We start from the raw sequence: 57,671 nt of genomic DNA, 5'->3' as shown, positions 1-57,671 counted from the left end.
CGACCGGGTGGCTGGCGATCTCTGCGGGCAGCGGCACTTCCTGCGGGCTGAGCTGCTGGTGAAGGATCTCCGCCGCCGAGGCGCCGCGGATGGCGGGCGCACCGGTGAGGCACTCGATGAACATCAGGCCCCACGCGTACAGGTCGGACTTCACGCCCGGCGGCTCGCCGCGCAGCTGCTCGGGCGCGCTGTAGGCCGGCGTGCCCAGGGCCTCGTCGGTCATCGTGAGCGTGGGGAACTCGTCGCCGCGGTTCGAGGGAATGACGGTGCCGATGCCGAAGTCCAGCACCTTCGCGTGCGGAACGGCGCCGGTGAACGTGACCATCACGTTGTCGGGCTTCAGGTCGCGGTGCACGATGCCCGCGCTGTGCGCGCAGTCGAGTGCGTCGAGCACCTCGGCCATCAGGTGGCCGGTCTCGGTGGCCGTGAGCGCGCCCTTGCGCCGGATCAGGCTGGTGAGCGTTTCTCCGGGCACGTACTCGAAGACGCCGTAGACGCAGGGCCCCTGCTCGCCCTTGTCGAGCAGCTGCACGATGTGCGGATGGTGCAGCGAGGCGCACAGCTTCGTCTCGCGATGGAAGCGCGCCACGCGCTGGCTGCCCACCTGCAGCTTCACGACCTTGATCGCGACCACGGTGCCCGTGCTTCGCTGCAATGCGCGATAGACGATGCCGTAGCCGCCGGCGCCCAGCTCCTCCAGCAACTCGTAACCCGGAATCTCCAGCGGCTCGGGCAAATTCGGCTGCGACGCCGCGTGCGTGGGATTGGTGACTGCGTCCTGCATTTCAGTCTCGTCGTGATGGAGCGTGGATGGTCCTCCGGGACTTGCCTCGGACTGCGTTCCGCCCTGCGACAGCACGCAATAGTGACACTAATTGTTACTTTAGCGGAGGCCGAGAGGTTTCAGGTAGGTAACCCCTTAAAAAAAGAAAACCCGCAACATGTGCGGGTCGTTAGAACTTTTCGGTGTATATGAAGCGCCCGGCGCAGCCCGGGCTCCTTCGCGAACACCGCGGAACCGGCTTTGCCGGGCCGCAGGTGTTGCCCCCGGTAGGGGGTTGGCGCAGCGGGCACGCAGTGTCCGCGCAGCCTGGGGGCGAGCTTTACTTCTTGTCGCCGCCGGGCACCTTGCCTTCCACGCCCTTGACGTAGAAGTTCACGCCCGACAGGAACTTGTCGTCGGCCACCGCGTCCTTGGCGACCACTTCCTTGCCGTCCTGGCCGAGGATCGGGCCCTTCCAGATCACGAAGCTGCCGTCCTTCAGGCCCTTCTTCACTTCCTCGACCTTGGCCTTGGTTTCGGCCGGCACGTCTTCGGCGATGGAGACGAGGTCGATCGCGCCTTCCTTCACGCCCCACCAGGCCTGGCCGGTGGTCCACTTGCCGTCCAGGGCTTCCTGGGTGGCCTTGATGTAGTACGGGGCCCAGTTGATGGTGGCCGAGGCCAGGTGGGCCTTGGGACCGTAGGCGGTCATGTCGGAGTCCCAGCCGAAGGCGCGCTTGCCCTTTTCCTGCGCGGTCTTGAGCACGGCCGGCGAGTCGGTGTTCTGGAACAGCACGTCGGCGCCGCCGTTGATGAGGGCGGTGGCGGCTTCGGTTTCCTTCGGCGGGCTGAACCACTCGTTCACCCACACGACCTTGGTCGTGATCTTCGGGTTCACCGACTGCGCGCCCAGCGTGAAGCTGTTGATGTTGCGCAGCACTTCGGGAATAGGCACCGAGCCGACCACGCCCAGCGTGTTGCTCTTGGTCATGGCGCCGGCGATCACGCCGGCCATGTACGCGCCTTCGTACGTGCGGCTGTCGTAGGTGCGCATGTTGTCGGAGGTCTTGTAGCCGGTGGCGTGCTCGAACTTCACGTCCTTGCTGTCGGCCGCGACCTTCAGCATGGGCTCCATGTAGCCGAAGGTGGTGCCGAAGATCAGCTTGTTGCCCTGGCCGACCATGTCGCGGAACACGCGCTCGGCGTCGGCGCCTTCCGGCACGCTCTCGACGAAGGTGGTCTTGATCTTGTCGCCGAATTCCTTCTCGAGCGCCTTGCGGGCGTTGTCGTGCGCGAAGGTCCAGCCGCCGTCGCCAACCGGTCCGACGTATGCGAATGCGATGTTCAGCGGCGCTGCCGGGGCCGGAGCCGCCGCGGCGGGTGCCGGGGCCGGCGCGGGTGCAGCCGCAGGAGCCGCCGCTTCTTCTTTCTTGCCGCAGCCGATCAGGGCCGCCGAAGCGACCGCCGTGAGGGCGGCCAGCTTGAGCAGGGAGCGCTTGTTCAGATCATTCATTGTCGGAAATCCTCAAAAGGACAGGTTGGCGGGAAAACGAAAAACGCGATTATGAGCCGGGGTAGAACGGTTTCCCGATGGAAGCCGGCATGTTGGCGCGGATGAAAGCCGGGTTGCGCGAGATCAGCGCCAGCACCACGATCGGCGCGATGTACTGCAGCATGCTGAGGAACTGCGCCGGCACGTCCACGCCGCTGCTTTGGAGGTGGAAGCCCAGCATCGACACACCGCCGAACAGGTAGGCGCCCAGCAGCACCCGCACCGGCCGCCAGGTGGCGAAGGTGGTGAGCGCGAGCGCGATCCAGCCTCGGCCGGCCACCATGCCCTCGACCCACAGCGGCGTGTACACGGTCGAGAGATACGCGCCCGCCAATCCGCACAGCGAGCCGCCCGCGATCACCGCCATGAAGCGGATGCGCCGCACCGGATAACCCAGAGCATGCGCCGACTCCGGCGACTCGCCCACCGAGCGCAGCACCAGGCCCGCGCGCGTGCGATAGAGGAACCAGATCAGCCCGAAGGTCAGCACCACCGCGAAATACACCATCGGGTGATGGCGGAACAGCGCCGGCCCGACCAGCGGGATGTCGCCCAGCACCGGAATGGCGTACGAGGCGCTTTCCGGCAGCTTGGCCTGCACGAAGCTGATGCCAGCGAAGGCCGAGAAGCCCACGCCGAACAGGCTCAGCGCGAGGCCGGTCGCGTACTGGTTGGTGTTGAGCCAGATCACAAGCACGCCGAAGAAGGCCGCGAGCAAGGCGCCCGCCGCCATGCCGGCCAGGAAGCCGAGCCAGGGGTTGTGCGTGGTGACGACCGTCGCGAAGCCCGCGATGGCGGCGCAGAGCATCATGCCCTCGGCGCCGAGGTTGACGATGCCGGCCTTCTCGTTGATGAGCAGGCCCAGTGCAGCGATGGCGAGCACGGTGCCAGCGCTCAGCGTGGAACCCAAGAGGAGTGCGTAGCTTTCCATGGTCAGTTGCTCCCTTCGGTGGCACGCGCGACGGGTGCGGTAATGGGCGTGCTCGCCTGCAGCGAGGCGGTGGTCATGGAGGAGGCCGCCTTCGCGGCCGCCTTGCGCCGGATGCGGTAGGCAATGAGCGTGTCGCAGGCCAGCAGCGTGAACAGCAACAGCCCCTGGAACACGCCGGTGAGCGACTTGGGCAGGCCCAGGCGCGACTGCGCCAGTTCGCCGCCGATGTAGAACATGCTCATCAGGATGGCCGAGAAGATCATGCCCACCGGATGCAGCCGCCCGACGAAGGCCACAATGATGGCCGCGAAGCCGTAGCCCGCCGGCACGTAGGGCGTGAGCTGGCCCAGCGGCCCGGCCACTTCGAGCGCGCCGGCAAGGCCGGCTGCGGCGCCCGAGGTCAGCAGCGCGACCCACACAGCGCGCCGCGCCGAGAAGCCCGCATAGCGCGAAGCCGCCGGCGCCAGCCCGCCGACCTGCTGCGCGAAGCCCGCGCGCGTGCGGAACAGGAACACCCACAGCGCCCCCGCCCCCACCAGAGCGATGACGAGGCCGATGGTCACGCGCGAGCCCTTGAACAGTCGCGGGATCTGTGTGACCGCCTCGAAGGTCTTGGTCTGCGGGAAGTTGTAGCCGTGCGGGTCCTTCCAGGGTCCGTAGACCATGTAGCCCAGCAGCAGCGTAGCCACGTAGACCAGCATCAGGCTCACCAGGATCTCGTTGGCGTTGCACCTGTCGCGCAGGAAGGCGACGATGCCCGCCCACACCATGCCGCCGACGATGCCCGCCAGCAGGATGGCCACGACGATCCACTGCCCCGTGTTCTTGTCGGCCAAAAGCGCCACGCCGCCCGCCGCGATCGCGCCGAACACGAACTGCCCCTCGGCGCCGATGTTCCACACGTTGGAGCGGAAGCACACCGCCAGCCCCAGCGCAATGATGAGCAGCGGCGTGGCCTTCACCATCAGTTCGCCGATGGCGTAGCCGCTCTTGATGGGCTCGTAGAAGAACACCAGCAGGCCCTTGACCGGGTCCTTGCCCAGCGCGGCGAAGAGCGCGACGCCGATGAGCACGGTGATCAGCAGCGCCAGGATCGGCGAGGCATAGCTCCAGAAGCGGGACAGCTCCGGACGCGGTTCAAGCTTGAGCATGGGCCGCCTCCGAGGTTTTATTGCCTTCGCCCTGCCACAGGCCACTCATCCACTCGCCGATCTGCTGCAGCGTGGCGGCCGCGCGGTCGATGGAAGGCGACAGCCGCCCCTTGGCGATCACATGCAGCCGGTCGCTGATATTGAACAGTTCGTCGAGCTCCTCGCTGATGACCAGCACGGCGCAGCCCGCGTCGCGCAGCGCGAGGATCTCGGCGTGGATCAGCGCGGCCGCGCCCACGTCCACCCCCCAGGTCGGCTGCGAGACGATGAAGAGCTTCGGGTTCGCGTCGATCTCGCGCCCGACGATGAATTTCTGCAGGTTGCCGCCCGAGAGCGAGCGCGCAGCCGCCTTCGGCCCGCCCGCCTTGACCTTGAAACGCTCGATGATGGCCTTGGCCTGGCGCTCCAGCGCGCCGGTGCTGATCCACCCGCCCCGGCCCACCGCCTCGCCGCGCGTGAGCAGCAGGTTGTGCGCGAGCCCCAGCGTGGGCACGGCGCCGCGGCCCAGCCGCTCCTCGGGCACGAAGTGCAGGCCCAGCGCGCGTCGCGCCCGGGGGCGCAGCCGCCCTGCCGGCTTGTCGAATACGCGCACCATCGGCGCCTCGGCGCGCACGTCCTCGCCCGAGAGCGCGTAGAGCAGCTCCTTCTGGCCGTTGCCCGAGACGCCCGCGATGCCGACGACCTCGCCCGCGCGCACCTCGAAGGAAATGCCGTCGAGATCGACGCCGAACTGGTCCTCGCGCGCCAGCGACAGCCCGTCGACGCGCAGCGCCACCGCGCCCGCGTGCACCGGCCGGTGCTGCAGCGGCGGCGGCTCGCTGCCGATCATCAGCCGCGACAGCGACTGCGTGCTCTCGTTCTGCGGATTGCACACCCCCGTCACCTTGCCGCCGCGCAGCACGGTGCAGGCGCTGCACAGCTCCTGGATCTCGTGCAGCTTGTGGCTGATGTAGAGGATGCTGCAACCCTCGGAAGACAGTTTCTTCAGCACCGTGAAGAGCTTGATCACCGCCTGCGGCGTCAGCACAGAGGTCGGCTCGTCGAGGATCAGCAGCCTGGGGTTGGTGAGCAGCGCGCGGATGATCTCCACCCGCTGCATCTCGCCCACCGACAGCGTGTGCACCGGGCGCGAGGGGTCGATGTCCAGGCCGTACTCGCCGGCCTTGGCGGTGATGCTGCGCGTGACCTCGGCCAGCTGCAGCGATTTGTCGAGCCCCAGCCAGACGTTCTCGGCCACGGTGAGCGTGTCGAACAGGCTGAAGTGCTGGAACACCATGCTGATGCCCAGCGCCCTCGCCTGCTGCGGGTTGCGCAGGCTGACGGCCTGGCCGTCGAACATCACCGTGCCCTCGTCGGGCTTCACCGAGCCGTAGATGATCTTCATCAGGGTCGACTTGCCGGCGCCGTTCTCGCCGAGCACGGCGTGGATTTCGCCGGGCGCGACGCTCAGGGAGATGTCGCTGTTGGCCACCACCGCGGGATACCGCTTGGTGATGTGAGCGAGCTGGAGTCTGGGGGTTGTCATGCCGGGTTTCGTGGATTTGTCTCGTTCAACAGCAACAAAGCGGGAACGGCCATGAGTCTAATGGCGTCCCCGCGACCATCGGCGCCCGACGGCGCTTCGCTCAGCTCACTGCTTCAGTGCCCGCCGATGTAGGCGAACTTGAAGAGGAACACGGCTGCGATGACCCAGACCATCGCATGCACTTCCCGTGCCCGCCCGGTGCACAGCTTCAGCACGGCGTAGGTGATGAAGCCGAAGGCCAGGCCGTTGGCGATCGAGTAGGTGAAGGGCATGGCCAGCGCGGTCACCGCCGCCGGGATGACCTCGGTGGTGTCCTCCCAGTCGAGTTCGACCAGGTCGCGCAGCATCAGGCAGCCCACGAAGAGCAGCGCCGGCGCGGTGGCGTAGGCCGGCACCGAGCCCGCCAGCGGCGAGATCATCAGGCAGGCCAGGAAGAGCAGCGCCACCACCACGGCGGTGAGGCCGGTGCGCCCGCCCGCCTGCACGCCGGCCGCGCTTTCCACGTAGGCCGTGGTGCTCGAGGTGCCGAGCAGCGAGCCCGCGAAGATCGCGCCGCTGTCGGCCAGCAGCGCCTTGTTCATGCGCTCCATCTTGCCCGGTACCAGCAGGCCTGCGCGCTTGGCCACGCCCATCAGCGTGCCGGTAGCGTCGAACATCTCGACCAGGAAGAACACCAGCACCACGTTCAGGATGCCGCCCTTGAGCGCGCCCAGGATGTCCAGCTGCATGAAGGTCGGCGCGATGGACGGCGGCGCGTCGAACACGCCGTGGAACTTGTTGCCGCCGAAGAAAAAGGACAGCACCGTCACCGTGATGATCCCGATCAGGATCGCGCCGCGCACCTTGAGCTTGTCCAGCGCCACGATGATGAGGAAGCCCAGCGTCGCCAGGATCACCGGCGCCGAGTGCAGGTCGCCCAGCGTGACGAAGGTGGCGGGCGATGCGGCGACCACGCCGGCGCTCTTCAGTGCGATGAGCGCCAGGAACATGCCGATGCCCACCGTGATCGCCGTTCGCAGCGACTGCGGTATGCCCTGTATGAAGAGCTCCCGCAGCCCGGTGACCGTGACGATCAGGAACAGGCAGCCCGAGATGAAGACCGCGCCCAGCGCCACCTGCCACGTGTAGCCCATGCCCAGCACCACCACGTAGGAGAAGTAGGCGTTCAGGCCCATGCCCGGCGCCATGGCGATCGGGTAGTTGGCGTACAGGCCCATGATGAGCGTGCCCAGCGCCGCGATCAGGCAGGTGGCCACGAAGACCGCGCCCTTGGGCATGCCCGCGTCGCCGAGGATCGACGGGTTCACGAAGATGATGTAGGCCATCGTCAGGAAGGTGGTCAGCCCCGCGATGACTTCGGTGCGCACCGTGGTGTTGTGCGCATCGAGCTTGAACAGGCGTTCAAGCAGACCCGAGCCGCTTGCGCTGCCCACAGCCGCGCGCGGGCGCGCGGACTCGACATGCCCCGGCGCGCGGGGCTCGGCGCCCTTGGGCGCCTGTTCAAACGTACTCATTTCGCTTGTCTCCAGCTGTTGTAGTGGCGGTTTCATCGTTGCCCCGCTCACGACGCCGGCGCGAACGGGGTTTTCTCAGGGGTCCGAGGTTTCAGGTGCGGCGGGCGGGCGCGCTGTCGTGGCGGGTGCGCCTGACGCGCCGGGTATGGCCGAAACCGGAGGCCGCAGCGACGCCGCCACCTCCTTGATGCATTCGCGCAGCCAGCGCGCCGAGCTCGACGAATGGGTGCGTTCGTGCCAGAGCTGGTAGTACATGAGACGCGGCAGCGCCACCGGGCAGTCGAGGATCTTCAGCGGCAGCCGCGCAGCGAAGCGCTCGCAGTACTGTCGGCCGGTGGTCAGCACCAGCAGGCTGGAGGCGACCATGTCCGGAATGAGCCCGAAGTGCGCGCAGCGCGCCGTGATGTTGCGCTGCCGGCCCAGCTCGTCGAGCATCTGGTCGATGATGCCGCGCCCGCCCGGGTGCATGGGCGTGGGCGCGATGTGCTCGGCCGCCAGCCAGGTCTCCAGGTCCCAGCCGCGGCGCACCGCCGGATGGTCCTTGTTGACCAGCGAGACCACGTCGTCCCCGAAGAGGCGAGCCATGTGCAGGTCTTCCGGCGGCTTGAGCCAGTTGCCGATCACCAGGTCGACCTGGCCGAGCGCCAGGTGCCCGTGGTAGTCCGAGTCGGGCGTGAGCGCGTGGATCTCGATCTGGCACAGCGGCGCGTCGCGCTTGACCTGCGCCACCAGCATGGGCAGGAACAGCGGGTCCATGTAGTCGCTGGCCGCGATGCGGAAGGTGGTGGCCGCCGACTGCGGATCGAAGCCGCGCGCATCCGAGAACAGCATCTCCGCCGCGCGCAGGATGCTGGCGGCCGGCTCGATCATGCGCAGCCCCGCGTCGGTCGGCACCATGCCCGAACCGGATCGCACCAGCAGCGGATCGCCCGAGAGCTCGCGCAGCCGCTTCAGCGCAGCCGACACCGCCGGCTGGTACATGCCCAGCCGAATGGCCGCCCGCGAGACGCTGCGGTCGGTCAGCACGGTGTGAAGCACCCGGATGAGGTGCAGATCGATCTTGTCGAAAAGAGCCTGGTCTCTCATGGCCGCGTGCCTGGTAGTGAGCAATGCGGATGGTTATACGCCGGAAGAAATCGGGCTGCCGAACGCAGAAGGCAGACAGAAGTTGCGTAGAAGTCGCGAAAGGGACCGAAGACATTTTTTCGGTTTTCCTTCTGCGACCTTCGCGAAACCTTCGCGTCCTCTGCGTTCGGCTGTCCGCTTTCACGGCAGCCATCACCCCTGCACGGCAGTGATCGCACGCAGGATCGACTCGCTCGTGGCCGGCGCCTTCAGCGGCGGATCGACCCTGTGGCCACCCGCGGCCGACACCGCGTCGCGGATCGCGAAGAACACCGAGAACGGCAGCAGCAGCGGCGGCTCGCCCACGGCCTTGCTGCGGTGGATCGAGTCCTCGAAGTTCTGGCCTTCGAACAGGCGCACGTTGAACACCGGCGGGCAGTCGTTGGCCGTGGGGATCTTGTAGGTGCTGGGCGCGTGCGTGGTGAGCTTGCCGCTCTGCGGATGCCACACCAGCTCCTCGGTGGTGAGCCAGCCCATGCCCTGGATGAACGCGCCCTCGACCTGGCCGATGTCCACCGCCGGGTTCAGCGACTTGCCCGCGTCGTGCAGGATGTCGGCGCGCAGCAGCTTCCACTCGCCGGTGAGCGTGTCCACGATCACCTCGCTCACCGCCGCGCCGTAGGCGTAGTAGTAGAACGGGCGGCCCTGCATCTTGTCCTTGTCCCAGCTCAGGCCGGGCGTGGCGTAGAAGCCGTCGGACCACAGCTGCCTGCGGTCGAGGTAGGCCTCGCCCACCACGGTGCTGAAGGCCAGCGAGCGGCCGTTGACCTCGACCGTGTCGTTGGCGAAGCGCACTTCGCTCGCCTTGCCGCCGTGGCGCTCGGCCGCGCATTCGGCCAGGCGCTCGCGGATCTGGCGCGCCGCGTCCTGCGCGGCCTTGCCGTTCAGGTCGGCGCCGGTCGATGCGGCCGTGGCCGAGGTGTTGGCCACCTTGGTCGTGTCGGTGGCCGTGACGCGCACGCGCTCGAAGCTCACGCCCAGCTCGTGCGCCACCACCTGGGCCACCTTGGTGTTCAGGCCCTGCCCCATCTCGGTGCCGCCATGGTTCACCAGGATCGAGCCGTCGGTGTACACGTGCACCAGCGCGCCGGCCTGGTTGAAGTGCTTCACGTTGAACGAGATGCCGAACTTCAGCGGCGCCAGCGCCAGCCCGCGCTTGAGCACCGGGCTCTTCGCGTTGAAGGCGGCGATGTCCTCGCGCCGCGCGCGGTAGTCGCTGCTGGCCTCCAGCTCGGCCACGAGTTCGTGGACGATGTTGTCGGTCACGGTCTGGCGGTACGGCGTGACGTTGTTTTCGGCCTTGCCGTAGAAGTTGATGCGCCGCACGTCGAGCGGATCGCGCTTCAGGTCGCGGGCCACCGAGTCCAGGATGTTCTCGATGGCGATCGCGCCCTGCGGGCCGCCGAAGCCGCGGAAGGCCGTGTTGCTCTGCGTGTTGGTCTTGCCCGAGAAGCCGTGCATGGCCACGTTGGGCAGCCAGTAGGCGTTGTCGAAGTGGCACAGCGCGCGGGTCATCACCGGGCCCGAGAGGTCGGCCGAGTGGCCGGCGCGCGAGACCATGGTGATCTCCGCGCCCAGGATGCGGCCCTCGCCGTCGTAGCCCACTTCGTACTCGTACCAGAAGCAGTGGCGGCGGCCCGTGACCATGAAGTCGTCGTCGCGGTCCAGCCGCAGCTTCACCGGGCGCTGCAGCTGGCGCGCCGCGATGGCGGCCACGCAGGCGAAGAGCGCCGACTGCGATTCCTTGCCGCCGAAGCCGCCGCCCATGCGTCGGCATTCGACGTGCACCTCGTTCGACTGCAGGTGCAGCGCATGCGCCACCAGGTGCTGCATCTCGCTCGGATGCTGCGTGGAGCAGTGGATGTGCAGCGCGCCGCCTTCCTTCGGAATGGCGTAGCTGATCTGGCCTTCCAGGTAGAACTGCTCCTGCCCGCCCACGTCGAAGGTGGCCTTGTGGCGGTGCGGCGCCGCGGCGATGGCAGCGCGCACGGCCGCCTCGTCGCCCTCGTTGGCGGCACCGCCGCTGCGCACGATGTGCATCGGCGGCACCACGTACTGGCCGCGCTCGTGCGCGGCCTGCGGCGTGAGCACCGGCGGCTGCGCCTCGATGGTCAGCGCGTCCTTGGCCTTCGCGGCGGCGCGGCGCGCGGCGTCGCGGGTCTCGGCGATCACCGCGAACACCGGCTGGCCGAGGTAGCGAATCTCCCCGCCGTCGCTCACCGGCAGCAGGATCGGGTCGTCATGGATGATCGAGCCGCAGTCGTTGGTGCCCGGAATGTCGTCGGCCGTGATGACCGCGACCACGCCCGGCATCGCGCGAATGGCGTCCAGCGAGATCGCCGTGACGCGCCCGTTGGCCGCCGGTGAAAGCCCCAGCGCGCAGTGCAGCGTGCCGGCGAGCTCGGGAATGTCGTCGATGTAGGTGGCCTCGCCGGCCACGTGCAGGTGGGCCGACTCGTGCGGGCGGCTGATGCCCACTCGCATGCCGCGCTCGTGCGCCAGCGCTTCTGCGCCCACGTCGATGCGCGCGGCGGTGTTGGCCAGGTAGTCGGCGAAGGCCTCGGCGGGCTGCAGCAGGCGGGCGTCGATGGGTTTGTTCATGTTCAGATTCCTTCCGCCGCCGCGTTGACGGCATGGGGCATCACGCTCCAGACGCTGGTTTCCTCGATCGGCAGCGCGTCCTCCGCCCGCGTTTCGAGCCAGAGGCGCTGGATGAGGTTCTGCGCCACCAGCAGCCGGTAGTCGGCCGATGCGCGCATGTCCGACAGCGGCTTGAAGTCCTGCGCCAGCGCGAGCCTGGCGGTGGCGACGCTGGCCTGCGTCCACGGCTTGCCGACCAATGCGGCCTCGGCGTTCGCCGCGCGCTTGACCACGGCGGCCATGCCGCCGAAGGCCAGGCGCACGGCCTTCACCGTGTCGCTGCCCGCCTCGAGCTCGATGGCGAAGCCCGCGCACAGCGCCGAGATGTCGCAGTCGAAGCGCTTGCTGATCTTGTAGGCGCGCACCTGGCGGCGCATCGCGGCGTGCGGAACGGCCAGGCCCTGGACGAACTCGCCCGGCTGGAGCTGGTTCTTCATGTAGTCCAGGTAGAACTCGGGCAGCGGCATGCGGCGCACCACATCGCCTCGGCGCAGTTCGATCTGCGCATCGAGCGACATCAGCACCGGCGGCGAATCGCCGATGGGCGAGCCGTTGGCCACGTTGCCGCCCATGGTGCCGGCATGCCGGATCGGGGGCGAGGCGAAGCGCAGCCACACCTCGGCCAGGCTGGGCACGCGCTCCACCAGCGCCGCGAAGGCGGACTCGAGCGAGGCGCCGGCGCCGATGTAGAGCTCACCGCCGTTGTCCGGGCGGTCCTCGATGGTCTTCAGCTCGGCCACGTCGCCCACGTAGATGATGTCGCCCAGGTCGCGGAACTGCTTGTTGACCCACAGGCCAACGTCGGTGGAGCCGGCCAGCAGCTGCGCGCGCGGCTTCTGCTCGCGCAGGGCGGCGAGCTGGGCCAGGGTCTTCGGGGCGTGGAAGTGGTCGATGCGCGCGCCCAGCGGGGCGGCGTAGTCGAAGCCCTCGTTCTTCAGCGCGGTGAGCGCGGCGATCACGGGTTGGGTGTCGAGGCGCACGGCGGGCAGGTCGAACATGCGCTGGCCTGCGTCGAGGATGGGGCGGTAGCCGGTGCAGCGGCACAGGTTGCCCGAGAGCTCGTCGGCCAGCTGCTGGCGCGTGGGCTGGGTGCCGCCGGCCTGGTGGTGCTCGTAGCTGGCCCACAGCGACATCACGAAGCCGGGCGTGCAGAAGCCGCACTGGGAGCCATGGCAATCGACCATCGCCTGCTGCACGGGGTGCAGCGTGTGCACCGGATGCTTACCGTTGCTGCCGCTCTGTGTCTTCGGCAGGCACTGCGCCTGCGCCTTGAGGTCTTCGACGGTGAACAGGGCCTTGCCGTGCAGCGTGGGCAGGAACTGGATGCAGGCATTGACGGTCTGCAGGCTCAGGCCGTCGACGGTGCCGGGAGCCTGAGGGTCGGCGGCCAGCTCGCCGATGACGACGGTGCAGGCGCCGCAGTCGCCTTCGTTGCAGCCTTCCTTGGTGCCGGTGCAGCGGGCGTCCTCGCGCAGCCAGTCGAGCACGGAACGGGTCGGGTGGACGCCGGTGACGTCGACGATCTTTCCGCGATGGAAGAAGCGGATCGGTTGAATCTTGCTGCTGCTGTCGGTGCTCATGCTTTTGGGGCTCGTGGGCGACCCGTCATGGGTCAGTCATGGACGTTAGCGGCTTGTCCGGCGTCTTGCATACGCAGGTGCCCATAACGCGTATGTGGGGGCCGGTATGCCACGTACGGGGAAACCCTTGCGTGGGGGTTGCAATTCCCGGGCCACCGGGGGATTTTCGGATGGCCCCGGGCGAGGTTCAGCGCTGCGCGATGGCCACCCAGGCAGTGGCCACCAGCGTCGAACCCGCCACCGCGAGGAGCCCGCCGACCAGCCACTTGAGCGTGCGCGGCTGCAGCCTGTTGGGCAGGCGGTGATGCAGCCGCGTCACGCCGTAGACCACCGGCATCGCGCAGCCGGCCAGCAGCGCCGAATGCCACGAGAAGTGCCCCGTGGGCACCACGATCACCAGCCGCACCAGCGAGTTGAAGGCGAACATCAGCAAGAGCGCGCGGCGCACCAGCTCGCGGTCCAGCGGCTGGCGGTACATGTGGAACACGATGGGCGGCCCCGAGCTGGAGAAGAGCCCGCCCAGCACGCCCGACAGCCCGCCGATGACGGCGAAGCTCGCGCGCCCCGACACCACCGGCAGCGGCTTCGCCTGCAGCACCAGCAATACCGCGCAGCCCAGGATCGACACGCCCAGCAGCCCGCGCAGCCAGTCGACCGCGCCACCGCTGAGCCAGGTCAGCAGCATCAGGCCGACGATCACGCCCACGGTGCTGCCGTTGAGCGCCGGCTTCATCAGCTGCCAGGGCACCACGCCGGGCCGGGCGCGGAAGTAGGTCCAGGCATTGATCAGGCTCAGCACGGTGGCTGCGTTGGCCGTGTCGCTCACGCTGGCGACGTGCAGCACCGACACCAGCCCGAGCAGGATCAGGCTGAACGCGAAGCCGGTGAGGTTCTGCGCGTAGGTGGCAAGGGCCACGCAGGCCATGAAGACCAGCACGGGGCCGGCCTGGGAAAGAATCGCTTGCACGGGCTGCTCGCTCAGAGTGCGGCGGCAGGCGCGGAACGGAAACGGGAGGCGTGGGGGAAGAAAGCGGGAGACGGAACGGACATTCGGAGGCAATCGGGGGGCAACTGAAGGCGCGGGCAGCAAGGAAGGGCGCCTGCCCAAGAATAACCGCGCCCCCGATCCGGGGCCCGCTCACGGTTTCTCGGAGAAGAGCTCCGTGATGACCTGCCTGAGCCAGCGGTTGCCCGGATCGGCCTCGAAGCGCTTGCTCCAGTGCAGCGACACGGTGAAGTCGCGCAGCGGAAACGGCGGCTCCACGATGGCGTAGCCGCCCTCCTGCGCGAAGCCGCGCGCGATGTTGCGCGGCATCACCACCGCGAGGTCGGTCGCGCGCACGATGGCCGGCAGCACCATGAAATGCTCCGTTGTCAGGCGCAGCCGGTCTTCCAGGTTCAGCAGCTGCAGGATGCGCAGCGTCTCGGCGTGCGTGCGCACCGCCACGTAGTCGAGCTCCTGCAGGGCCTCCAGCAGCACCTGCCCGCTGCGCCTGCGCTTCACGAAGGGATGGTCCTTGCGCAGCAGCACGATGTAGCGGTCCTTCAGCAGCTGGGCGCGCTGGGTGTCCTTCACGCCGGGCAGGAAGCCGAAGGCGAAGTCGACCTTGCCGCTGTCGAGGCCGGCCGCCACGTCGCCCGGCGCCAGCGGCATGGTCTCCAGCCGTACCCCCGGCGACAGCTCGCGCAGCCGCGCCATCAGCGCCGGCAGGAAGCGGCCCTCGCCGATGTCGCTCATGTGGATGCGGAAGGTCTTGCGCGACACCTGGGGCTCGAAGCGGTCGGGCTCGTGCAGCGCCTCTTCCAGCGTGCTCAGCGCCGCCTGCACCGCCACCGCGAGCCGGTCGGCGCGCGGCGTGGGGGCCACGCCGCCGGGGGCGCGGGTGAAGAGCGCGTCCGCCAGCAGCAGCCGAAGCCGCCCCAGCCCGTGGCTGGCCGCCGGCTGCGTGAGGCCCAGGGACTCGGCCGCGCGGCTCACGTTGCGTTCGCGGTAGACCGCGTCGAAGAGCCGCAGCAGGTTGAGATCGAGCGCTTCCATATGCATGCCATTCATATTACTTAGCTCGATCATTTTATTGAGCATGGCGGCGGCGCCACGCACACTGGCGGGCGCTGTCCGGATCGCCCCTCGAAAGGCGCCGGCCGGCGCCCCACGACAAGAAGGAGACGAGACATGGCCCCGATTCGTGCACTCCGCGCGTTCCGCGCGCATGCGGCGCTCGCCGCCCTGCTCTGCACCGCCGTCACCGCCGCCGCGCAACAGCCGCCGGCCGAAGAGCCTGGCTGGGCCAAGGGCCGGCCGAAGACCGAAGCGGCCACGCGCATGGCACCGGTGCCCTCCTTCCCCATTCCGACAGCGCCCGACCAGCTGCCCACGGCCAAGTTCAAGCTGCCGCCGGGCTTCAAGGTCGAGACCTGGGCCTCGGGCGTGCTCGACGCGCGCGAGCTGCGCCAGGGCGCCAAGGGCACGGTGTTCGTGAGCACGCTCTTCGTGGGCAACAAGGTCTACGCCATCGCCGAGAAGGGCGACCGCAAGCCGAAGACCATCATCGACAAGACCGAGTTCGCCACCGGCATCGAGTTCGACAAGGGCGCGCTCTACCTCGCCACGCACAAGCAGATCCTTCGCTACGACGGCATCGAGGACAAGCTCGACAGCCCCGGCGCGCCGGTGGTGCTCAACGACAAGCTGCCCGGCGGGCAGGACCACAGCTGGCGCTACCTGCGCATGCACGAAGGCAAGCTCTACTACGCCGTGGGCGCGCCATGCAACCTGTGCGAACCCGACGACGCGCATGCGCGCATCTTCCGCATGAACCCCGACGGCAGCGGCATCGAGACCGTGGCGCGCGGCGTGCGCAACACGGTGGGCTTCGACTTCGACCCCAAGACCGGCAACCTCTGGTTCACCGACAACGGCCGCGACTGGCTCAGCGAAGACCTGCCCAACGACGAGCTGAACGTGGTCACCAGGCCCGACCAGCACTTCGGCTACCCGTACTGCCACCAGGGCAACATCCTCGACTCGGAATTCGGCTGGGGCAAGAGCTGCAGCGACTACCAGAAGCCCGCCGCACTGCTCGGCCCGCACGCCGCCGCGCTGGGCCTGACCTTCTACAACGGGAAGATGTTCCCGGCCAGGTACCGCGGCGCCATGTTCATCGCGCGCCACGGCCCGTGGAACCGCACCGTCAAGTACGCCGACATCGCCGTCGCCTGGCCCGACGGCAAGGGCGGCGCGAAGGTGGAGCCCTTCATGACCGGCTTCGTCGAGAACAACAACTACCTCGGCCGCCCGGTCGACTTCCTGGTACTGAAGGACGGCTCCATGCTCGTGAGCGACGACCACGCCGGCGCCATCTACCGCATCAGCTACGGTGGCCGATGACACCTGCGAGCCTTCTCTTCCGATGCGCGGTGGCGGCAATGACCGTGGCAGCGGCGGCATCGCCGGCCGGTGCGCAAGGCACCAAGGGCAGCGTCTACGCCCAGCGCTACGCCGAGCTGTGCGCCTCGTGCCACGGTGCCAACGGCCGCAGCGACATGGCGGGCACGCCGGTGCTCGCCGGGCAGCATTCGTTCTACGCCATCACGCAGCTCTACCTGTTCCGCGAAGGACGGCGCGACAACCCCGCGATGAGCGCGGTGGCCAAGACCATGAAGGACGAGGACCTGCGCGGCTTCTCGGACTTCATCGCCACCCTGCCCGCCGTGCCCGCGCCGCCGCCGGCCACGCCGCCCGACGCGGCGCGCATGGCACGCGGCCAGGCACTGGCGCAGGAGAACCGCTGCCTGCTGTGCCATGGCGCCGACCTGGCCGGCGGGCAGCAGGTGCCGCGCATCGCGCAGCAGCACGAGGACTACCTGCAGCTGACCCTGCAGGGCTTCCGCACGGGCAAGCGCCCGGGCTACACGCAGGCCATGAGCGAGGCGGTGGGCCGCATGTCGCCTGAAGACCTGGACACCCTTGCCTACTACGTGGCGCGCTTCCCCGGCGCCGCCGCAAAGCCGACTTCTTCGCCCCCCAGATAGACGCCATCACCCGACGTGCGGCACCCGCAGGACGAGCGCGGTGCGGGCACGGCTCACCCCGAATCCCGAACAACCCCCTCAACATCGGAGCCGAATCTCTTGGAAGTTTCATTCAGCAAGGAAGTGGAAATGCTGCGCCTCGGCGCGGGCGACACCTTTCACGGCGAGGGCATCCTCGCGATCACCAAGGGCCTGCTGCAGTCGGGCGTGGCGTATGTGGGCGGCTACCAGGGCGCGCCGGTGTCGCACCTGCTCGACGTGATGGTCCAGGGCAAGGCCTACATGGACGAACTGGGCGTGCACGTCGAGGCCTGCTCCAACGAAGCCTCGGCCGCCGCCATGCTCGGCGCCTCCATCCACTACCCGCTGCGCGGCGCGGTGACGTGGAAGTCGATCGTCGGCACCAACGTGGCGGCGGATGCGCTGTCGAACCTGTCGTCGCCGGGCGTGACCGGCGGCGTGCTCATCGTGGTCGGCGAGGACTACGGCGAAGGCGCCAGCGTGATCCAGGAGCGCACGCATGCCTACGCGCTCAAGTCGAGCATGTGCCTGCTCGACCCGAGGCCCGATCTCGGCGTGATGGTGCGCATGGTCGAGGAAGGCTTCCGCCTCTCGGAAAGCTCGAACATGCCCTGCCTGATGGAGCTGCGCATCCGCACCTGCCACGTGCGCGGCAGCTTCGAGTGCAAGGACAACGTCGCGCCCACCGTCTCCACGCGCTCGCTGATGGAGGAGCCCGCCGGCTTCGACTACATGCGCCTCGCGCATCCGCCCGTCACCTTCAGGCACGAGAAGCTCAAGGGCGATGCGCGCATCCCGGCCGCGCGCAGCTACATCGCCGAGCACGGCCTCAACGAGCTGATGCCCGGGCGGCGCCATGCCGACCTCGGCATCGTGGTGCAGGGCGGGCTCTACAACGCGCTGATCCGCAGCCTGCAGCAGCAGGGCCTGGCCGACGCCTTCGGCGAGACGGACATCCCGATCCTGGTGCTCAACGTGACCTACCCGCTGGTGCCCGCGCAGGTCGCCGACTTCTGCGTGGGCAAACGCGCGGTGCTGGTGGTGGAAGAAGGCCAGCCCGAGTACATCGAGCAGGACATCGCCACGCTGCTGCGCCGGCGCGACATCCAGACGCCGCTGCACGGCAAGGACATGCTGCCCCCGGCGGGCGAGTACGGCGTGGAAGTGCTCTCGGCAGGCATCGTCGCGTTCGCCGCGAAGTACATCGAGCCGGACGAGGCCTCGCACTCGGCACAGGCATGGCTGGCAGGCAACCGCGAGCGCCGCGAGGCCGTGGCGCGAAGTCTGAGTTCTTCGCTGCCCAACCGGCCGCCGAGCTTCTGCGTCGGCTGCCCCGAGCGGCCGGTGTTCTCCGCGCTCAAGCTGGCGCAGCAGGAGACCGGGCCGGTGCACGTGGCCGCCGACATCGGCTGCCATGCCTTCGGCACCTTCGAGCCTTTCTCGATGGGCCATTCCATCCTCGGCTACGGCATGAGCCTCGCGAGCCGCGCGGGCGTGGCGCCGATGATGAACCGGCGCACCCTGTCGATCATGGGCGACGGCGGCTTCTGGCACAACGGCCTGCTCACCGGCGTGCAGAGCGCGCTCTTCAACGGCGACGATGCGGTGCTGCTGATCTTCAAGAACGGCTACACCTCGGCCACCGGCACGCAGGACATCATCTCCACGCCGGACGACGAGATCAAGGAACGCGCCGAGGACAAGCAGCAGAGCCTGGTCGACAAGAACCAGACCATCGAGGCCACGCTCAAGGGCCTGGGCGTGCAGTGGATGCGCACCGTGACCACCTATGACGTGGAGCGCATGCGCCGCACGCTCACCGAGGCGCTCACCAGCGACTTCGACGGCCTGAAGGTGGTGATCGCCGAGGGCGAATGCCAGCTGGAGCGGCAGCGCCGCATCAAGCCGTGGATCTCAAGCCTGCTGAAGAAGGGCGAGCGCGTGGTGCGCGTGAAGTACGGCGTGGACGAGGACGTGTGCAACGGCGACCACGCCTGCATCCGCCTGTCGGGCTGCCCCACGCTCACGCTGCGCGACAACCCCGACCCGCTGAAGGTGGACCCCGTGGCCACCGTCATCGACGGCTGCGTGGGCTGCGGCCTGTGCGGCGCGAACGCCCATGCGGCCACGCTGTGCCCGAGCTTCTACCGGGCCGAGGTGGTGCAGAACCCGAAGTGGCATGAGCGGCTTCTTCACGGCCTGCGCGGCGCCTTCGTTCGCGCACTGCAACCGGCATGAGGGGCGAGGAAACCATGGAACAGAACCGCCCCATCACATTGCTCGTCTGCGCCCTCGGCGGCGAAGGCGGCGGCGTGCTCACCGAATGGCTGGTCGACACCGCGCGCCATGCCGGCTACGCGGCGCAGAGCACGTCCATTCCTGGCGTGGCGCAGCGCACCGGCGCCACCACCTACTACATCGAAGTGTTCCCCGTGCCGCTCGCGCAGCTCAGCGGGCGCCGCCCGGTGTTCAGCCTGAGCCCCGTGCCGGGCGCGCTGGATGCCATCGTCTCCTCGGAGCTGCTGGAAACCGCGCGCCAGATCGGCAACGGCATGAGCGCGCCGCAGCGCACGCTGGTCATCAGTTCGTCGGCGCGCATCCTCACCACCGCCGAGCGCATGGTGCCCGGCGACGGCCGCGCCGACTCGCAGCGGCTGCTCGACGTGGTGAAGGCCTTCAGCCGCGAGCACCATGTGTTCGACATGAACGCCATCGCGCGCGACAGCGGCACGGTGGTCAGCGCGGTGATGCTCGGCGCCATCGCGGGCAGCGGGCTGTTTCCGTTCCCGCGCGAGGCCTACGAGCACGTCGTGCGCGGCGGCGACACCAGCGCGCCCGAGAAGCTCGGCAGGATGGCCGCCGCCAGCCTGCGCGGCTTCGCCTCGGCCTTCGACGCGGTGAACGCCCCGCGCGCGCAGGCCGCCTTCGTGAGCAGCGTGATGGCCGGCGACACCAACGACGCGCCGCCGCCGCCCGCGGCCCTGCCCTCCGACCTGGCACGGCGCTTTCCGCCGGCCGTGCACGACATGCTCGCGCTGGGCCATGCCCGCGTGCTCGATTACCAGGACGCCGCCTACGCATCGCTCTACGCCGAGCGGCTGGGCCGCCTGCTCGACGCCGAACGCGCCGCCGATCCGGCCGGCGCGCGGGGCTTCGCCATCACCCGCGAGGCCGCGCGCTGGCTCGCACTGTGGATGGCCTTCGACGACATCGTGCGGGTGGCCGCGCTCAAGGGCCGCGCCAGCCGCGCGCAGCGCGTGCGGCGCGAGGTCCGCGCCGGCGAGGAAGACATCGTGAAGGTCTACGACCACTTCAAGCCCGGCGCGGCCGAGTTCGCGGCGCTGCTGCCGCCCTCGCTCTCGCGCCGCGTCACGGCCTGGGACCGGGGCCGCCAGTCGCGCGGCCTCGCGCCCTGGGCGCTGCCGCTGAAGGTGGGCAGCCACTCGGTGCTGGGCATGGCCTCGCTGCGGCTGCTGGCCTCGCTGCGCTGGCTGCGCCGCCTGGGCAGCCGCTTCGCGCAGGAGCAGGCACTCATCGAACGCTGGCTCAAGGCCGTGGAAGCAGGCACGCGCGAGACCTGGGCGCTGGGCCACGAGCTGGCGCTGTGCGGACGGCTCATCAAGGGCTACGGCAGCACCAACGAGCGCGGCAAGCACAACCTGCTGCATGTGATCGACGAACTCGCCGGCCGCAACACCCTGCCCGCGCCGGCGCGAGCCACGGCCATCGCGGCGGCGCGCGAAGCGGCACTGGCCGACGAGGGCGGCAAGGCGCTCGACGCCACGCTGGCCGCGCACGGCGCCGCGCCGCGACCGGTGCAGGCGCAGCCGATCCGCTGGATGAAGCGCCCCCCGTCGGTCAAGGCCTGACCGGACGCAGCGAAATACAAGAAAAGGAGACAAGACCGATGACCCGCCCCGCCCTTCCCTGGCGACGATGCCTGCTGGCACTGGCCGCCGCTGCCATGCTCGCCCCGGCGCATGCCAACACAACATGGCCCGCCAAGCCGATCAAGGTGATCGTCAACTTTCCCGCAGGCGGCGCCGCAGACCAGATCGCGCGCGCCATCTCGCAGCCGCTGCAGGAGTCGCTGAAGCAGCCGGTGGTGATCGAGAACCGCGCCGGCGCCAACGGCAACCTCGGCGGAGAGACCGTCGCCCGCGCGCCAGCCGACGGCTACACGCTGCTGATGAGCTCTGGCGGCATGGTGTCGGTGAACCCGCACCTGTACTCGCGCATGAGCTTCGACCCCGCGAAGGACCTGGTGCCGGTGGCGGCCGCCGCGCGCGTGCTGGTGTTCCTGGTCACGCGGCCCTCGCTGCCGCCGGCGAACGTGAAGGAGTTCATCTCGTACGTGAAGGCCAACCCGGGCAAGCTGTCGTACGGCTCGCCGGGCAACGGCAGCTCGCCGCACCTCGCGGGCGAGATGTTCAAGACGCAGGCCAACCTGTTCGCGCTGCATGTGCCCTACCGCGGCGCCGCGCCCGCGCTGCAGGACCTGCTGGCCGGCCAGATCGACTACGCCTTCGACCCCGGCATCGCGCTCACGCAGGTGCGCGCGGGCAAGCTGCGGCTGCTGGCCGTGGGCAGCCCGAAGCGCTCGCCGCTCTTTCCCGACGTGCCCACGCTCGACGAGGCCGGCCTGCGCGGCTTCGACGCCGACACCGTGTTCGGCTTCTACGCTCCGGCCGGAACGCCGCCCGAAGTGGTGGCGCAGCTCAACGCGCAGATCAACCGCACGCTCGCGCTGCCGGCCGTGCAGGAGCGCATCGCGTCGATCGGCGGCGAGCCGCAGCCCGGCTCGCCGGCTGCGTTCCAGCAGCGCGCGGCGACGGACTTCCAGCGCTTCGGCGCGCTGATCCGCGAGCGCCGCATCGCGGCGGACTGAGCAAGGATGGCCCAACTGCTCAACGTGGAAGACTACCGGCGCCGCGCCCGAAGCGCGCTGCCGCGGCTGGTGTTCGACTACATCGACGGCGGCGCGGAAGACGAGCGCTGCATGCAGCGCAACCGCGACGCGCTCGAAGCGCTGCCGCTGATTCCCGAATGCCTGCGCGACACCAGCAAGGTGGACATCGGCATCGAACTCTTCGGCCGCCGCTGGCGCGCGCCCTTCGGCATCGCGCCCATCGGGCTGGCCGGCCTCGTTCGGCCGCGTGCCGATGCCCTGCTGGCTGCTGCCGCGCAGGCTGCCGGCGTGCCCTTCATTCTTTCCACCGCCTCGAACACGCGCATCGAGGATGTGCGCAACGCCGCTCCCGATGCTGCGCTGTGGATGCAGCTCTACGTGATGGGCGAGCGCTCCATCGCCGAGCGCATCGTGCGCCGCGCGCGCAACGCAGGTTTCGAGGCACTGGTGCTCACGGTGGACGTGCCGGTCAGCGGCCTGCGCGAGCGCGACCTGCGCCACGGCTTCCGTGTGCCCATGCGGCTCACGCCCGGCACGGTGCTCGACATGGCGCGGCATCCCGCGTGGCTGCTGCGGCTGGCCGGCGGCGGCATGCCGCAGTTCGCGAACCTGCTTCCCGATGAAGACGACGGCGCACCGGTCTCCGCGCAGACGCAGGCCGCGCTGCTCTCGCGCGCCATGGACCGCACGCTGACCTGGGACAGCCTGGGCTGGCTGCGCAGGCTCTGGGATGGGCCGCTGCTGGTCAAGGGCCTGCTGGGCGCCGAGGACGCGCGCCGCGCACTGCGGCATGGGGCGGACGGCATCGTGGTCTCCAACCACGGAGGCCGCCAGCTCGATGCCGCGCCGGCCACCATCGCCGCGCTGCCGGCCATGCTCGATGCGGTAGGCGGCCGCATTCCGGTGCTGGTGGACAGCGGCATGCGACGCGGCAGCGACATCGTCAAGGCGCTCGCGCTCGGCGCCAGCGCGGCGCTCGTGGGCCGCGCGCCGGTTTACGGCCTGGCCTGCGGCGGCGAACAGGGCACGCTCTCGGTGCTGCAGCTGCTCGCGCAGGAAACCGAACGCACGATGACCCTGCTCGGTGCCTCGCGCGTGGGCGAACTCGGGCGCAGGCACGTCGAAATACATGCGCCGCGTTCGCACGCCGAACAGGCTGGGCCCGCACCCGTGCAGGCGCACGGGAAAGCCTCCATTTACCCCGCGCACGCGGCTGCCTAGATTGCGGATTCACTCGTAGAGACACACAACACAACGAAGGAGACCATGAAAGCCAATCGCCAATCCCGTCCGTCCCGTCGCCTGGCCACGAGCCTCGCGGCGGCCACCGCAGCCCTCGCGCTGATCGCCCCGGCCGTGCAGGCGCAGGACAAGCCGGTGCAGCTCAAGCTGTCGAGCTGGGTGCCCGCGCAGCACCCGCTCAACCCCGCGCTGCAGGCGTGGGCCGACGACATCAAGAAGGAGTCGGGCGGCACCATCACCGCGATCCTCTTCCCGTCGGAGCAGCTGGGCAAGGCATTCGACCACTACGACATGGCGCGCGACGGCATCGCCGACTTCTCGTACGTGAACCCGGGCTACCAGCCGGGCCGCTTCCCGGTGATGGCGGGCGCGTCGCTGCCCTTCCTGTTCGCCAACGGCAAGGAAGGCTCCGCCGCCATCGATGCCTGGTACCGCAACTACGCGGCCAAGGAGATGAAGGACGTCAAGTACTGCTTCGCCTTCGTGCACGACCCGGGTACCTTCCATTCGCGCAAGAAGATCACCGTGCCCGGCGACATCAAGGGCATGAAGGTGCGCCCGGCCACCAGCACCGTGGGCCAGCTCATCACCTCGCTGGGTGGCACCAACGTGCAGGCCTCGGCGCCCGAATCGCGCGACATGCTCGAGCGCGGCGTGGCCGACGCCATCACGTTCCCGTGGGGCTCCATCGGCCTCTTCGGCATCGACAAGGTGGTGAAGTACCACATGGACGTGCCGCTTTACGTCACGCCCTTCGTGTGGGTGATGAACAAGGGCAAGTACGACGCCATGTCCGCCGCGCAGAAGAAGGTGATCGACGACCACTGCACCAGCGAATGGGCGCAGAAGGTGGCCGGACCGTGGGCCGACTTCGAGTTCGCGGGCCACGCCAAGATGGCGGCGCTGTCGGGCCACGAGATCTACAAGCTCACGCCCGATCAGCTGGATGCATGGCGCAAGGCGGCGGCACCCGCCGAGGCGCAGTGGGCAGAGGGCGTGAAGAAGGCCGGTGAAGATCCGAAGGCCGTCATGGACGCGCTGAAGGCCAGCCTCGCCAAGTACAAATCGGCGCTCTGAGCGATGGCTACACGGTCCGCCAGCTATATGGACCGCGCGATCAACACCATTGAATGGCTCGCCGCCATCTTCGTGGGGATCGTCGCGCTCAACATCTTCGTGGCCGTGGTGCTGCGCAAGTTCTTCGACACCTCGATCCCGGACGCCTACGACTTCGGCCGAATGCTGCTGGGCATCCTGATCTTCTGGGGCATCGCGGCCACCAGCTACCGGGGCGGCCACATCACGGTCGACCTGGTGTGGACGGCGGCGGGCCCGCGCATGAAGCGCGCCATCGACGTGTTCGCCACGCTGGTGCTGCTCTTCGTGGTGGCGGTGCAGACCATCATGCTGTTCGACAAGGTGCGCGGCACCTATGTCGACAACGTGCAGACCTACGACCTCAACATCCCGACCTGGCCGTTCTACGCCGTGGCCTGGGCCGGCGACGTCTGCGCCGTGCTGCTGATCGCCATCCGCACCTACAGGCTGATCTTCCATCCCGAACAACTCGAAGAAGTTCACGCAGAACAGAAGGCCGACGAATGAGCCCCGATGCAGTCGCAGTGTTGGGCTTCGTCGCCCTTTTCGTATTGATGCTGTTGCGCGTGCCGGTCGGCATGGCGATGGGCCTGGTGGGCGTGGTGGGCTACAGCTACCTCGTCGGGCCGGGCCCCGCGCTCAAGCTGGTGGGCCAGACCTCCATGCGCACCGTGACCGACTACACCTTCGGCGTGATCCCGATGTTCATGCTGATGGGAGCGCTGGTGTCGGTCTCGGGTGTGAGCCGCGAGCTCTTCAAGGCCGCCAACTCGATGATCGGCCACCTGCGTGGCGGCCTGGGCGTGGCCACCGTGGTGGCATGCGGCGGCTTCGCGGCGATCTGCGGCTCGTCGGTGGCCACGGCCGCCACGTTCTCGGCGGTGGCCTACCCGGAGATGCGCCGCTTCAACTACCCGCAGTCTTTCTCCACCGGCGTGATCGCCGCGGGCGGCACGCTGGGCGCGATCCTGCCTCCATCGACCGTGCTTGCGGTGTACGCCATCCTCACGCAGCAGGACATCGGCAAGCTCTTCATGGCGGGCATCGTGCCGGGCATCCTCGCGATGGCCATGTACGTACTGACCATCGCGGTCATCGTGAAGACGCGGCCGGGCTGGCTGCCTGGCGGCGAGGTGAAGCCCTGGTCGGAGCGCCTGAAGGACCTGAAGAACGTGTGGGCGCCGCTGGTGCTGTTCGTGTTCGTCATCGGCGGCCTGTATGGCGGCTTCTTCACGCCGACCGAGGCAGGCGGCGTGGGCGCGAGCGGCGCCTTCATCCTCGGGCTGGTACGGCGCAAGCTCGACGGGCCGAAGATCCGCGAGGCGCTGCTGTCGGCCACGCGCACGGCGGCGGCAGTGTTCACCGTGCTGATCGGCGCGCTGCTGTTCGGCTACTTCCTCACCATCACGCAGAGCCCGCAGAAGCTCACCGAGTTTCTTACCGGCCTGGGCATCGGCCGCTACGGCGTGCTCGCGCTCATCATGCTCATGTACCTGGTGCTGGGCTGCCTGATGGACGCGATGGCGATGATCATCCTCACGGTGCCGATCATCTACCCGGTGATCGTGCACCTGGGCTTCGACCCGATCTGGTTCGGCGTGATCATCGTGATGACCGTCGAGCTCGGCCTGATCCACCCGCCGGTGGGCATGAACGTGTTCGTCATCAAGAGCGTGGTGAAGGACGTGAGCTTCACCACCATCTTCAAGGGCGTGCTGCCGTTCATCGTGACCGACATCGTGCGGCTGGTGATCCTGATCGCGTTCCCCATCATTGCCCTGTGGCTGCCGACGAGAATGGGCTGATGAGCAATACGAGCACCAACGCAACCAAGGAAGTCGTCTACACCGTGCGCGTGGAGTTCGGCGACTGCGACCCCGCCGGCATCGTCTGGTTTCCGAACTTCTTCCGCTGGATCGATGCGGCCTCGCGCCACTTCTTCGCCGAATGCGGCGTGCCGCGCTGGGAGGAAACGACCGAGACGCTGGGCGTGATCGGCACGCCGCTGGTCGACACGCACACGCGATTCGTGAAGTCCGCGAGCTACGGCGACACGTTGCAGATCGCGGTGCGCATCACCGAGTGGCGCGAGAAGAGCTTCGTGCAGACCTACCGCGTGACGCGCGGGAGCGAGCTGATCCTGGAGTGCGAGGAAGTGCGCATCTTCGGGGCGAAGCGCGAAGGCGGCGGGATCCGGGCCGTGGCGATTCCGCCTTCCATACGGGTGCTCTGCGAGTAGCCGCGAAGCCGGCGCCACCTGCGCGGCGCTGGTTTTCACCTACGCCATATTTCTTCTTTCTCTTGCCGCATCACGCGTCCTGAGTCCTTTCGGCAGATATTCACCTCGCCCATGCCTCACAAATAATCACACGCATTACAAAGGCTTGGAGGCGAGCCGTGAACCATGTCTACCGTGTGATCTTCGACCGCCGGCAGAGCCGGTATCGCGTGGTTTCCGAACTGGCGAAGAGCGCCAGCGGTTCCGGAGGGACAGCAGTCAGGGGACGAAGGCGCACCGCGCGCAGGGGCGCAGCTCCTGCGCTCGGGGCCCTCGCGGCCCTGGCCGCACTGGCACTGCATGGCGGCACGGCGCTCGCGGCCTGCACGCCCGCCTCGCCTGTCGACAACGACGTGGTCACCTGCACCGGCGTTCCGATCCTGCTGCCCCCCAACCCGAACAGCTTCCTGAGCAACGCCAACGGTCTTGCCGTCACGGTGCAGTCGGGCGGCATCATGAGCACCCTGCCCGGCGGCACGGCGATGACGCTGGGCGGCAACGGCATCACGCTCAACAACCTGGGCGCCATCGACGCCAACGCAGCGGGCTCCCTCGTGCTCTCGCGCGCCCTCACGATCGGCAACCTGGTCGTGCCCGGCAGCGGCAACGTCACGGTGAACAACCAGGGCACGATCGAAGGCACCTTCGACGGTACCTTCGGCCTGCTGGGCGCGGCGGCCGTCATCGCCACCACCGGGACCACGACTTTCAACAACAGCGGCACGATTGGCATGAGCGCGCTCGGGCTCTTCGATCCGATCAACTCGATCGCCGTCGCCGTGTACGGCGGTGGCAACGTCAACTTCACCAACACCGGAACGATCACCGGCCGCGTGGCCTTCCAGAGCCCCGACAGCGGCGGCAACGCCTTCGTCAACGCTGGCACGATCAACGGCAGCGTCTCGCTGGGCACGACGCTGAGCAACGACACTTTCGTGGCGGTGACGGGCTCGTCGATCAACGGCGGGCTGGTGCCGCTGCCCGGCGTGACCATTCCAACGCCCGCGGTGCCGCCGAGCTTCCTCACCTTCGCCGCCGGAGGTACGGTCGACGCGGGCATAGGGGGCAACGACACGCTGGTGCTGCAGAACACCGTGGCGGGGCCTGGTTCCGGCAGCGGCGGCGCGGGCACGGTCTCGAGCCTGCAGTACCTGAACTTCGAGAACCTCGTCGTCAACAGCGGCACCTGGACGCTCGAGGGCCCCGTGGTGAGCGGCGCGGCCGCGCTCAACGGCGGCACCGCGATCTTCGACGATGCGCTGTCCTTCGGCACCGGAACGCTCACGGCGAACGGTGGTTCCATGCAGGCCTCGGTGGCAGGCCTGACGCTGACGCAGAACATCAGCCTCACGGGCAGCCTGATCGTTCAGGGCGCAAACTCCCTGACGCTCGGCGGCACCGTCACCGGCGCCGGAGGGCTGATCAAGAACGGCAGCGGCACGCTCACGCTGTCAGGGAACAACGACTTCAGCGGCGGGCTGGCGCTCAATGGCGGCGGACTGACGCTGGGCAACGCGAGTTCGCTCGGCACGGGCCTGTTCCAGGTCGGCGGCCCCGCCACGCTCAACACCGCCTTCACCGGCACGCTGACCAATCAGGTGCAGCTCAACGGCGCGCTGACGCTCAACGGCGCGGGCACGCTGAGCTTGAACGGCAACATCAACGGGGGCGGCAGCCTGACGCTCGCCAGCGGCGACCTGGTGCTGAACGGCGCCAACAACTACAGCGGCGGCACCGTGCTGCAGGCCGGCTCGATAGACCTCGGCTCCGCAACCGCGCTCGGCTCCGGCGCATTGACGGTCGATGGCGCCGCCACGCTGACCGGCAAGAACGGCCTCGCGCTGAGCAACGACATCGTGCTCAACAACACGCTGAACCTGGGCGGCGGCGGAAGCGGCGGTGCGCTGACGCTCAACGGCAAGATCAGCGGCGCGGGCGGGATGAGCCTGGCCGGCGCGCCAGGGCTCACGCTCAACGGTGCCAACGACTTCAGCGGTGGCTTCAACCTGGGGGGCGGCCAGCTCACCGTGGGCAACAACCTCGCGCTGGGCACGGGCGCGGTGACGGTGAGTGGCGCCAGTTCGCTGGCAGCGAATACGCCCGTGGGCCTGACCAACAACTTCAACCTGAATGCGGGGCTGAACGTTGCGAGCAGCAGCGCTCTCTCGCTCAACGGCACCATCGGCGGCCTCGGCGGACTGACGCAGTCGGGGCCAGCCAAGCTCACCTTGGGCGGCGCCAACGGTTTCGCCGGCGGAGTGAACCTGCTGGGCGGCGGACTGGGCGTTGGCACCAACACCTCGCTGGGACTCGGCGCGCTCACTGTCAACGGCGCGGCCACGCTCGATGCCAGCGCGGGCGTGAACCTGGGCAACGCGGTAGTGCTCAACGCGGGCCTGGATGTGGGCGGCAGCAACGACATCGCGCTGGGCGGGCTGGTGTCGGGCGCGGGTGCGCTGTCGTTCAACGGCACGGGCAAGCTGAGCCTGAACGCTGCGAACGCCGGCTTCAGCGGCGGCGTCACGCTGGGCAGCGGCACGCTCGGCGTGGGCAACAACCTCGCGCTGGGCACCGGCGGGCTCGCCGTGACAGGCAACGCGAGCCTCACGGCGAACGTGCCGGGCATCGTGCTAGGCAACGGCGTAACCCTGGGCAGCGGGACCACGCTGAGCCTGACCGGTGCCAACGCACTCGCGCTGGGCGGCACCATCACCGGCGCCGGCGCGCTCGCGGTGAACGGTCCCGGCGGCGTCACGCTGAACGGCGCGAGCGACTTCTCGGGCGGCGTTTCACTGGCGGGCGGCACTCTTTCGCTGGGCACCAGCACCTCGCTGGGCAGCGGCACCCTCGGCGTGACGGGCAACGCCGGCCTGCAAAGCGCGGCCGGCGCCCTGACGCTGGTCAACGCCGTATCGCTCGGCACAGGCGCGGGCCTGACGGTGGGCGGCGCCAACGATCTCACGCTGAACGGGCCCATCGGCGGCGGAGGCTCTCTCATCAAGACCGGCGCCGGCACGCTGGTGCTCGGCGGAGCCAACAACTTCGGCGGCGGTGTGACGCTGCAGGCCGGCACGCTCGGCGTGGGCACCGGCACCTCGCTGGGCACGGGCACGCTGACTGTGAGCGGCGCCGCCACGCTGACATCGAGCGCCGACGTCGCGCTGGCGAACGACGTCACGCTCGATGGCGCGCTGAGCGTCACGGGCGCGAAGAACATCGCACTGGGCGGCGTGATCGGTGGCGGCTCCGGCCTCAGCTACAGCGGCACCGGCATCCTGAGCCTTGGCAGCGCGAACGCCTATGCAGGCACCACCACCGTCGCTTCGGGCACGCTGCTGGCCACCAATGCGAGCGGCAGCGCCACGGGCACCGGCGCGGTCACGGTGCTGACCGGCGCCACGCTGGGCGGAACCGGCCGCATCGGCGGCGACGTCACCCTGAACACGGGCGCGAAGCTGGCTCCGGGCGCCGGCACCGCCGGAAGCTTTGGCGTGCTGGCCGTGGGCGGCAATCTTTCGCTCGCCGCCGGCAGCACGCTCGATTTCGATTTCGGCGCGCCTGGCCCCAACTTCAGCACGCCGGGCGCGAGCGACAGCGTGAGCGTGGGCGGCGACCTGTCGCTCGGCGGCGCGGTGACGCTGAACGTCGCCAACGCCGGCAGCTTCGGCCCCGGCGTGTACCGGCTCGTCGACTACGGGGGCTCGCTGACGGGCGCCGGCAACCTTTCGCTCGGCGGCTTGCCGGGCGGCAGCACGGTGCTGCTGCAGAACCTCAGCGCCGACAAGCGCTTCAACCTGCTCAACACCACCGGCCTGACGCTGAATTTCTGGAACGCCGACGGCCTGGCCAGCCCGGTGCAATCCGGCGGCGGCACGGGCACGTGGTCGACCACCAGCCCGGTTTGGACCGACGCGGCCGGCACCGTGACCGTGCCCATGCAGCCGCAGCCGGGCTTCGCCATCTTCGGCGGCGCGCCGGGCACCGTGACCATCGACAAGACCGGTGGCGCGGTGCAGGCGCTGGGCATGCAGTTCACCAGCGGCGGCTATACGCTGGCCGGCGATGCGCTCACGCTGCTGGGCACCGGCGGCGGCAAGGCCGAGATCCGCGTGGGCGACGGCAGCGCGGCCTCTACGGGCTTCGTCGCGACGGTGAACAGCGCCATCGACGGCAGCGCGGGCATCGCCAAGACAGGTGCGGGCACGCTGGTGCTGGGCGGCACCAACACCTACACAGGCGGCACGGCCGTGCAGGGTGGCGTGCTGTCGGTTTCCGCCGATGCCAACCTCGGCGCGGCCGGCGGCGGGCTCGCGCTCGACGGCGGGCGCCTGCAGGTCACCGGCACGGGCTTCGCCGGTACGGCACGCGACATCGACATCGGCGCGGCGGGCGGCGGCATCGAGGTCGTCGACGCGGCTCACGACTTCACCGCGAGCGGCACGCTGGGCGGCAGCGGCACCTTCGTCAAATCGGGCCAGGGCACGCTGACCCTGGCCGGCACCAACAACCACACGGGTGCCACGGTGGTCGACTCCGGCACGCTGCGGCTCGGCGCGGCCGATCTGCTGAACCCGGCGGCGACGATCGCGCTGGCCGACAAGGCCGGCGCCACACTGGACCTGAACGGCTTCGACCAGACCATCGGCTCGCTCTCGGGCGGGGGCAGCGCGGGCGGCGAACTGAAGCTGGGCAGCGCGACGCTCACCACCGGCGGCGACAACACCAGCACCACGTTCGGCGGCAGCCTGAGCGGCAGCGGCAGCGTCGTGAAGCAGGGCACCGGCACCTTCACCCTCGCCGGCTCGAACAGCTACGGCGGCGCGACGCAGGTGAATGCGGGCACGCTGCAGGCCGGTGCCGCCAACGCCTTCAGCGCGACTTCGGCCCACGGCGTGGCCGCGGGCGCGACGCTCGACCTCGCGGGCTTCAACCAGACCGTCGCGTCGCTGAACAACAGCGGCACGGTTTCGCTGCCGGGCGCGACGGCCGGCACCAGCCTCACCGTGACCGGGCCTTACGTGGGCAACAACGGCGTACTGCGGCTGGGCGCGGTGCTGAACGCGAGCGGCCCGTCCGACCGGCTGGTGCTCGACGGCGCCGGCGCAACGGCCAGCGGCCGCACCACCGTGCAGATCGTCAATCTCGCGGGCCTGGGCGCGCTGACCACCGGCAACGGCATCGAGGTGATCAGCGCCCTCAACGGCGCGACCACCACCGCGCAGACCACCAGGGACGCCTTCACGCTCGCCGGCGGGCACGTGGATGCCGGTGCCTACGAATACCGCCTCTATCCCGCCGATGCGAACGGTGCGGGCGAGAACTGGTACCTGCGCTCGACCACGGGCGCGGTCGGCCCCGGCGTGCCAGGTGCACCGGGCGGGCCGGGCCTGCCGACCTATCGCGCCGAAGTTCCGCTCTATGCCGCCCTGCCCCAGCAGTTGCGCCAGGCCAATGTCGCGATGCTCGGCAACCTGCACCTGCGCGGCGGCGACGAGATGCGGCAGCCCAACGACGCCGGCGACACGACGACTTACGCCGGACGCCGCGCATGGGGCCGCGTGCTGAGCACCGACATCGACGTGCGCCAGCGCGGCACCGTGAGCCCCGAGAGCAAGGGCCGCCTCACCGGCTTGCAGGCCGGCACCGACCTGTGGGCCGATGCGAACTGGCGTGCCGGCATCTACGTCGGCCAGCTCGAGGGCGACGTCGACGTGCGCGGCTTCGCCAGCGGCATCCAGGGCCTGCGCGTGGGCCGCAGCGATCTGCGCAGCCGCTACCTCGGGGTGTACGCCAGTTGGCACAACGATGCCGGCTGGTACACCGACATCGTGCTGCAAGGCGGCCAGCACCGCTACACCGCGCGGCCGCTTGCGAGCATGGGCAGCTCGGGCAAGGGCGACAGCTTCCTGGCTTCGTTGGAAGTGGGCAAGGCCTTCGACATCGGAGGCGGCTGGCGCGTGGAGCCGCAGTTGCAGCTCATCCACCAGCGCCTGAGCATGGACGGCGCGAGCATCTCCGGCGCGTGGATCACGCAGGACACGCACGACGGCCTGATCGCGCGCGCCGGCGTGCGCATCAAGGGCTCCATCGCCACCGGTGCCGGCTTGCTGCAGCCCTACGCGCGCATCAACGTGAACCGCGCATCGAGCGGCACCGACATCGCGCGCCTGACGGGGCCGGCCGGCAGCACCGGCATCGCCAGCGAAACAGGCGGCACCAGCACCGAACTGGCCGGCGGCTTCACCCTCGCACTCGGCGAGCGCACGGCGATCTACGGCGAGCTGGGCAAGCTGTGGGCCACCGGCGGAGACACGCGCATGAAGAGCTCGCTCAACGCCTCGGTGGGCGTGCGGGTGCGCTGGTAGCCCCGGCGTCGGCTTGCAGTCGCGCGAGCAGGCCATCCACGCCCTGGTCGATCAAGTCGAAGACCTCGACAAAATCCTTCTGCCCGCCGTACCACGGATCGGGCACGTCGCCCTCGATGCCGTCGGCGTATTCGGTGAACAGATGGATCTTGCCGGCCGTGCTGGCGGGCGCGAGCCTGCGCAGCGCCGCGCAGTGCTGCGCGGTCATGCCGATGATCAGTTCGAAGCGATCGAAGTCGGACTTGCGGACCTGCCGCGCGCAGTGCGCGTGCATCTCGATGCCGCGCCGCCTGGCCTCGGCCACCGAGCGCGGATCCGGCGGGTTGCCGCACTCTTCATTGGAGATGGCGGCGCTGTCGACTTCGACATCGAAGCCGGCTGCGCGAGCCTTGTGCATCAGGAGAACGTGGGCTGTCGGGGAGCGGCAGATATTCCCCGTGCAGATGAACAAGACTGACGATGTCTTCATCGAATTGAATGCAGATTGAAAGGTTCACGTCGAATGCTGCAGGCCAATCGCAACATGGAGGCAATAAGCCCGCGAATCGCATCGTAAAACACCGTCCCGCGGGTTGACGCACCCTGTGATGCGGTGCAACAATCTGGAAATCTTCATTTCGGAGCCCCGTGCGTGGACAGTGCCAGTTGGATCAGTGACAAGACGCGTGCCTCGGCAGGCGTGACACATCCGGCCCTCTAGCGCAGGCCTCCCCCGCGCTGCGTGCCGGTCGTTGCACACAGCGTGACCCGTTTGCCATTCCGGCAAGCGGCTCCCCTCCTCCCGATTCCCGTCGTTCTCGTCACTGACTTTTCAGTCAGCTTGCGTGCGTCCGTGCGCGAGGCCCTTCTGTGCGAAGGAGCCTTGTCATGCGTCACTTCCATCTTCGTCGTCAGCCGCACGAACAGCCGCGTGTTCGTCCGTCGGCGCACGTGCCTGCGCACGCCGCCCCTGCGGCGGCGGAAGCACCGCCTGCCGTGGATGCCAGGCTCGACCAGGCCGCCGCGATCTGGACCACGCGCCGCATCCGCAGCTATCTGCTGCTGCAGCCGATCTGCGTGCCCCGCCGCTGAAGCGCGCGCCGCCACTCTTCTCTTCGAGCAACCCGCAAGCAACCCAGGAGCACACCATGGACCCCGCCTCTTGTTGGCGCCATAGCGCGCCCCCTTCGCCAAGACCTATTCCAACAACGACGCGGCCCGCTGTCGCGCCTCGCAGAGGGTTGAGCCCGGCCGGCTGATCGATGCCGGGGTTCTCCTTCCGCGGGCGCCGGTGGCGGCCGCTCCGAAGGAGAACATCATGAAGAACGTACTCAAGTCCTTTTTCGAAAGCTTCCTGCGCAGCCGCCACATGCTGCACCACTTCGAGCGCTGGCAGACGCTGCTGGGCTCGAAGCCCGTCGGAACCGGCTCCATCAGCATGCCGCCCGACATCGCGAAGGCCCTGAACGCGGCCTCGCGCACCGATGCCGGCGAGATGCTGGTCAAGCTCGGCAGCTCGCCGCGCGGCCTCAGCGAAGGACACGCGCAGGTGCTGCGCAAACGCCTGGGCAGCAACGAGGTGCGCCACGAGCAGCCGCTGCGCTGGTGGCAGCACCTGTGGCAGTGCTACCGCAACCCGTTCAACCTGCTGCTGACAGTGCTGGCGCTGGTCTCCTACGTCACCGAGGACATGAAGGCCACGCTCGTCATCGGCAGCATGGTGGTGCTGTCGACGGTGCTGCGCTTCCTGCAGGAGTCGCGCTCCAACAAGGCAGCCGACCGGCTCAAGGCGATGGTGAGCAATACCTCCACCGTGCTGCGCCCCGCGCCGGGCCACAAGGAAGGCGCGGCCGGCGACGAGGGCTTCGACACCACGCACGCCGGCACGGTGCGCGTCGAGGTGCCGATGCGCGACCTGGTGCCCGGCGAGGTGATCGCGCTTTCGGCCGGCGACATGATCCCGGCCGACTGCCGCCTGCTCACCGCCAAGGACCTGTTCATCAGCCAGTCGGCGCTGACGGGCGAGGCGATGCCGGTCGAGAAGTTCGTGGTCGACCGTGGCGACCATGCGGCAGGCGTGCTGGAACGCGAGAACCTGCTCTTCATGGGCACCAACGTGATCAGCGGCACTGCCACCGCGGTGATCGTGCACACCGGCGACCGCACCTTCTTCGGCGCGCTGGCCCAGCGCGTGACGGCCGCCGACCGCGGCACCAGCGCCTTCCAGGCCGGCATCAACCGCGTGAGCTGGGTGCTGATCCGCTTCATGCTGGTGATGGCGCCGCTGGTGCTGGTGATCAACGGCGTGGCCAAGGGCGACTGGTGGGAGGCCGCGCTGTTCGCGCTGTCGATCGCGGTCGGCCTCACGCCCGAGATGCTGCCGATGATCGTGACCGCCACGCTGGCCAAGGGCGCGGTGGTGATGTCGCGCCAGAAGGTGATCGTCAAAAGGCTCGAAGCCATCCACAACTTCGGTGCGATGGACGTGCTGTGCACCGACAAGACCGGCACGCTGACGCAGGACCGCATCGTGCTCGAGCGCCACACCAACGCATGGGGCGAGCAGTCCGACCACGTGCTGCAGCTGGCCTACCTCAACAGCTTCCACCAGACGGGGCTGAAGAACCTGCTCGACAAGGCCGTGCTGAGCCACGCCGAGATGCAGCTCGAAACCCGCCTGCAGACCGCCTACCGCAAGATCGACGAAGTGCCCTTCGACTTCTCGCGCCGCCGCATGTCGGTGGTGGTAGCCAACGGCGGCAGCGAGCACCTGCTGATCTGCAAGGGCGCGCTGGAAGAGATCCTCTCGGTGTGCACCTCGGTCGAACGCGGCGCGGAAGTACTGTCGCTCGACGCCGACGTGCTCGCGCGCATCCACAGCGTGGCCTCGGAGCTCAATGCCCAAGGTCTTCGCGTGGTGGCCGTGGCCAGCCGCTCGCTGAAGGTCGGTGAGCAGAAGCCGGCCTACGGCGTGACTGACGAATCGGGGCTCACGCTGCTGGGCTACGTGGCTTTCCTCGATCCACCGAAGGAATCGACCGCGCCCGCGCTGCGCGCGCTGGCCGAGCACGGCGTGGCGGTGAAGGTGCTGACGGGCGACAACGAGCTGGTCACGCGCAAGGTCTGCGCCGACGTGGGCCTGGAAGTGGGTCGCATCGTTCTCGGTGCGGAGATCGAGGAGATGGTCGATGCCGACCTGAAGCTGGTCGTCGAGGCGCACCAGGTCTTCGCCAAGCTCACGCCCGCGCACAAGGAACGCATCGTTCACGCGCTGCATGCCAACGGGCACGTGGTGGGCTTCATGGGCGACGGCATCAACGACGCTCCCGCGCTGCGCGCCGCGGACATCGGCATCTCGGTGGACAGCGCGGTGGACGTGGCCAAGGAGTCGGCCGACATCATCCTGCTCGAGAAGAGCCTGATGGTGCTGGAGCAAGGCGTCATCCAGGGCCGCCGCACGTTCGCGAACATGCTCAAGTACATCAAGCTCACCGCGAGCTCGAACTTCGGCAACGTGTTCTCGGTGCTGGTGGCCAGCGCCTTCCTGCCCTTTTTGCCGATGCTGCCCCTGCACCTGCTGGTGCAGAACCTGCTGTACGACGTGTCGCAGATCGCGATCCCGTTCGACAACGTGGACGACGAGTTCCTCAAGAGCCCGCAGCGCTGGAACCCGGCCGACCTGGGCCGATTCATGGTGTTCTTCGGCCCGCTGAGCTCGGTGTTCGACATCCTCACCTTCACGGTGATGTGGTTCGTCTTCGCCGCCAACTCGGTGGATCACCAGACGCTCTTCCAGTCGGGCTGGTTCGTCGAAGGCCTGCTGTCGCAGACGCTGATCGTGCACCTGATCCGCACGCGCAAGATCCCCTTCCTGCAAAGCCGCGCCGCATGGCCGCTGCTGATCATGGGCGCCGCCATCGCCGCCGTGGGCATCTGGCTGCCGATGGGGCCGCTGTCGCACTACTTCAAGCTGCAGGCGCTGCCGCTGGCGTACTTCCCGTGGCTGGCGGCGATGCTGCTGGGCTACGCGCTGCTGACGCAGGCGGTGAAGGGGTGGTATGCGCGGCGATACGGGTGGCAGTGAGCTGCCGACGCCCGCACACCTGACATCAGGGGTGCGGGCCGGCAGCCCAGTGCGCCAGTGCGCTCGAACGCGCAACGGTCGAATATGCTTTGCTCGCCGTGAGCTTCTTCGACACGCACATGACATCCAAGACTCGCAAACTTCTGGTGCTCGACCTCGACGAGACGTTGATTCACGCAACGGAAAACACGCTAGCCCATGACGAGGACTTCCGTGTCGGGCCCTACCGCGTGCACCTGCGCCCCCATCTTCCCGAGTTCCTGGCCAGCGTGTTCGCGCAGTTCAGGGTCGGCGTGTGGACCGCATCCGGCGAGAGCTACGCGGCGCAGGTGGTCGAACGGATCTTTCCGGGCGGCACCCTGGAATTCGTCTGGTCGAGCAAGCGTTGCACGACCACGCGCAACTGGACCACAGGCGAGTACCAGACCATCAAGAACCTGCAGAAACTGAAATCCAGGGGCTACTCGCTCGAATCGATCATCGCCGTCGACGACACGCCAGCCAAGTACGCCAGGAGCTATGGCAACCTGGTGGCGGTGCGCGAGTTCGTCGGCGACAGGAGCGACGCGGAGTTGCCGCTGCTGGCCGCCTACCTAGCCCACCTCGCCGACGTTCCGAACGTCAGGAGCGTGGAAAAGCGCAACTGGCGCGAACACGTGCAGCGACTCGCGAACACGCCTGCACCGAAAGACTGAACATCGGTAGCACAACAACAAGGAAACCCATCGATGCAAGCCATTCACAACATCAACCTGGCTTCGCTGCTCGACACCTTCATCAGCGTGGCCGCTGCGTTCATCCTCGGCTCGGTGATCGGCCTGGAGCGCCAGATACGGCAGCGCACGGCGGGCCTTCGCACCAACACGCTGGTGGCGGTGGGCGCGGCGGTGTTCGTCGACATGGCCTACCGGCTGGACGGCAGCGGGGGCGCCGTGCGCGTGGTGGCCTATGTGGTGTCGGGCATCGGCTTCCTGGGCGCGGGCGCGATCATGAAGGAAGGCGCCAACGTCACGGGGCTGAACACGGCGGCGACGCTGTGGGGATCGGCGGCAGTGGGCGCCTGCGCGGGCGCGGACCTGCTCGGCGAAGCACTCATTGCGGCGCTGTTCGTGCTGGCCAGCAACACGTTGCTGCGGCCGGTTGTGAACCGCATCAACCGCCAGCCGATCAGCGAGGAGAGCAGCGAAGCGACGTACGTGGTGCGCGTGATCTGCTCGCGCGCGGCGCGGCCCGACGTGCTCGACCATCTGCTGGTGCTGCTGGAGGCCGCGAACTACCCGGTGCGCGACGTCGACCAGCACCCCTTCGGGCCGGCCGACACCGAGATCGGTGCGACGCTCTACGCGACGGCGGTCGAACCCGAGGAGCTCGACCGCGTCATCGAGGAACTGGAGGCACTCGACGGCGTGCAGCAGGCCTTCTGGAATGCCACCGCCGAAGAGTAAGGGGCGTCAGACGCCCAGGATCGAGACCGCCTTGGTGTTGAGGTAAGCCTCGAGCGCCTCGGGGCCGCCTTCCGAGCCGTAGCCCGAATCCTTCACGCCGCCGAAAGGCATTTCCGGCGAGGGGGTTGCGGGCTGGTTGATCCAGAGCATGCCCAGTTCGAGCTTCTGGCTCAGCAGGTGGGCGTTCTTGATCGACTTGGTGAAGGCGTAGCCGGCCAGGCCGAAAGGCAGGCGGTTGGCTTCGGCGATCGCTTCTTCCAGCGTGTCGAAGCCGCGGATGGCGGCGATGGGGCCGAAGGGTTCGTTGTTGAACACGTCGGCGTCCAGCGGCACGTCGGTCAGCACGGTGGGCGCGAAGAAGTTGCCGGCATCGCCGACGCGTTCGCCGCCGGTCGCGACCGTGGCGCCCTTCTTGCGGGCGTCTTCCAGCACGTAGGCCATGGCCGTGAGGCGGCGCGCATTGGCCAGCGGGCCGAGGTTGGTGCCTTCGGCAAGGCCGTCGCCGAGCTTCAGGCCTTCGGCATGCTTGACCAGCAGGCTGGCGAACTCGTTGCGCAGGCTGTTGTGCACCAGGAAGCGGGTCGGCGAGATGCAGACCTGGCCCGCGTTGCGGAACTTGGCGGCACCGGCGGCCTTCACGGCCAGCGCCACGTCGGCGTCTTCGGCGACGATGACCGGGGCATGGCCGCCGAGCTCCATCGTCACGCGCTTCATGTGCTGGCCGGCCAGCGCGGCCAGTTGCTTGCCGATCGGGGTCGAGCCGGTGAAAGTGACCTTGCGGATGATCGGGTGGGCGATCAGGTAGTTCGAGATCTCGGCGGGGTTGCCGAACACCAGGCCAACCACGCCGGGCGGGATGCCCGCGTCGACGAAGGCGCGCAGCAGCGCGGCGGGCGACGCCGGGGTTTCCTCCGGCGCCTTCACCAGGAACGAGCAGCCGGTGGCCAGCGCGGCGCCGAGCTTGCGCACGATCTGGTTGATCGGGAAGTTCCAGGGCGTGAAGGCGGCGACGGGGCCCAGGGGCTCCTTCAGCACCAGTTGCTGCGCGGCCAGGTTGCGCGAGGGCACGATGCGGCCGTAGACGCGGCGGCCTTCGTCGGCGAACCACTCGATGATGTCGGCGGCGGCCATCGTCTCGACCTTGGCCTCGCCCAGCGGCTTGCCCTGCTCCTGCGTGAGCAGCTTGGCGATTTCGAGGGAGCGTTCGCGGATCAGGCCCGCGGCGCGGCGCATGACGGCGGCGCGCTCGTTGGCGGGGGTGTTGCGCCAGGTTTCGAAGCCGCGCTGCGCGGCGGCGAGGGCGCGGTCCAGGTCGGCGATGCTGGCATGCGCCACCTTGCCGATGGCCTTGCCGGTGGCGGGATTCACGACGTCCAGCGTCTTGCCGCCGGTGGCGTCGACCCACTCGTTGTCGATCAGCAGGCGGGTGTCGGTGTAGGTGGCGGTCATGGCGAGCTATTCCTTCAGGACTGGATGATGAAAAGAAGAATGGGGAATTCTGGGTGTGCGGCGCGGCACCGGGGGTGGCGACGGCGGCGGCGGCCACGGGCCGCAGGGGGCATAGATTAACCCGAGTTCACAAACCTCGCCGGCTGGGCGGCCACCGGCGAGGGCCGGATCAGCCATGCGCGCCGAACATAATCGCCGCCCAACCAACACCAAGAGGGATCAGAGGAACCATGCACTCGGCACTGCGCAACAACCTGTTTTTCATCAAGGAGCACGTCGGCATCTTCAAGGCGGCCAACAACTACGACATCTTCGACCCGCACTCGCAGCAGAAGATTCTGGAATGCCGCGAGCCCGACCTGGGCTTCTTCAGCAAGCTGCTGCGCTTCACCGACTACAAGCGCTTCACGCCTTTCAACGTGGTGGTATCGACGCCCGAGGGACAGAAGGTGCTGTCGGTCAGGCGAGGCGTTTCCATCTTCCTTTCGAAAGTGGAGGTGCTGGATGAGAACGACCGGCTGGTCGGCTCGTTCAAGCAGAAGCTCTTCTCCATCGGCGGCAAGTTCGATGTGCTCGACGCGCAGGAGCAGGTCGTCTGCACGCTCAGGGGCAAGTGGACCAGCTGGGACTTCCGCTTCGTGCAGGGCAGCAGCGAGCTTGCCGCCGTGTCCAAGAAGTGGGCGGGGCTGGGCAAGGAGCTCTTCACCACCGCCGACAACTACATGCTTTCGATCGACCCGGGCGTGCCGGCCAGCGACGCCCGCCGCCTGCTGATCATGGCGGCCGTGATGTGCATCGACATGGTGCTGAAGGAGTAACGGGGAGCCGCTCCTTCAGCCGCCCGACTACAACACCAGCAGCGCGCGGAAGTCGTTGACGTTGGTGTTCGTGGGCCCGGTCACGAACAGGTCGCCGACGGCGTCGAAGTAGCCGTAGGCGTCGTTACGGTCGAGGTGGTCGGACAGCTTCTTTCCGGCGGCCGTGGCGCGCGCCAGCGTGTCCGGGGTGACGAAGGCACCGGCGTTGTCTTCCACGCCGTCGATGCCATCGGTGTCGGCCGCCAGCGCCCACACCTGCGGCTGGCCCATGAGCGCGCCGGCCAGTCCCATGCAGAACTCGCCGGCCCGCCCGCCCCTGCCCTTGGCCTGGCCCGGCTGGCGGGGGCGGATCGTGACGGTGGTCTCGCCGCCCGAAAGAATGACGCAGGGCCGCGCGAAAGGCTCGCCGCGGTGCGCCACGGCGCGCGCGAGCGCGGCATGCACCTTGCCGACTTCGCGCGACTCGCCTTCCATCTCGTCGCTGAGGATGTGCGCCTCCATGCCGGCCTCGCGCGCCGCCCGCGCCGCCGCTTCGAGCGACTGCTGGGGCGTGGCGATCATGTGCGTCTCGTGGCCCTTGAAGACGGCGTCGTCGGGCTTGGGCGTCTCGAGTTCGCCGCTCTCGAGGCGCGCACGCACCGGCGCGGGCACCTCGATACCGTAGCGGTCGAGGATGGCCAGCGCGTCGGCGCAGGTGGTGGCGTCGGGCACGGTCAGGCCGCTGGCGATGACGGCCGGATCGTCGCCGGGCACGTCGCTGATGGTCAGCGTCACCACGCGGGCCGGCGCGCATGCCGCTGCCAGCCGGCCGCCCTTGATGCGCGACAGGTGCTTGCGCACGCAGTTCATCTCGCCGATGTTCGCGCCGCTTTCGAGCAGTTGCTTGTTGATACGCTGCTTGTCGGCCAGCGTCAGCCCTTCGGCGGGCAGCACCAGCAGCGACGAGCCGCCGCCGGAAATCAGGCACAGCACGAGGTCGTCTGCCGTGAGGCCCTTCGTCAGCGCGAGGATGCGCTCGGCCGCCTGCTGGCCCGCCGCGTCGGGCACGGGGTGCGCGGCCTCGACGATCTCGATGCGCTGCGGCAGCCCTTCCGGGCGCGGCGGAATGTGGTCATAGCGCGTGACGACCAGCCCCGACAGCGGCGCGTCGGCCGGCCACAGGGCCTCCAGCGCGTGCACCATCGAGCCGCCGGCCTTGCCGGCGCCCAGCACCAGCGTCCGGCCCTTGGGTGGCGGCGGCAGGTGGGCGCCCAGCGTGGACAGCGGCAGCGCGCGGTCCACCGCCACGCGATAGAGATGTTCGAGGAAGGCGCGCGGGGCTTCGCGCGGATCGGGGGCGGGGCCGAAGGCCGGGGTCGATGCGGTCGTCATTGCTGCTTTGTCTCCAATCCGGCGATTGTGCTGCGGACCGTGACCGGCCCCGCTTGCCGCCGGTCAACTTCTGTCTGACTAGTTGGTCTTTGCGCCACCCTGGAACCAGCGGCCGATGAGGGCCCGCTCTTCGTCGGTAATGCCCGTGGCGTTGTTCATCGGCATGATCTTGGTGACCACCACCTGCTGGTAGATGGCCTGGGCGTGGGCCGCCACCTGCTCGGGCGAATCGACCCGCACGTTCTTCATCTGCACGGCAGGGCCGTGGCACATGAAGCAGCGCTGCTCGAGCACCTTCTGCACGTCCTTGAACGGCACGGCCGGAGCGGCGGCAGCCACCGCGGGCGCGGCGACCGGCTCTGGCTTCATCCACACGATCGTCAGGCCCAGCACCACGATGCCGACCAGCGCATAGGGCAGCGGATTGCCCGCGTTGCCCAGCTTGAAGCGGTGCCGCACCACGAAGAACTGGCGGATGGCCGCGCCGCCGAGCATGATCAGCAGCAGCACGATCCAGTTGTACTTGTGCGTGTAGGCGAAGCTGTAGTGGTTGCTCAGCATCGCGAACAGCACCGGCAGCGTGAAGTAGGTGTTGTGCACGCTGCGCTGCTTGCCGCGCTGGCCGTGCACCGGGTCCACCGGCCTGCCTTCGCGCAGCGCCGCCACGTTCTTGCGCTGGCCGGGGATGATCCAGAAGAACACGTTGCCGCTCATGGTCGTGGCCATCATGGCGCCCACCAGCAGGAAGGCCGCGCGACCCGCGAACCACTGGCAGGCCAGCCACGTCGCGAAGGCGATGAAGACGGCGATCAGCACGCCGACGATGGTGTCGCCGTGCTTGCGGCGCCCGAAGATCTGGCAGATGCCGTCGTAGACCATCCAGAACACGACGAAGAAGGCCAGCGCCACGGCGATGGCGGCGCCGGGCTGCCAGTCCATCTTCGACTTGTCGATGAGGTAGGTACTCGCGTTCCACAGGTACGACATGGTGAACAGCGAGAAACCCGTGATCCAGGTGGAGTAGCTCTCCCAGTAAGACCAGTGCAGGTGGTCGGGCAGCTTCTTGGGCGCCAGCGCGTACTTCTGCATGTTGTAGAAGCCGCCGCCGTGCACGGCCCATTGCTCGCCGCCCACGCCCTTGTCGAGCGATTCCTGGTCCTGCGGCTTCTCGAGGCTGTTGTCCAGCATCACGAAGTAGAAGGAGGCGCCGATCCAGGCGATGGCGGTGATGACGTGGACCCAGCGCAGCAGCAGGTTGGCCCAGTCGAGGTAGTAGCTTTCCATATGCTTCTCTCTCAACCCGATTGGCGCGTGAGGACGCCAGGAAAGGGTTTCAGCCTGCTCACCACCGCGGGCGCTGTAAGCAGAGAAAGTGCCGCGAACGCAGGCTCCATGGGCAGATGGGCCTCGCTCCGCTGCGGCTTGTTGTGGACCGAAAGTGTATACAGTTTTGGCAAGGGAGGGTGCGGTTTTTTTGGGATGCGACCGCCGGGAAAACCCTGTTCAGCCCAGCGATTGCAACAACTGTGCCGCCACCGCCACCGCGATGACCTCGGGCTCCTTGCCCGTGATGCCGGGCACGCCGATCGGGCAGGTGACGCGGGCCAGTTCGTCGGCCGTGAAGCCGCGCGCCTCCAGCCGGTGGCTGAAGGTGGCCCATTTGGTCTTGCTGCCGATCAGGCCGATGTAGGGCAAGTCGTTGCGCTCGCGCAGGCGCTTGAGGCAGGCGATGACGATGTCCAGGTCTTCGGCGTGGCTGAAGCTCATGATGAGCACGCGGCTGCCCGGCGCGATCGCGGCCACGGCGTCCTGCACGGGCTCGGAATGCTCGGTGTCGATCTGCGCGGGCAGCCCGTCGGGGAAGACGCCGTCGCGGCTGTCGATCCAGCGCACCGAGAACGGCAGCGTCGACAGCAGTCGGGCCAGCGCCGCGCCCACGTGCCCGCCGCCGAAAAGGGCCACCGGCTCGAGCTGAGCGAGCAGGTCCTGCTGCAGCCTCGGCGCATCGGCGGCGGTGATGCGTTCGTAGGAGAGGAACATCACCCCGCCGCAGCACTGCCCCAGGCTGGGTCCGAGCGGATAGCGCTGGATGCCGTCGAAGGGCTTGCGCGTGCCTGCCAGCAGCTCGCGCGCTTCCTTGGTCGCCTGGAACTCCAGCTGCCCGCCGCCGATGGTGGCGGTCAGGCCGTCGGCCCACACGGCCATCCAGGTCCCGGCCTCGCGCGGCGCCGAGCCCTGTGTGGACTCGACGCGCACCAGCACCGCGTCTTCATGGCGCAGGCGCGCCAGCAATTGATCGACCGCACCGCTCATCGTCATCGATACCTTCGGTTGCCGGGCGCGCGACGACTCACGGTATAAACCCGGCCATGAATCGCCAGCTTACGCCTCGCCGCCTCGCACTTGCAGCTTCTGTTGTTTCGGCCCTCTGGCTTGCCGGCTGCGGCTCCACCGGGTCGGTGCCCGGCCAGCTGAGCGGGGCCAGCGGCGATGTCGGGGCCGGGCCGGTGCCGTCCGCATCCAGTGCTTCTTCCGCGCGCGCCTATCGCCGCGATGCCGCGCGCCATGTCTATGAAGCCAACCGCTCGCGCATCTACAAGGGCCAGCTGCCGCCGGTGCTGTACGCGGTCGGCACGCTCGAGGTGAACATCGACGCTGGCGGCAAGGTGCGTTCGATGCACTGGCTGCGCGCGCCCAAGCACGCGCCCGAAGTGATTGCCGAGATCGAGCGCACGGTGCTGAAGGCGTCGCCCTTCCCTCCGGCAACGCGCCTGGGCTCCGTCACCTGGACGGACACCTGGCTGTGGGACGAGAGCGGACGCTTCCAACTCGACACCCTGACCGAAGGCCAGCAACAAGGCGACTGAAGCCCCGGCTCAGGAGCCGCGGTAGGTGGAGTAGCTCCACGGGCTCACGAGCAGCGGCACGTGGTAGTGCTGGTCGGTGTGGGCCACGCCGAAGTCCAGCGAGACCTTGTTCAGGAAGTTCGGCTCCGGCAGCTTGACGCCGAGGGCCTTGAAGTAGCCGGCCACGTCGAATACCAGGCGATAGGTGCCGACCTTCAGCGAATTGTTGTCGTAAAGAGGCCCGTCGCTGCGGCCGTCCGAATTCAGCGTGAAGCGCTTCACCAAGGTGGCGACGTCGCCGTCGGTGGTGTACAGCGCAACCTCCATGCCGGCCGCGGGGCCGCCGTGCATCGTGTCCAGTACGTGAGTGCTAAGGCCCATGGGGCGCTCCTTGAAAGTCCGAAAAGCTCGGATCGGCGGGTGCGGGAAATTCCGGTGGACAAAAGTGTATACAGTTACCGGCTTTGGGTCTATCATGAAAAACATGGAGTCCTCCACCACCCGTTCGATCGTCGATGCCCTCACGAAGGCCATCGTCGAGCACCGGCTTCAGCCCGGCACCAAGCTGGCCGAGCAGAAGCTGGCCGATCACTTCGGCGTCTCGCGCACGCTGGTGCGCCAGGCGCTGTTCCAGCTGTCGCAGAATAAGCTCATCCGGCTGGAGCCCGCGCGCGGCGCCTTCGTGGCCGCGCCCGCGGTCGACGAGGCCAAGCAGGTGTTCGCGGTGCGCCGCATGCTCGAGGCCGAGATGACGCGCGAGTTCGTGCGCACCGTCACCCCGGCCAAGATCAAGGCGCTGAAGGAGCACGTGGCGCTCGAGAAGTCCGCCGTGTCGGGCGAAGACGTCTCCGGCCGCACCGAGCTGCTCGGCGACTTCCACGTGCGCATGGCCGAGCTCATGGGCAACCAGGTGCTGGCGCAGATCCTGGGCGAGCTCATCTCGCGCTGCGCCCTCATCACGCTGATGTACCAGAGCGCCAGCGCGGCCGAGCACTCCAACGACGAGCACGCCGACATCGTGAAGGCGCTGGCCGCGCGCGACGAGGAGCGCGCCGTGCGCCTCATGACCGAACACCTCGAGCACGTCGAGGCCAACCTCACCTTCGACCGCAAGGTCCCGACCAACGACATCTCGCTGGCGTTGTCCTGATCCACACAATGACTGTCTACGACTCCACCCTGCCCTATCCGCGCGACCTGATCGGCTACGGCCGCAACCCGCCCCATGCGCAATGGCCGAACGGCGCGCGCGTCGCCGTGCAGTTCGTGCTGAACTACGAGGAAGGCGGCGAGAACGCCACGCTGCACGGCGACGCGGGCTCCGAGCAGTTCCTCTCGGAGATGTTCAACCCGGCGAGCTTCCCCGACCGGCACATCAGCATGGAAGGCATCTACGAGTACGGCTCGCGTGCCGGCGTATGGCGCATCCTGCGCGAGTTCGAGAAGCGCGGGCTGCCGCTCACCGTGTTCGGCGTGGGCATGGCGCTGCAGCGCTATCCCGAGCTGACCGCCGCCTTCAAGGAACTGGGCCACGAGATCGCCTGCCACGGCTGGCGCTGGATCCATTACCAGAACATCGACGAGGCCACCGAGCGCGAACACATGCGCCTGGGCATGGAAGCCATCGAGAAGCTCACCGGCGAGCGCGCCGTGGGCTGGTACACCGGCCGCGACAGCCCCCGCACGCGCCGCCTCGTGGCCGACTACGGCGGCTTCGAGTACGACAGCGACTACTACGGCGACGACCTGCCCTTCTGGATGAAGGTGCAGAAGACCGACGGCACCGTCGTGCCGCAGCTCATCGTGCCCTACACGCTCGACTGCAACGACATGCGCTTCGCGCTGCCGCAGGGCTACTCGCACGCCGACCCGTTCTTCCAGTACATGAAGGACAGCTTCGACGCGCTCTATGCCGAAGGCGACCCGAACGGCGACGACAGCCCGAAGATGATGAGCATCGGCATGCATTGCCGCCTGCTCGGCCGGCCCGGGCGCATCACCGCGCTGCAGCGCTTCCTCGACCACATCGCCAAGCACGACAAGGTGTGGGTCTGCCGCCGCGTGGACATCGCGCGCCACTGGAAGCAGGCGCATCCCTTTGAAGCCGGAGCCGCATCATGAGCCTCACCATCGCCCAACTCAACGCCGCGGCGCCGGCCGAAGCCGTCGCGCTGCTCGACGGCATCTACGAGCACTCGCCGTGGATCGCCGAGCGCGCCCTCGCCGCGCGCCCATTCCGCTCGCTCGCGCACCTCAAGCACGCGCTGGTGCAGGCGCTGGCCGCTTCGTCGGCCGATGAGCAGATGGGCCTGATCCGCGCCCACCCCGAGCTCGCCGGCAAGGCCATGGTCAGCAAAACGCTGACAGCCGAATCGACCAACGAGCAGAGCAAGGCCGGCCTGACCGGCTGCACGCCCGAGGAGTTCGCGAAGATCCAGCAGCTCAACGCCGACTACAACGCCAAGTTCGGCTTTCCCTTCATCCTAGCGGTGCGCGGCCCGCGCGGCACCGGGCTGGCCAAGCGCGAGATCATCGAGACCTTCGCTCGCCGGCTGCACAACCACCCCGGCTTCGAACTCGGCGAGGCGCTGCGCAACATCCATCGCATCGCCGAGATCCGCCTGAACGACAAGTTCGCCGCCGACATCACGCTCGGCAACGACGTGTGGGACTGGCAGGAGCAGCTCTCGGTGCACACCGACCCCGGCTATGCCGAGAAGGGCCAGCTCACCGTCACCTACCTGACCGACGCGCACCGCGCCTGCGCCGCGCAGATCAGTGCGCTGATGCGCGACGTGGGCTTCGACTCGGTGCACATCGACGCCGTGGGCAACGTGGTCGGGCGCTACGAAGGCGCCACGCCCGACGCGAAGACCCTGCTGACCGGCTCGCACTACGACACCGTGCGCAACGGAGGCAAGTACGACGGCCGCCTCGGCATCTTCGTGCCGATGGCCTGCGTGCGCGAGCTCAAGCGCCAGAACAGGCGCCTGCCCTTCGCCTTCGAGGTGGTGGGCTTCGCCGAGGAGGAAGGCCAGCGCTACAAGGCGACCTTCCTTGGCTCGGGCGCGCTCATCGGCCACTTCGACCAGCGCTGGCTCGACCAGAAGGACGTCGACGGCATCACCATGCGCGAGGCCATGCAGCACGCGGGACTGAAGCAGGAAGACATTCCGAAGATCCAGCGCGACCCGGCCCGCTACCTCGGCTTCGTCGAGGTGCACATCGAGCAGGGCCCGGTGCTGACCGAGCTCGACCTGCCGCTGGGCATCGTCACCTCCATCAACGGCAGCGTGCGCTACGTGGGCGAGGTGATCGGCATGGCCAGCCACGCCGGCACCACGCCCATGGACCGCCGCCGCGACGCGGCCGCGGCCGTGGCCGAGCTGATCCTCTACACCGAGCAGCGCGCTGCGAAGGACGGCGACTCGGTCGGCACCGTCGGCATGCTCGAAGTGCCCAGCGGTTCCATCAACGTGGTGCCGGGGCGCTGCAAGTTCAGCCTCGACCTGCGCGCGCCCAACAACGCGCAGCGCGACGCGCTGGCCAACGACGTGGTCGCGGCGCTGAAGGACATCTGCGAGCGCCGCGGCGTTCGCTACGAGCTTGAGGAAACCATGCGCGCGGCCGCCGCGCCCAGCGCGCCCGCCTGGCAGCAACGCTGGGAAAAGGCCGTCGACGCGCTGGGTATTCCGCTCTTTCGCATGCCCAGCGGCGCCGGCCACGACGCCATGAAGCTGCACGAGGTGATGCCGCAGGCGATGCTGTTCGTGCGCGGCATCAACTCGGGCATCAGCCACAACCCGCTCGAATCGAGCACCAACGACGACATCCAGCTCGCCGTGGAGGCCTTCCAGCTCCTGCTGGACAACCTGGCGACCGAACAAGCCCACTGAAACATAGAAGAAAAGCCATGACCGACTACGCCAAGCTCGACGCCTGGATCGACGCCCACTTCGACGAGGAAGTGAAGTTCCTGCAGCAACTGGTGCAGGTGCCCACCGACACGCCGCCGGGCAACAACGCGCCGCACGCCGAGCGCACCGCCGAGCTGCTCAACGACTTCGGCCTCACGGCCGAGAAGCACGCCGTGCCCGCGCAGGAAGTGAAGGACTACGGCCTCGAATCGATCACCAACCTGATCGTGCGCCGCCAGTACGGCGACGGCGGCCGCACGGTGGCGCTGAACGCGCACGGCGACGTGGTGCCGCCCGGCGAAGGCTGGACGCACGACCCGTACGGCGGCGAGATCGTCGACGGCAGTCTCTACGGCCGCGCCGCCGCGGTGAGCAAGAGCGACTTCGCCAGCTTCACCTTCGCGCTGCGCGCCCTCGAGGCGGTGGCCAAGCCGGCCAAGGGCAGCATCGAGCTGCACTTCACCTACGACGAGGAGTTCGGCGGCATCCTGGGCCCGGGCTGGCTGCTCGAAAAGGGGCTGACCAAGCCCGACCTGATGATCGCGGCCGGCTTCAGCTACGAAGTGGTCACGGCGCACAACGGCTGCCTGCAGATGGAGGTGACGGTGCACGGCAAGATGGCGCACGCCGCCGTGCCGGCCACCGGCATCGACGCGCTGCAGGGCGCCACGAAGATACTGAACGCGCTCTATGCACAGAACACCCTCTACAAGCAGGTCACGTCGAAGGTCGAGGGCATCACGCACCCGTATCTGAACGTCGGCCGCATCGAGGGCGGCACCAACACCAACGTGGTTCCGGGCAAGGTGGTGTTCAAGCTCGACCGCCGCATGATCCCCGAGGAGAATCCGGCGGAGGTGGAAGCCGCCATCCGCAAGGTGATCGCCGACGCGGCCGCCGAGAGCGAAGGCATCACCGTCGAGATCAAGCGCCTGCTGCTGGCCAACTCGATGAAGCCCCTGGCGGGCAACAAGCCGCTGGTCGACGCGATCCAGAAGCATGGCGGCGAGCTGTTCGGCGAGCCGATCAAGGCCATGGGCACGCCGCTGTACACCGACGTGCGCCTGTACGTGGAAGCCGGTATTCCCGGCGTGATCTACGGCGCCGGCCCGCGCACCGTGCTCGAATCGCACGCCAAGCGCAGCGACGAGCGCGTGGTGCTGGAAGACCTGCGCCGCGCGACCAAGGTGATCGCGCGCACGCTCAGCGACCTGCTGGCGTAATCAAACAGATCGGGTGGGGGCAGCTCAGCCTGCCCTGGCGGGCGCAGGCGCCGAGCGCGCGGCGGCCCACGCCATCACCTCGGGCAGCGGCGCGGGCCGCGCGAGGTGATAGCCCTGCACCAGCCCACACCCCAGGTTGCGCAGCACGTCGAGCTCGGCCTGCGTCTCCACGCCCTCGGCCACCACCTGCACGCCCAGCGAGTGGCCGAGCTGCACGATGGCATCCACCAGCACCTCGTTGCTCGGCGAGGACGACAGGTCGAGGATGAAGCTGCGGTCGATCTTCACCTGCCGCACATATTCGCTGCGCAGCGAGGCCAGCGACGAGTAACCCACCCCGAAGTCGTCGACCACGATCGCCACGCCCGCGGCCGAGAGCGCGTTCAGCCGGCCGCGCGTGGCGTGGGTGTCGAGCGCCACCTCTTCCGTGATCTCGATCTGCAGCCGCCTCGGCGCGATGCCGCGCAGCTTCAGCATGCCGAGCACGATGTCGTCCACCGCCAGCTGTGCCATTTCGCGCGGCGAGACGTTGACGGCCACCGGCACGGCCGCGAGGCTCGAGCCGGCGGCCTCCATCTGGCGCATGCCCCGGCAGACCTCGTCGACCAGGTGCCGCAGCAGCGGCTCGGCCACGCCGGTGCTCGCGGCCGCGTAGATCACGTCCTCCGGGGCGATGTGGCCGTGGCGGGGGTGGTTCCAGCGCATCAGCGCCTCCAGGCTGTGGACCTCGCTGCCGTCGCTGCTCATGATCGGCTGGTACCACACGCCGATGCCGCGCGATTCGATGGCCTGCAGCAGGTCGCGCTCCACGTCGCGGCGCGTGGCCAGGCGCTGGTTGAGCGCGCTGTCGAAGACCTGGTAGCGGTTGCGTCCGGTGCGCTTGGCCTCGTGAAGGGCCTCGTCGGCGAAGCTGATCATGTCGGCCACCTCGGCTTCGCCCGAGAGCGAAATGCCGATGCTCACGCCCAGGTGGCCGCCGTAGTGCGCCGTGGCGAAGGAAATGGAGCGGATCAGCGCCTGCGCGATCTCGGGCGGCGCCTGGCGTTCATTGCGCAGGCAGTAGAGCAAGGCGAACTCGTCACCGCCCCAGCGGCCGAGCACGGCCTGCATCTCGGCGGTTTCACGCTGCAGCCAGTGGGCCACGTCCTGCAGGACGCGGTCGCCCACCTTGTGGCCGAAGGCGTCGTTCACCGCCTTGAAGCCGTCGAGGTCCAGCAGCAGCAGGGCATGCTGGCGGCCATCGTGCGCGGCGAGGTGCAGCGTGGCCGCGTCGGTGAAGCCTTCGCGGTTGAGCAGGCCGGTGAGCGAGTCGTGCGAGGCGCGGAAGGCCAGTTGCTGCGTCGCGTCGAGCGACTGCGCGTGCGCCTTGCGCAACTGCACCGCCATCGCGGTGGCCTCGTTGCGGATGCGGCTGCTTGCGCGGAAATTCCTGTCGCTGTGCACCGCGCCGCGCACGAGCGCCGCCAGGTACAGCAGCACCATCGCCGCCAGGCTCAGGTTGTCGAAGCCGCCCGCATAGGCCAGGCAGCCGGCCACCGACAGCAGCGCCGGCACGATGAAGCTGATAGGCACGAACGCATAAGCGATGCCGTAGGTAACCGCCCCTGCGCAGATACCGCACACTACCGTCAGGTAGAACACCGCCTGCGGCGAGGAGTACCCGTCGCACAACAGCGGGATGAGCGCCCACACGCAGCCCGACACCGCCGCCATGGCCGCCGCGACCCGCAGATGCCACTCGACCGGGCGGGCATCCGGCGAGGTCGCGATGCCGTTCTCGGGCACGATGCCCGGCCAGGGCGCGAAGGGCCAGCGGCAGATGTAGCTGCGGATGCCGTTCACCATGAGCGACAGCAGCAGCCAGCAAAGACCTTCGAAGGCGCGGCCGGCGTTCACGGCGACCAGCGCCGCGACGCAGCTCAGCACCACGTTGATGGGAATGGCCGAGAGCACGCTGCGGCGCACCGCCACCATCTGGTCGGTGCGCACCATGCGCGACAGCACCTCTTCGTCGACGGACGCGGTGAGCGGTGAGGAAGGCGCGCTGGAATTCATGAGCCGCACAGTTTATAGAGCGTAGGGCACATAAGCGCCCCAGTGGTGCGTGGCGACAACGAACTTTCGTTCAACTTTCATCGGGACGTCATCGCGACCTCCGAGACTCGCGGCTTTTCTCGAAGACGCGCACTTCAGGTGCGCGTCTCCTTTTCCAGCCTGCCATGTTCAATCTTCCGACCTCGCTCCCGACCGCCCTGCCCGCCCTGCCGTTCCGCCGCACCCTGTTCTCCACGCTCGCCGTCGGCACCCTGATGCTCGCCGGCTGCGGTGGCGGAGGCGGCTCCAGCGGCCCGGCCTTCCTCCCCACCGCCCCCGGCACTCCGACCGCCGTTGCGCCGGCACCCGCGCCCGCCCCGGCACAGCCGCCGGCTCCCGGCCCGGCGGGCCGATGGACTGTCGGCGACCTGCACATCCACACGATGCAGTCGGACGACACCCAGCAGATCTCCACGCTCGACCAGGTGCTGGCCAAGGCCTTCGACCAGTTCGGGCTCGACTGGGCGGCAATCTCCGATCACCTGCGCCTGTCTTCCTACGACAACAACGGCAACAAGCTGGCCGCGCAGATTCCGTTCTCCGAAGGCATGGCCAAGTACCAGGTGCCGCGCATCAAGGCGCTGCAGGCCGGCGGCAAGTACGCCGACAAGACCATCTTCGCGGCCTTCGAATGGGACATGCCCTCGCACGACCACGGCAACGTGGGCATCCTGACCGACAACCCGATGTCGGACGCCGCGCTCAAGGCCGTGAGCCAGTTCGAGTACCTCTTCACCAACCGCGATCCGGCGCTCTTCCCGGCCGCCGACGTGGCCGCCTGGGGCCCCAAGGCCGGCACCGGCTACAACACGCACGCCGAGACCATGGCGGCGATCGCCTGGCTCAAGAAGAACTACCCCGACACCAGCTACCTGCAGATCAACCACCCGTCGCGCAACCCCGGCAAGTACACGATCGCGCAGCTGCGCGAGATGAACGACCTCGCGCCGAACATCGTGTTCTCGCTCGAAGGCATGGTCGGCAACCAGATGGAGCCCGACCGCGGCGGCTACAACAGCGCCTACATCGATGCCAACCTGCCTTCGCGCACCTATGGCGGCGTCGACTACCTCGTCGCCAAGCTCGGCGGCACCTGGGACGCGCTGCTCTCCGAGGGCCGCCGCATCTGGAACGTGGCCGACTCCGACTACCACTTCACCATCTCGCAGGGCCAGTACAGCAGCGGCTACGCGCCTGGCGAGTACGCGAAGAACCATCTGTTCGGCGACATCAAGGATCCGAAGTCGCTGCTCGCGGCCATGCGCTCGGGCAAGCTCTTCGCGGTGAACGGCGGCCTGATCGATGCGCTCGACTTCAAGGTCCAGAGTGCCAAGACGGCCGGCGAGATGGGCTCCGAAGTGGCGGCAAAGGCCGGTGAAGACCTGACGATCACCATCCGCTTCAAGAGCCCCGAGCGCAACAACTTCGAGTACCAGCTCGGCAGCGGCCGCTTCGCCAACGTGAAGCCGGTGGTCGACCACATCGACCTGATCGCGGGCGACGTGACCGGCCCCGAACTGCCGGGCACACCGGGCTACTCGCGCGACACCAACCCGTCGACGCGCGTGCTCAAGCGCTTCACGCGCGCCGACTGGAAGCTCGACGCCGACGGCTACTTCGCCGTGAGCTACACGGTGAAGGCCGGCAACAACCAGTACTTCCGCCTGCGCGGCACCAACCTGGGTACCGACGTGCCCAACGAAACGGCCGGCGGCGAGCCGCTCTTCGACGCGCAGACCACGGGCACCGACAACGTGGCCCGCTTCAACGCGATCAATGTGCGCAACTACAGCGACCTCTGGTTCTATTCGAACCCGGTGTTCGTGAAGGTCGCCGCGCAATAGCCGGGCGGCCGAACGCCGCGCGCCCCGGCTCAATCGCCGGGCATGCGCGGCGGGTTCAGTTCGACGCGCCGGGCGGCCTTGGTGCGCATGCGGATGTTGAGCATTTCCACGATCAGCGAGAACGCCATCGCGAAGTACACGTAGCCCTTGGGCACGTGATGGTCGAAGCCCTCGGCCACGAGCACCACGCCCACGACCACCAGGAAGGACAGCGCCAGCATCTTGATGGTCGGATGGGCCGAGACGAAGCGGCCGATGGGCCCTGCGAACAGCATCATCAGCAGCACCGAGGCAATGACCGCGGCGATCATCACGCGCACGTCGTCCACCATGCCGACGGCGGTGATGATGGAGTCGAGCGAGAACACCAGGTCGATGATCATGATCTGGAGGATCACCGAGGCGAAGGTCGCCTTGACGGCACTCTGCTTGTGCTCATGCTCGCCTTCGAGCGACTGGTGGACCTCGCTCGTGCTCTTCCAGATCAGGAACAGCCCGCCCAGGATGAGGATCAGGTCGCGCCCCGAGATCTCCTGGTTGAACACAGTGAAGAGCGGCGCCACCAGGCCGACGATCCAGGCGAGCACCAGCAGCAGCCCGATGCGCATGAACATGGCCATGAAAAGGCCGATGCGCCGCGCGAACTCCCGCTGGGCCAGGGGCAGCTTGTCGACCAAGATCGAGATGAAGATGATGTTGTCGATCCCCAGGACCAGCTCCAGGGCGGTCAGGGTGGCGAAGGCGATCCAGACCTGAGGGTCGGTAAGAAGTTCGAGCATGGAACGACGCGGTTGCAGCACGCGCGGCCGGCGGCCGCTGCGGGCGAGCGCATCTTACGGGTCCCCGCGCGCCTGGCGCCAGCGTCCCCTCGCCTCATGGGCCATTACATTGGCGGCGATCCCGGCCCGGGCGCTGGCCGATTGCTTGCAAAAATGAGGTTCTCAATCTCATTTCGACGGCTAGCGGAAGGAAGGCAGATCGGCGAGCATCCGTGCCCGGAAGTACCGGACAGCGCATCCGTCTTCCGGCATAGCCCCAAGCAGCAACGATGTGGATCGGTGCGGAAACTCAAACCATCGTTGTCGGCCCTGATGCCGTTTTGCCTCGCGATTCGAACATGCACGAAGAACCCGCCCGCGTCATACCAGGGCGGACGAGCCTTGCAGCTGCGAAGTACCTCTGCGACCCCAGGTTGCGCGGGCACTGACGCATGAGGGCGTCACCCAACGGCGCGCGCGGCGTTCGCGCCGCATGCCTCGGCTTGCTGATTTGCGGCGCACTGGGCGCGGCCCATGCGCAGAACACCGTCAAGGCGGTATCGGGCTACGTGCAGCATGGAACCGCGGTCGTCCAGATCGACCTGGCGCAGCCGCTCGATGAGCTGCCCGGCGGATTCGCCATACAGAACCCACCGCGCATCGCACTCGACTTTCCCGGGGTTGCCAGCGAAGTCGGCCGCGCGGCCGTCGAAGTGAACCAGGCCAACCTGCGTTCGATCAATGTCGTGCAGGCAGGAGAGCGCAGCCGGGTCGTGCTGAACCTGTGGCAGCCCGCTTCATACAAGACCGAGATACAGGGCAGTTCGCTCAAGGTCACACTGCTGTCCGCCGGCGCTGCCGCCTCCCCGACGCAGGCTCGCACGCCCGCAAGCGCCAAGGCGGCGCCCGCCGGCGGCGAACCCATCACCCTGAACTTCTTCAACGCAGACATCGAGGCGGTGGCCCGCACCATGGCGGTGGTCACCGGCCGCGACGTGGTGATCGACCCGAGGGTGAAGGGCACGATGAACCTCGTCACCGAACGCGCGATCCCTCCGGCCGCGGCCTTCGACCAGTTCGCCCTTGCGCTGCGGCTGCGGGGCTTCGCCCTGGTGGAAGCCGAGGGGCTCTACAAGGTGGTGCCCGAGGCCAGCGCCAAGCTGCAAAGCGGTAGCGTCAACACCTCGATCGGCGCCATCCCGCCGAACGCCGGCAACCAGGTCGTCACGCAGATCTTCAGGCTCAACTACGAGTCGCCGAGCAACCTGCTGCCGGTGCTGCGTCCGCTGATCGCGCCGAACAACAGCATCAACGTGAACCCGGGCACCAACTCGCTCGTGATCACGGACTACGCGGACAACATGCGCCGGCTCGCGCGCGTCATCGCGTCGCTGGATGTTCCAAACGCATCCGACGTCGAGATCATCCAGCTGAGGTACGCACTCGCCGCCGACATCGTGCCGATGCTGCAGCGGCTGATCGACGGCGGCAGCTCGGGTGCATCGGGCGGGCCGGCCATTTCCGGCATGTCGAGCATGCCAGGGTCACCGGATGCGGTGCCCGTCGTGAACGCAGCGGACACATCGTTCCGCACCACCCTGATGGCCGATCCGCGCAGCAACTCGGTGCTCGTGCGGGCGGCCAACCCGGCGCGCATGCAGCTCGTGCGCGCGCTGATCGACAAACTCGACCGCGCGCCGGCGGACACCGGCAACGGCGCCGCCGGCAACATCTACGTGGTCTACCTGAAGAATGCGGATGCGGTGCGGCTCGCCGCTACGCTGCGTGCCGCGATGGCGGCGGGCCAGCAGAACGCGTCCCAGGCTGCAGGCGGCGGCTCGCCCCAGCAAGGACAGCAAGCCTCGCCGGTGGGCCTGAACGGCGGCGGCCAGGGCAGCGCTTCGAGCGCCGCCGACGCGCCCCTGAACAACGCGAACCAGCCCTCCACCGGCGGCCAGATCCAGGCCGACCCGTCCACCAACTCGCTCATCATCACCGCCCCCGAGCCGCAATACAGGCAGATGCGCGCGGTGATCGACAGGCTCGACGGCCGGCGCGCGCAGGTGATGATCGAAGCGCTGATCGTCGAGGTGAACGCCAGCAAGGCCGCGAGCTTCGGCGTGCAGTGGCAGAGCGCGCTGGGCCGCAACGCGGTCATCGGCACCAACTCCAGCCTCAACAGGAACAACATCCTCGCGCTCACCCAGGCACTGGCCACACGCAATGCCGCCGGCGTGGCGGGCCAGATCGCGCCGGGGCTGAACATCGGCGTGGGCGGCAGGATCGGCGGCCAGTACGTGCTGGGCGCCATCGCCAACTTCTTCAGCAGCGACGGCGATGCCAACATCCTCTCCACGCCCAACCTGCTGACGCTGGACAACGAGGAGGCCCGTATCGTCATCGGCCAGAACGTGCCCTTCGTCACGGGACAGTACGCGAGCGCGGCCGGCTCGGCCGGCGTCAATCCGTTCACCACCGTGGAACGCAAGGACGTGGGCCTCACGCTGCGCGTGCGCCCGACCATCAACGAGAACGGCACGGTGAAGCTCACCATCTTCCAGGAGGCCTCGACGGTCGACCAGAACACGGTCAACAACCAGAACGGGCCGACCACCAACAAGCGCTCCATCGAGTCGAACGTGCTGGTGGAAGACGGGGGCCTGGTCATGCTCGGGGGCCTGCTTTCCGACACCTACAACAACACCATCGAGAAGGTACCGCTGGCCGCAGACATGCCGGTGGTGGGAAACCTGTTCAAGAACGAGAACCGGACGCGCACCAAGAGCAACCTGATGATGTTCCTGCGTCCCGCCGTGATGCGCGATGCGGACGCCATCGAGTCCTTCTCCTATGGCCGCTACGACGAGATCCGCAGCATGCAGCAGCGCACGCAGCCGGACACCGGCAACCTCATGCTGCGCGCCGTGGATGCGGCGCCGCTGCTGCCGGCAACACCGCCGGTACCTGCGCAGGGACGAAACGGCAGCACCCGCATGGAAGGCACCGAACTCATCCCTCCACCGCGCGCCGCCACGGACGATCGCAAGCTCGCGCCGAGCCCGTTGCGCGGCGCGCTGCCGCCGACGGCAGACCCTGTGAGTGCGCGCGAGCTGCCGT

At 68.4% G+C, this 57,671-nt stretch carries 42 protein-coding genes (2 of these 42 only partly in view); 23 read left to right on the top strand and 19 right to left on the bottom strand.

Annotated features, from left to right (window positions below):
- The 11 genes from ACAM57_RS08325 to ACAM57_RS08275 all read right to left on the bottom strand — a co-directional run.
- On the bottom strand, positions 1-784 hold the start of the coding sequence (locus ACAM57_RS08325; protein WP_369661307.1) for a TOMM system kinase/cyclase fusion protein. Its footprint begins 3,254 nt before the window's first position; 784 of the gene's 4,038 nt are visible here — the first part of the coding sequence; it begins with the start codon at positions 782-784; its stop codon lies off the left edge, out of view.
- Positions 785-1,103: 319 nt separating this feature from the next.
- Entirely contained in the window at positions 1,104-2,276 is a 1,173-nt protein-coding gene (locus tag ACAM57_RS08320; RefSeq protein ID WP_184641528.1) for a BMP family ABC transporter substrate-binding protein, read from the bottom strand.
- Positions 2,277-2,325: 49 nt separating this feature from the next.
- Positions 2,326-3,246: an ABC transporter permease gene (locus tag ACAM57_RS08315; protein ID WP_126024319.1), complete on the bottom strand. Its 921-nt coding sequence runs from the start codon at positions 3,244-3,246 to the stop codon at positions 2,326-2,328.
- A 2-nt stretch (positions 3,247-3,248) separates the two neighbouring features.
- Positions 3,249-4,397, bottom strand: a complete 1,149-nt coding sequence (locus ACAM57_RS08310; RefSeq protein WP_369661306.1) for an ABC transporter permease — start codon at positions 4,395-4,397, stop codon at positions 3,249-3,251.
- A complete protein-coding gene (locus ACAM57_RS08305; protein WP_369661305.1) occupies positions 4,384-5,922 on the bottom strand; it encodes an ABC transporter ATP-binding protein in 1,539 nt (512 codons plus the stop codon). The genes ACAM57_RS08310 and ACAM57_RS08305 overlap by 14 nt, the downstream gene beginning before the upstream one ends.
- 113 nt (positions 5,923-6,035) lie before the next feature.
- Positions 6,036-7,436 carry an NCS2 family permease gene (locus ACAM57_RS08300; RefSeq protein WP_126024316.1) on the bottom strand — a complete coding sequence of 467 codons (1,401 nt, stop codon included), beginning with the start codon at positions 7,434-7,436 and terminating at the stop codon, positions 6,036-6,038.
- 75 nt (positions 7,437-7,511) lie between these two features.
- Positions 7,512-8,522 carry a LysR family transcriptional regulator gene (locus ACAM57_RS08295; protein ID WP_369661304.1) on the bottom strand — a complete coding sequence of 337 codons (1,011 nt, stop codon included), beginning with the start codon at positions 8,520-8,522 and terminating at the stop codon, positions 7,512-7,514.
- A gap of 192 nt (positions 8,523-8,714) precedes the next feature.
- On the bottom strand, positions 8,715-11,162 hold the full coding sequence (gene xdhB, locus ACAM57_RS08290; protein WP_369661303.1) for a xanthine dehydrogenase molybdopterin binding subunit: 2,448 nt from the start codon (positions 11,160-11,162) through the stop codon (positions 8,715-8,717).
- A gap of 2 nt (positions 11,163-11,164) precedes the next feature.
- Positions 11,165-12,781, bottom strand: a complete 1,617-nt coding sequence (gene xdhA / locus ACAM57_RS08285) for a xanthine dehydrogenase small subunit (RefSeq protein WP_369661302.1) — start codon at positions 12,779-12,781, stop codon at positions 11,165-11,167.
- A 187-nt stretch (positions 12,782-12,968) separates the two neighbouring features.
- On the bottom strand, positions 12,969-13,748 hold the full coding sequence (locus ACAM57_RS08280; protein ID WP_369661301.1) for a TSUP family transporter: 780 nt from the start codon (positions 13,746-13,748) through the stop codon (positions 12,969-12,971).
- A 171-nt stretch (positions 13,749-13,919) separates the two neighbouring features.
- A complete protein-coding gene (locus ACAM57_RS08275) occupies positions 13,920-14,834 on the bottom strand; it encodes a LysR family transcriptional regulator (protein ID WP_126024311.1) in 915 nt (304 codons plus the stop codon).
- A gap of 120 nt (positions 14,835-14,954) precedes the next feature.
- Between ACAM57_RS08275 and ACAM57_RS08270 the strand changes: the two genes are divergently transcribed.
- From ACAM57_RS08270 to ACAM57_RS08220, 11 genes are all read left to right on the top strand, one after another.
- Positions 14,955-16,169, top strand: a complete 1,215-nt coding sequence (locus ACAM57_RS08270; protein WP_369661300.1) for a sorbosone dehydrogenase family protein — start codon at positions 14,955-14,957, stop codon at positions 16,167-16,169.
- A 38-nt stretch (positions 16,170-16,207) separates the two neighbouring features.
- Positions 16,208-16,813, top strand: a complete 606-nt coding sequence (locus ACAM57_RS08265) for a cytochrome c (RefSeq protein ID WP_369661299.1) — start codon at positions 16,208-16,210, stop codon at positions 16,811-16,813.
- Positions 16,814-16,912: 99 nt separating this feature from the next.
- Positions 16,913-19,072, top strand: a complete 2,160-nt coding sequence (locus tag ACAM57_RS08260) for a thiamine pyrophosphate-dependent enzyme (protein ID WP_369661298.1) — start codon at positions 16,913-16,915, stop codon at positions 19,070-19,072.
- Positions 19,073-19,086: 14 nt separating this feature from the next.
- Positions 19,087-20,703: an indolepyruvate oxidoreductase subunit beta family protein gene (locus ACAM57_RS08255; RefSeq protein ID WP_369661297.1), complete on the top strand. Its 1,617-nt coding sequence runs from the start codon at positions 19,087-19,089 to the stop codon at positions 20,701-20,703.
- 38 nt (positions 20,704-20,741) lie between these two features.
- Positions 20,742-21,722, top strand: coding sequence for a Bug family tripartite tricarboxylate transporter substrate binding protein (locus ACAM57_RS08250; protein WP_369661296.1), 981 nt, complete (start codon positions 20,742-20,744; stop codon positions 21,720-21,722).
- 6 nt (positions 21,723-21,728) lie between these two features.
- Positions 21,729-22,964 (top strand): alpha-hydroxy acid oxidase, encoded by a 1,236-nt coding sequence (locus ACAM57_RS08245; RefSeq protein WP_369661295.1) that lies wholly within the window; start codon positions 21,729-21,731, stop codon positions 22,962-22,964.
- 45 nt (positions 22,965-23,009) lie between these two features.
- Positions 23,010-24,062: a TRAP transporter substrate-binding protein gene (locus ACAM57_RS08240; RefSeq protein WP_369661294.1), complete on the top strand. Its 1,053-nt coding sequence runs from the start codon at positions 23,010-23,012 to the stop codon at positions 24,060-24,062.
- 3 nt (positions 24,063-24,065) lie between these two features.
- Complete coding sequence (locus ACAM57_RS08235) at positions 24,066-24,590, top strand: TRAP transporter small permease (RefSeq protein ID WP_240650770.1); 525 nt, start codon at positions 24,066-24,068, stop codon at positions 24,588-24,590.
- Entirely contained in the window at positions 24,587-25,888 is a 1,302-nt protein-coding gene (locus tag ACAM57_RS08230; protein WP_019655093.1) for a TRAP transporter large permease, read from the top strand. The genes ACAM57_RS08235 and ACAM57_RS08230 overlap by 4 nt, the downstream gene beginning before the upstream one ends.
- A complete protein-coding gene (locus ACAM57_RS08225) occupies positions 25,888-26,322 on the top strand; it encodes an acyl-CoA thioesterase (RefSeq protein ID WP_369661293.1) in 435 nt (144 codons plus the stop codon). The genes ACAM57_RS08230 and ACAM57_RS08225 overlap by 1 nt, the downstream gene beginning before the upstream one ends.
- Before the next feature lie 158 nt (positions 26,323-26,480).
- Positions 26,481-32,726 (top strand): autotransporter outer membrane beta-barrel domain-containing protein, encoded by a 6,246-nt coding sequence (locus tag ACAM57_RS08220; protein ID WP_369661292.1) that lies wholly within the window; start codon positions 26,481-26,483, stop codon positions 32,724-32,726.
- On the opposite strand, the gene ACAM57_RS08215 is transcribed toward ACAM57_RS08220, so the two are convergent.
- Positions 32,692-33,195 carry a low molecular weight protein-tyrosine-phosphatase gene (locus ACAM57_RS08215; RefSeq protein WP_369661291.1) on the bottom strand — a complete coding sequence of 168 codons (504 nt, stop codon included), beginning with the start codon at positions 33,193-33,195 and terminating at the stop codon, positions 32,692-32,694. The genes ACAM57_RS08220 and ACAM57_RS08215 overlap by 35 nt on opposite strands.
- Positions 33,196-33,593: 398 nt before the next feature.
- Between ACAM57_RS08215 and ACAM57_RS08210 the strand changes: the two genes are divergently transcribed.
- The 4 genes from ACAM57_RS08210 to ACAM57_RS08195 all read left to right on the top strand — a co-directional run bounded on the left by ACAM57_RS08210 (position 33,594) and on the right by ACAM57_RS08195 (position 38,234).
- Positions 33,594-33,797 carry a hypothetical protein gene (locus ACAM57_RS08210; protein WP_369661290.1) on the top strand — a complete coding sequence of 68 codons (204 nt, stop codon included), beginning with the start codon at positions 33,594-33,596 and terminating at the stop codon, positions 33,795-33,797.
- 226 nt (positions 33,798-34,023) lie between these two features.
- The gene (gene mgtA / locus ACAM57_RS08205) at positions 34,024-36,789 is read left to right on the top strand and encodes a magnesium-translocating P-type ATPase (protein WP_369661289.1); all 2,766 of its coding nucleotides are present in this window, start codon (positions 34,024-34,026) and stop codon (positions 36,787-36,789) included.
- Between the two features lie 119 nt (positions 36,790-36,908).
- Complete coding sequence (locus ACAM57_RS08200; RefSeq protein ID WP_369661288.1) at positions 36,909-37,484, top strand: NIF family HAD-type phosphatase; 576 nt, start codon at positions 36,909-36,911, stop codon at positions 37,482-37,484.
- Between the two features lie 33 nt (positions 37,485-37,517).
- Positions 37,518-38,234 (top strand): MgtC/SapB family protein, encoded by a 717-nt coding sequence (locus ACAM57_RS08195; RefSeq protein ID WP_126024302.1) that lies wholly within the window; start codon positions 37,518-37,520, stop codon positions 38,232-38,234.
- 6 nt (positions 38,235-38,240) lie between these two features.
- On the opposite strand, the gene ACAM57_RS08190 is transcribed toward ACAM57_RS08195, so the two are convergent.
- Positions 38,241-39,683: an NAD-dependent succinate-semialdehyde dehydrogenase gene (locus ACAM57_RS08190; RefSeq protein ID WP_369661287.1), complete on the bottom strand. Its 1,443-nt coding sequence runs from the start codon at positions 39,681-39,683 to the stop codon at positions 38,241-38,243.
- 230 nt (positions 39,684-39,913) lie between these two features.
- Between ACAM57_RS08190 and ACAM57_RS08185 the strand changes: the two genes are divergently transcribed.
- Positions 39,914-40,501: a phospholipid scramblase-related protein gene (locus ACAM57_RS08185; RefSeq protein ID WP_369661286.1), complete on the top strand. Its 588-nt coding sequence runs from the start codon at positions 39,914-39,916 to the stop codon at positions 40,499-40,501.
- A 27-nt stretch (positions 40,502-40,528) separates the two neighbouring features.
- On the opposite strand, the gene ACAM57_RS08180 is transcribed toward ACAM57_RS08185, so the two are convergent.
- From ACAM57_RS08180 to xdhC, 3 genes are all read right to left on the bottom strand, one after another.
- Positions 40,529-41,872: a glycerate kinase gene (locus ACAM57_RS08180; RefSeq protein WP_369661285.1), complete on the bottom strand. Its 1,344-nt coding sequence runs from the start codon at positions 41,870-41,872 to the stop codon at positions 40,529-40,531.
- Between the two features lie 78 nt (positions 41,873-41,950).
- Complete coding sequence (locus tag ACAM57_RS08175) at positions 41,951-43,156, bottom strand: urate hydroxylase PuuD (protein ID WP_369661284.1); 1,206 nt, start codon at positions 43,154-43,156, stop codon at positions 41,951-41,953.
- 219 nt (positions 43,157-43,375) lie between these two features.
- The gene (xdhC, locus tag ACAM57_RS08170; protein WP_369662414.1) at positions 43,376-44,185 is read right to left on the bottom strand and encodes a xanthine dehydrogenase accessory protein XdhC; all 810 of its coding nucleotides are present in this window, start codon (positions 44,183-44,185) and stop codon (positions 43,376-43,378) included.
- Between the two features lie 56 nt (positions 44,186-44,241).
- Here xdhC and ACAM57_RS08165 point away from each other — a divergent pair, with 56 nt between their 5' ends.
- Entirely contained in the window at positions 44,242-44,739 is a 498-nt protein-coding gene (locus ACAM57_RS08165) for a hypothetical protein (RefSeq protein WP_126024298.1), read from the top strand.
- A gap of 9 nt (positions 44,740-44,748) precedes the next feature.
- Here ACAM57_RS08165 and uraH read toward each other — a convergent pair whose 3' ends face one another.
- Positions 44,749-45,099, bottom strand: coding sequence for a hydroxyisourate hydrolase (gene uraH / locus ACAM57_RS08160; protein WP_184641509.1), 351 nt, complete (start codon positions 45,097-45,099; stop codon positions 44,749-44,751).
- A gap of 94 nt (positions 45,100-45,193) precedes the next feature.
- Here uraH and ACAM57_RS08155 point away from each other — a divergent pair, with 94 nt between their 5' ends.
- From ACAM57_RS08155 to ACAM57_RS08140, 4 genes are read left to right on the top strand one after another with little or no spacing between them, the layout of a single operon-like run.
- Positions 45,194-45,868: a GntR family transcriptional regulator gene (locus ACAM57_RS08155; RefSeq protein ID WP_019655080.1), complete on the top strand. Its 675-nt coding sequence runs from the start codon at positions 45,194-45,196 to the stop codon at positions 45,866-45,868.
- A gap of 8 nt (positions 45,869-45,876) precedes the next feature.
- Positions 45,877-46,839 (top strand): allantoinase PuuE, encoded by a 963-nt coding sequence (gene puuE, locus ACAM57_RS08150; protein WP_126024296.1) that lies wholly within the window; start codon positions 45,877-45,879, stop codon positions 46,837-46,839.
- Positions 46,836-48,614 (top strand): 2-oxo-4-hydroxy-4-carboxy-5-ureidoimidazoline decarboxylase, encoded by a 1,779-nt coding sequence (gene uraD, locus ACAM57_RS08145; RefSeq protein WP_369661283.1) that lies wholly within the window; start codon positions 46,836-46,838, stop codon positions 48,612-48,614. Before puuE ends, uraD begins: the two co-directional genes overlap by 4 nt.
- A gap of 17 nt (positions 48,615-48,631) precedes the next feature.
- On the top strand, positions 48,632-49,858 hold the full coding sequence (locus ACAM57_RS08140) for an ArgE/DapE family deacylase (RefSeq protein ID WP_369661282.1): 1,227 nt from the start codon (positions 48,632-48,634) through the stop codon (positions 49,856-49,858).
- Between the two features lie 24 nt (positions 49,859-49,882).
- Here the strand turns inward: ACAM57_RS08140 and ACAM57_RS08135 are convergent, their stop codons facing one another.
- A complete protein-coding gene (locus ACAM57_RS08135; protein ID WP_369661281.1) occupies positions 49,883-51,913 on the bottom strand; it encodes a putative bifunctional diguanylate cyclase/phosphodiesterase in 2,031 nt (676 codons plus the stop codon).
- Between the two features lie 164 nt (positions 51,914-52,077).
- On the opposite strand from ACAM57_RS08135, the gene ACAM57_RS08130 reads away from it, so the two are divergent.
- Positions 52,078-53,796 (top strand): S-layer protein, encoded by a 1,719-nt coding sequence (locus ACAM57_RS08130; RefSeq protein WP_369661280.1) that lies wholly within the window; start codon positions 52,078-52,080, stop codon positions 53,794-53,796.
- 29 nt (positions 53,797-53,825) lie between these two features.
- Here ACAM57_RS08130 and ACAM57_RS08125 read toward each other — a convergent pair whose 3' ends face one another.
- Entirely contained in the window at positions 53,826-54,575 is a 750-nt protein-coding gene (locus ACAM57_RS08125) for a TerC family protein (RefSeq protein WP_126024292.1), read from the bottom strand.
- A 431-nt stretch (positions 54,576-55,006) separates the two neighbouring features.
- Between ACAM57_RS08125 and gspD the strand changes: the two genes are divergently transcribed.
- Positions 55,007-57,671 carry the 5' portion of a type II secretion system secretin GspD gene (gspD, locus tag ACAM57_RS08120; protein ID WP_369661279.1) on the top strand. 2 nt of this gene lie beyond the right edge of the window, so only the first 2,665 of its 2,667 coding nucleotides appear in the window; it begins with the start codon at positions 55,007-55,009; only part of the stop codon is in view: it crosses the right edge, with 1 base visible at position 57,671.

It is taken from the genome of Variovorax sp. V15 (assembly GCF_041154425.1).
In the GTDB taxonomy this organism is placed as follows: domain Bacteria; phylum Pseudomonadota; class Gammaproteobacteria; order Burkholderiales; family Burkholderiaceae_C; genus Variovorax; species Variovorax guangxiensis.
Note: the sequence above shows the minus strand (reverse complement) of the source record. Positions and strands in the feature narration are given on the sequence as shown.

Bases quoted from the DNA above. Each gene is read 5' to 3' on its own strand.
- ACAM57_RS08155 (WP_019655080.1), top strand. From the start codon at position 45,194: ATGAAAAACATGGAGTCCTCCACCACCCGTTCGATCGTCGATGCCCTC.
- ACAM57_RS08310 (WP_369661306.1), bottom strand. From the start codon at position 4,397: ATGCTCAAGCTTGAACCGCGTCCGGAGCTGTCCCGCTTCTGGAGCTAT.
- ACAM57_RS08305 (WP_369661305.1), bottom strand. From the start codon at position 5,922: ATGACAACCCCCAGACTCCAGCTCGCTCACATCACCAAGCGGTATCCC.
- ACAM57_RS08165 (WP_126024298.1), top strand. From the start codon at position 44,242: ATGAATCGCCAGCTTACGCCTCGCCGCCTCGCACTTGCAGCTTCTGTT.
- ACAM57_RS08240 (WP_369661294.1), top strand. From the start codon at position 23,010: ATGAAAGCCAATCGCCAATCCCGTCCGTCCCGTCGCCTGGCCACGAGC.
- ACAM57_RS08135 (WP_369661281.1), bottom strand. From the start codon at position 51,913: ATGAATTCCAGCGCGCCTTCCTCACCGCTCACCGCGTCCGTCGACGAA.
- ACAM57_RS08255 (WP_369661297.1), top strand. From the start codon at position 19,087: ATGGAACAGAACCGCCCCATCACATTGCTCGTCTGCGCCCTCGGCGGC.
- uraD (WP_369661283.1), top strand. From the start codon at position 46,836: ATGAGCCTCACCATCGCCCAACTCAACGCCGCGGCGCCGGCCGAAGCC.
- ACAM57_RS08225 (WP_369661293.1), top strand. From the start codon at position 25,888: ATGAGCAATACGAGCACCAACGCAACCAAGGAAGTCGTCTACACCGTG.
- ACAM57_RS08140 (WP_369661282.1), top strand. From the start codon at position 48,632: ATGACCGACTACGCCAAGCTCGACGCCTGGATCGACGCCCACTTCGAC.
- xdhB (WP_369661303.1), bottom strand. From the start codon at position 11,162: ATGAACAAACCCATCGACGCCCGCCTGCTGCAGCCCGCCGAGGCCTTC.
- ACAM57_RS08270 (WP_369661300.1), top strand. From the start codon at position 14,955: ATGGCCCCGATTCGTGCACTCCGCGCGTTCCGCGCGCATGCGGCGCTC.
- ACAM57_RS08210 (WP_369661290.1), top strand. From the start codon at position 33,594: ATGCGTCACTTCCATCTTCGTCGTCAGCCGCACGAACAGCCGCGTGTT.
- ACAM57_RS08185 (WP_369661286.1), top strand. From the start codon at position 39,914: ATGCACTCGGCACTGCGCAACAACCTGTTTTTCATCAAGGAGCACGTC.
- xdhC (WP_369662414.1), bottom strand. From the start codon at position 44,185: ATGAGCGGTGCGGTCGATCAATTGCTGGCGCGCCTGCGCCATGAAGAC.
- ACAM57_RS08235 (WP_240650770.1), top strand. From the start codon at position 24,066: ATGGCTACACGGTCCGCCAGCTATATGGACCGCGCGATCAACACCATT.
- ACAM57_RS08245 (WP_369661295.1), top strand. From the start codon at position 21,729: ATGGCCCAACTGCTCAACGTGGAAGACTACCGGCGCCGCGCCCGAAGC.
- ACAM57_RS08230 (WP_019655093.1), top strand. From the start codon at position 24,587: ATGAGCCCCGATGCAGTCGCAGTGTTGGGCTTCGTCGCCCTTTTCGTA.
- ACAM57_RS08125 (WP_126024292.1), bottom strand. From the start codon at position 54,575: ATGCTCGAACTTCTTACCGACCCTCAGGTCTGGATCGCCTTCGCCACC.
- ACAM57_RS08200 (WP_369661288.1), top strand. From the start codon at position 36,909: ATGACATCCAAGACTCGCAAACTTCTGGTGCTCGACCTCGACGAGACG.
- ACAM57_RS08275 (WP_126024311.1), bottom strand. From the start codon at position 14,834: ATGAATGGCATGCATATGGAAGCGCTCGATCTCAACCTGCTGCGGCTC.
- mgtA (WP_369661289.1), top strand. From the start codon at position 34,024: ATGAAGAACGTACTCAAGTCCTTTTTCGAAAGCTTCCTGCGCAGCCGC.
- uraH (WP_184641509.1), bottom strand. From the start codon at position 45,099: ATGGGCCTTAGCACTCACGTACTGGACACGATGCACGGCGGCCCCGCG.
- xdhA (WP_369661302.1), bottom strand. From the start codon at position 12,781: ATGAGCACCGACAGCAGCAGCAAGATTCAACCGATCCGCTTCTTCCAT.
- ACAM57_RS08180 (WP_369661285.1), bottom strand. From the start codon at position 41,872: ATGACGACCGCATCGACCCCGGCCTTCGGCCCCGCCCCCGATCCGCGC.
- ACAM57_RS08315 (WP_126024319.1), bottom strand. From the start codon at position 3,246: ATGGAAAGCTACGCACTCCTCTTGGGTTCCACGCTGAGCGCTGGCACC.
- ACAM57_RS08320 (WP_184641528.1), bottom strand. From the start codon at position 2,276: ATGAATGATCTGAACAAGCGCTCCCTGCTCAAGCTGGCCGCCCTCACG.
- ACAM57_RS08265 (WP_369661299.1), top strand. From the start codon at position 16,208: ATGACCGTGGCAGCGGCGGCATCGCCGGCCGGTGCGCAAGGCACCAAG.
- ACAM57_RS08195 (WP_126024302.1), top strand. From the start codon at position 37,518: ATGCAAGCCATTCACAACATCAACCTGGCTTCGCTGCTCGACACCTTC.
- ACAM57_RS08190 (WP_369661287.1), bottom strand. From the start codon at position 39,683: ATGACCGCCACCTACACCGACACCCGCCTGCTGATCGACAACGAGTGG.
- ACAM57_RS08130 (WP_369661280.1), top strand. From the start codon at position 52,078: ATGTTCAATCTTCCGACCTCGCTCCCGACCGCCCTGCCCGCCCTGCCG.
- ACAM57_RS08295 (WP_369661304.1), bottom strand. From the start codon at position 8,522: ATGAGAGACCAGGCTCTTTTCGACAAGATCGATCTGCACCTCATCCGG.
- ACAM57_RS08215 (WP_369661291.1), bottom strand. From the start codon at position 33,195: ATGAAGACATCGTCAGTCTTGTTCATCTGCACGGGGAATATCTGCCGC.
- puuE (WP_126024296.1), top strand. From the start codon at position 45,877: ATGACTGTCTACGACTCCACCCTGCCCTATCCGCGCGACCTGATCGGC.
- ACAM57_RS08300 (WP_126024316.1), bottom strand. From the start codon at position 7,436: ATGAGTACGTTTGAACAGGCGCCCAAGGGCGCCGAGCCCCGCGCGCCG.
- ACAM57_RS08250 (WP_369661296.1), top strand. From the start codon at position 20,742: ATGACCCGCCCCGCCCTTCCCTGGCGACGATGCCTGCTGGCACTGGCC.
- ACAM57_RS08175 (WP_369661284.1), bottom strand. From the start codon at position 43,156: ATGGAAAGCTACTACCTCGACTGGGCCAACCTGCTGCTGCGCTGGGTC.